Origin of the sequence: Burkholderia sp. BCC1988 (assembly GCF_905339895.1) — a bacterium.
Taxonomy (GTDB): Bacteria; Pseudomonadota; Gammaproteobacteria; order Burkholderiales; family Burkholderiaceae; genus Burkholderia.
On the sequence record NZ_CAJPHA010000001.1, the window covers coordinates 115344 to 173014 of the forward strand.

A 57671-nucleotide genomic window follows, 5' to 3' on the forward strand; every position below is an offset into this window, starting at 1 on the left:
GTTTATACATGACCGCGCACGACTACCATCTGTTGTTTTACAACCCGAGCTTGCTTGTCTATTCCCGCGGGCGCGCGCAACCGTTATCGCTCGACCAATTGCATCGCGGCAGACGTTTCGTTTTCACCGCCAGTCCACGCGGCTTTCTTCACGACGTCGCGAAGAAGTTGCATTGGCATGCAGTCAATGCGCTTTTCGACCCGCTTGGCCTGTTTGACGAGATCCTCTGTCCGAGTCCGTTCATGCATGACCTGATCGCACGGTGCGGTCGGACATCCGCCACACTTCTGCCGAACCCGATTGACTCGACGCTGGTTCCCCGTCCGCCGAAACCTGCCAGAGGCGATTTCCTCGATCTCGCGTTCGTCGGTCGACTGGAAGCGGACAAGGGCCTCGCTCAGTTTCTTGCGCTCATGAACGAATCGGCCGGCGATGCGATTGCGTCGCTCACTGTCTATGGTGACGGGTCGGAACGGAGCAACCTGGAGAAACATCACTCGACACTCGTCGAGTCGGGGAGGCTGCGTTTCGCCGGGCGCCTCGATCATGCGACGCTGTTCGCCGCGCTTCCAACGCACGATGCCCTCGTGTTGCCGTCGATCTGGGTGGAAAACGCGCCTCTCGTGATCGTCGAAGCGGCGATGCTCGGTCTGCCGGCGCTTGTACACGACATCGGAAGCCTGTCGACCTTCGGCGATGAGATCGGCAATAAGATTCGCTACCGGAATACGTCTGCAGACTTTGCGCGCGCACTCACCGAACTGCGCGCGCACCTTGACAAGGAAAATCGTCACTACGACTGGTCGCGTTACTCGGTCGAATGCTATGCGTCGTCGCTGTATGCCGTACTCGGCATTGGCACGGATGTACCGCGCACGTGGGCACATTGACAGTCGGCGCACTGTTCACACTCAGCCCCGGAAAGCACGATGATCGCCGTCCGAAAAAACTTTGCCTTGTTATTTTTGTTGCAAATCTCGACGTACGTCGTGCCGCTCGTTACGTTGCCTCTCCTGACGCGTGTGCTCGGTCCCCAACAGTACGGACGGTTGTCGTTCGTGCTTGCGGTTACGACGTATTTCATCAATCTGGCGAATTACAGCTTCGACCTGACTGCAACGCCGCGTGTCGCGCTTGCGAACGACAGGGTGGAGCGATCCCGCATATTCTGGACAACGGTTTGCGCCCAATGGGCAATTACCGTCGCCGGCTTCGCCGTACTTGTCGCGCTGACCACGCTCATTCCGCATTTCGCGGTGGAGCGCACGGCCCTGCTGATCGGATTCGGGATGGCGATCGGTGCCGCGCTTACGCCGGGCTGGTACTTTCAGGGAATCCAGAAGCTGAGCGTCTACAGTGTCACGGTGGTTGTGTACCGTGCACTTAGTGTTGTCGCCATCTTTATGTGGGTGCGCACGTCAGACGATCTCCTGCACGCGGTCGCCATCAACGCGGCAGTGCCGTTGCTTTGCGGGGTGACGTTGCTCGCGTACCTGTTCCTTCATCGTGAGATCGAAAGCGTCCGCGTACGGTTTGCCGACATCGCCACCGCCCTGAAGGGCGGCTCGCAGGTATTCCTCGCATCGACGTCGATCTCATTCTACGCATCGACGAATACCGTCCTGCTGAGTATCGTCTCGGGCAGTGTCGCCGCCGGCTATTTTGCCGCGGGTGACAAGTTGATCCGAGCCGCAGTCGGTCTGCTGCAACCGCTGAGGGCGGCAACCTATCCGCACGTAACCTATCTGATGCATCACGCGCGTGACGAAGCGTTTTCGTTCTTGCGAAAGCTGATCGTGATGCAGGGCGCGTTGGTGCTGGCAATGTCGGTAACGATCTACGCATGCGCACCGATTGCCGTTCGGATCCTGTACGGCAACTCGTTTGCGCCGACGATCGGCGTGCTGCGTTGCCTGGCTCTGGTGCCGTTCATGGCATGCATGACGGATCTGTTCGGCGTTCAAACGATGTTGCCGCTCGGTATGAAGCGCGCTTTCAGCGTCATCCTGATCTCGTCCGGTGTATTGAACGTGACATTGCTGCCGCCGCTTGCCATGTTGTTTGCCGAGCGCGGCGCGGCTATTGCGGTGTTGATCGCCGAAACAGCCGTAGCGGTCGCGCTCGTATATGTGCTCCATCGCGAACGGGCCGGTCTGATCAATCTGTCGGCGCGTTCGGGTTGACGCGATTCGCGCGCTGCCGATACGGAGGCGGTGGGGCGCGCCAGCGTGATGTTCCGAATTTACGATTGTTCCACGTCGCGGCCACTGAAAGTGTTGGTTGTCGAACTTTTCTTCCGATTGCACGACCCTATACTTGCGAAACAATCGGGCAGGACGGCGACGATTCACCGCGCCTGCACAGTGCAATTCGCCAGGATTGGCTCGCGCGAACGAGCTGATGGCCTTCTGCTCGATGACGTCGCGCGCATTATCTTCGCGTCGCTCTGCTCGAAAACTTGTGTACCCAGCGTCATGAATGGAAACCGATCGATTAGCCGGCTGTGGGCTGCAACATTCATGATCGCGCTCGCGAGTGAAGTATTTTCCGGCGCAATCCGCTATTACACGTCGCTCGCGGGAATTTCATTGCTCGGTTATCTGCCCAAGGCCTTGATGGTGGGCTGTATCGTGTTCGGCCTCGTGATACGCCCACGCGTCGACGCCATACTTGTTGCAAGTTTCCTGGCCATGCAGATGTGTGTGTCGCTCGCGAACGGTGTGAGTCTCGTGGCCGCATGTTTCTGGATATGGACGGTAGCGCCCCTGATGTTCGTGCTCCTCATGCCTCCCGGCGCACTTGACATGCTTGAGTCAAGCGCGATCCGGTTCGCGTTCGTCGTGCTGACAACAGCCTGCTGCGCAGGGGTCATGCTCAACTGGTTTGTACACCTGCCATGGGTTGGCGGCAGCATCGACGTCAACGGCGTCAATGTGCAGCTCGCGTCGTCCAACTATGTCGGCACTGTACCGCGCTTGCCCGGTTTCGGTCGAAGCAGTGCGACTACCGGCCTCGTGATCGGCCTGCTGACCGCGTGGCTCGTCCCGCGCCAGCGCAACGTGCTGGTAGTCGTGGCGCTGCTCGCGATGTCGGCGCTCGCGATCTGGGCTACCACCAACAAGACGACACTCATTGCGCTTTCGCTCGTGCTGCTTTGTTTCGCTGCGCTGAAAACACCGGGCCTCAGGCGTACCTGTATCGTCATGACGGTATTGATGGTCGTATTGCCACTCGCGGGATGGGTCATTGCCGCGACGACCAATGTGGGAGTCACCGATTCGGGGTCGCTCGCGTCGATGCAGGATCGGCTGTTGAATACCTGGCCGAAACTGCTCGATGGCATGGCGCGTGCAGACCTGCTCTGGTTTGGCATCGGGCCCGGCGGATTCGGTTCCGCGACGGCGTACTACACGGCCGACTTCGGTTTCAATACCGGCTACTCCGACAACGCCGCCCTCTATGTCGTCGCGAATATCGGTGTAGCAGGGGCCTTGCTCGTCATGCTCGTGTTCGTGCAGCGCGTGCTGGCCAGTCGTACCGATGACCCGAAAGCATGGCTGATGCTGCTCTTCGTGCTGTTGAGCGGTGTGACGACCGATATTTTCGAAGCGCTTGGCTGTCTGCTCTTCGCGGGCCTCGCAGTCCGTACGCTTACCGTATATGCTGGTCAGGAGACTCGATCCGGTCGGGATGGCCTGAGTCACGCTGCGACTTGGGCGGCGAATAGGTGACTATGACCATCGAACATGCACGCATGAGATCTTGGGCGAAGTGGTTCGCAACCGCGCTGCTCGGGGCAGCCGCCATATCGATGGTGTTGAATCCCGCCAGCTCGGACGAACCGGCGCTCGTGCTGCCGAATACTACGCAATCGTCGACGCTGCCTTTCGTCGCTCTCCCGCGCTTTTTTGATACGCGAGCGAATTCCGGTGTCGCGATTCACGAGATCGACGATCCGGTGCTGCTGGATGCGGTGCGAGCCGCCGGATTCTCCTTCGTCCGGACGGACCTGTTCTGGGATTCGGTGGAAATGCCGCAAGGCTGGAATTTCTCGCGCTACGATGCACTCGTCGCCAACCTGCGTGCGCGAGGGCTCGGTGCGCTGTTCATCCTCGGCTATCAGCATCCACGACACGCGCCCAAGCAGCCCCCGACGTTGCCCGCACAGGTCGACGCGTTCGCCGAGTATGCGACGCAGTCCGCGCGGCACTTTCGCGATCAGCCGGTACGCTTCGAAGTCTGGAACGAACAAGACCACAAGGACTACTGGCTTGCGCCTCCATCGCCGGCCGAGTACCGGAACTTGCTGCAGGCAACCGTTCGAGCGGTCAAAACCGCGAATCCGAATGCTGTCGTCGCGACGGGCGGCGTTCAGCAGGTCGACTTGCCATTCATTCGGGCGGTAGGCGATATCGGCAGCGCGTCGCAACCCGCGCCCGACGCGGTCAGCGTCCATCCGTATCGGCAAGATGAGCCCGAGACCGCTCTACGCGACTATGTCACGCTCGCGCAGGATCTTGCCACGTATCGTACCGTTCCCGCCATTTGGGCAACCGAGTGGTCGTATCCGACCTATGGATACAAGTATGTGTCGCACACCAGCGACGGCCACGATCCTGTCGCGCGCGAGCGCCAGGCTCGCTACGCGGTGCGACGCCTCCTGGTCGACTGGATTGCGCAGATCGGGCTCACGGCCTACTACGACATGCGCAATGACGGCGCCGACCCGAAAAACATGGAACATAACTTCGGTCTGCTCGACGCCGACAACACGCCACTGCCGGCGTACGTCGCGGTCCGGAATCTTTTCGTGTTCACCGCGAATGCACACGGCGCGCAATTGTTCCTCGATCCTGTTCGGCATTTCGCGCTCTTGCAATTCCGTGCCGAAGGCGTCGTGAAATACGTGATCTGGTGTTACGAAAGAAACAACACGCTCGACATTGACCTTTCACAGTTACCTGCCGCAGGTACGTCCGCGTCCGATCTGTATGGAGCGCCGGTCGACATCTCGCGTCGTCGACTGACGATCCGCGAGGAGCAGGGCCCGGTGTTCATCGTCTCAGCGACTGGCCGATAGCCGGCGAGCAAGATCGGAAACAGTCGCATCATCCAGAAAAAAACATGAAATTCAACGCTCGAAAGATTCAATATCCGCAGCGGATACCGGACGAATCCGGGGTGACACAGCTTTGGCATGTCGTTACGCAGCATCGTCGTCTGTTCTTCGCAACGATCGGCGCAACGCTCGTGACGGGCGTGTTGTATGCGCTGCTTGCCACGCCGCAATATCGGGCCGAAGCGCTTCTACGTGTCCAGACGAAGCCCGGTTCGTCGATCAGTTCGCTCTCTGACGTCTCCGGAACGATCATGGCGTCCCCGTCCGCGTCCGATGAAAGCGAGATGCTGATTTCGCGCGCGGTCATCGACAACGCGATCGATGCAACCGGTGCCGATCTCGATATCCGCAACGCAAGCCGGTTTCCGCTGATCGGTCCGCTTCTTGCATCGCGCTTCGATGCGGAAGACGCACTCGCGCCGGCGCTGCTCGGGCTGAGCGGTTACGCGTGGGGCGGCGAGAGGCTCGACATCGGCGAATTCTCGATTCCGAAAGCTGCGCTCGGCGATCGATTCAGAGTGGTCGCAGAAGGTCCGAACATCTGGACGCTCTATGACGACGACAACAACGCGCTTGCGCACGGCAAGGTCGGCGAAACTGTGTCATTCAGGCTTCCTGGAGAAGCAACGGCCGGCCGACTGCGCATCGACGTTTTGCGAGCGCGTCCCGGTATCGAATACTCGGTGCGCAAGCAGCCGGAGCCGCTTGTGTACGAAAACGTATCGAAGCATCTGAAGACGGTTGTGCCGAACCGCGACTCGACATTGGAATCGCCTTCGATGATCCATCTCAGCTATCAGGCGGACAGTGCACGGGAAGCAAAAAAAATGGTCAACGCGATCGTGCAGCAGTATCTGCAGCATGACCTCGCGTTCCGGACGGATCGCGCACGACGCAACCTCGATTCGTTGCGTCAGCGGTTACCGGGGCTGAAGCACGACTTGCAGAAAGCCGAGGACGATCTGAATCGATACCGGACACAGAACGGTGCGATCGACGTCGATCAACAAGGTGCCGCGTTGATTAGCAGACTCAATACCCTCGCGGAGCACCAGACCGCGTTGCAGATCTCGCTCGACGACGTCAGGCAGCACTTTTTGCCAAAAAGTGTCCAGTATCAGACGGTGCAGGCGCAACTCGACCAGGTGAAACGAGAGATTCGCGATACGAGTGCAATGGCAGCCAAATTGCCCACGACTCAGCGAGAATTTGTGCGCCTGTCGCGCCAGGTGGCGATCGCGACACAGCTTTACACGAGCGTGCTCACCAACGCGCAGCAGCTCGAGATCGCTATTTCGAGCGCAGCGCCGGGCGTGACAGCCATCGACTGGGCGGTAGCGCCGTTTCGGCCTGTCTGGCCCAGGCGCGGCATTATCGTGCTAGGCGCGCTGTTCGCTGGAGTGTTCTTAGCACTGACGGGCGTGCATCTGCAGTCGCTGTACCGCCGTGAACTGTATTCGCCGGCTGCGCTGGTGAGGCTGACCGACCGACCGTGTCTCGCGGTCGTGGCGTCGTCGCCAGCATTGGCGGCCGCGCCCGGCCAATCTCGCTCGGCGGCGTTGCCGCTGGCAGCCACGCATCCGGACGACGAGGGGGTCGATTCGGTGCGCGCATTGCGTGCCAGCCTGAAGATTGTGCTCGCGGAGCCTCATAAGGGCAGTGGAGGCAAGGTCTTGCTGTTCACGGGGGCGAAAGCTGGAGTCGGCTGCAGTTTCGTGTCGTCGAATCTTGCATATCTGCTGGCGAGAACGAACGCCAGCGTACTGTTGATCAACGCTGACTTGCGCACTTCGTCGACGGCCGGCGGCCCAGGTCTCGCTCAGGTGCTCGACGGCTCGATGTTGCCCGATGCCGTGACGCTACGCGTGGCGGGAAGTCAACTTTCGATCATGACGGCGGGCTTACCGGGCAAAACGTCAGCCGGCGAATTGTTCGAAGGCACTGAACTCACGAAGCTCATCGCATCGGTACGCCAGCGTTACGACTTCGTCGTCATTGACGGACCGCCGTTATTGCAAAGCAACGACGCGCTCGGCATCGTCGGCGCGAATTGCGACGCGCACGTACTGGTTTCGCGCAGCGGCTTGACGCGCGCCGCCGACGTCGAGGCTGCGTTGGTGCGTCTGCGGAGCATCGGTGCCGATATAGCGGGGCACGTCTTCAATGCAGACAAGGGTTCGAGTAAAACGGTCGTCAAACTCTTGCGTACGCGTGGCGTTCCGGTTCGTTCGACGGAGCGCCAGAGGGGGGAATTTCGGGAATTTCCATTCCGCGGATTCGTGGAACGGCGCCGGCGAAACCAGGAAAAGGCGTGAATTCGAACGCCTTCCGGATTGAATCTTTTACAGCGCCGGATATCGGAGTTCGGAGGGAGTCGATCGAAGTGTCCGTGCACTGTCTGGCTTGGAGACGGTTTCAAAAGGAGTCCAGGAGGCTGTCAGCTTTTTCGGCATCCTGTTAGCCTTGGCCGCCGAGACAGACGGGCCAAGGAGATGGGTAAGCCACTCATTGATGACGAACAGTGGGCACTGATCGAACCACTGCTATCTCCGCCTGCCGCACCGCTTCAAGTACCTCGGTCGCAAGCCAGCAGCGGACCGTGCGGCTTTGACGGGCACTCGTTGGCGCGACTTGCCGTCCGAAATGGAATGCGGCTCGGGCGTAAGTGGTTGGCGCAGGCTGCACGATTGGCAGCCTGCCGGCGTGTGGAGTCGACTGCACGCGGTGCTGCTGGCGAAACCGCGAGCAGCCGGGAAGATCAACTTCTCCCGTGTGCCGTCGACTCATCGTCGATTCGTGTGGTTGGGGGGGCGAAAAACTGGCCCGAACCTCCCCGATCGAGCGCGACTAGGGTCGAAGCACCACATCGCCACCGCCGCCAACGGAACACCGATCGCGGCAATCCTGACCGGCGCCAATCGTAACGACATCACCCAACTGGTTCCGCTGATCGCGGCCATCGTGCCGATCGGCGCGGCGGCGTGCGTGATCGGCCTCTGAGCCGTCCTGCCCGCGTCAACGCCGACTGTGGTTAAGGCTGCGACAAATACAGACGCATCCTTCACGAGCGGTGCGGTTACCTGCACGGTAGTAGCCTTGGAACAGTCCGTTGGGTCGCCGAGCGTACTCATGCTTGGCTGCATCATTTCCGCCGCCTGCGTATTCGTTTTGAACGTCGCGCCGATATTCAGGAAGCGTTCCTCAAACTCTGCTGTTACCTGATCTGCCGGAATACCCTGCGGCGAACCCGGCAGTCTTTATGAAACCGTCTCTTGGCGGATTACCGTCAACATCCAACTTGGCTTGGATTCGACCAAAATCCGTAGGTAAGCGCAAGTGCCATCGACCGTATACAAGCGGCTGCGACCTTGGGGAGCCCCGGAGTACCTGTCGTTCCAGTCGTGGAGCCGAGCGTCACGATGCCAAAGTACGGTTCGTAGATGGTTGTACTGGTCGGTAACGAAAACGCCTGATCCGAATAGGTATATATGTACACCGGACCGTAAGTACCCTTCGGTTGCTGTGCAACCCAGGCCATCAACGAACTATATTCGCGTCTCTGGTTGGCCTGTGTCAGATACGGCGACATCTGCATGGTTTGAAAATTGGCGTTCGTATATTGCGTCGAGGAACCGCCCAATTTCCCCGTGAAGTTCGTCGCGCCATCGGAGCCGGTGGTTGGCGCGCCGAATTCCGTGAGGACAATTGCTTTTGCTCCATCGCCGTTCGCACTCATCAGGTCGCGCAGGCTCGTACCCGTATAACTTGCGAAAGTATTTCCATTACTCGATGGCCAGCCGTACGACGGTGATGTAAAGGAATGCCACATGATGTTGAACGCATTCGAATATTGCGGGTATGTGGTGTTGAGCGTCGCGCTTGGGCACTGGTTGGGCGCTGATTGCCAGTCGTCGAAATAACAATACGGATGATGGGCAAGTGCATCGAAATACCCTCGGGCACCGTTCGCGTACATCACCGCCAACCAGTCACGCGAATTCCACTGTGTTGGTGCGGGATAACGTGGATTAGTCGAATGAACAAGCCCTGCCACGCCATGCGACGGAAGTGCGCCAGTTGTGTTGTTCGGATACGTGGTACAGCCTGCACTCCCCCCCGCATATACGTAGGCCGCTGGATTTGCCTGCTTGATGGCAGGATATGCGGTCTTCAGAAGAGTCGTATAAAGTGCCGGATCATGGGGCATAAAATCGATGCCGCAGTTAGGCTCGTTCCAGATTTCCCATGCGTCGATTTTGCCGCCGTAGCTATCGCTGCTGTAATGCTTGGCAGCGGCACGAGCAAAGTCGGTGTAGAGAATCGGATCCGGTGCGCATAGCCAGGATGAAACCCCGTTCGTCTTCTGATAGCTTATCGAGCATTCCAGACTTGCTGCCCAAGGAGGAGTCAGCAAAATTAAGCCAAGGACTCGTAGGCCATTGTTGCGGGCCGCACGGATGATCGTGTCCGTCACCCCCCAGATCAATCCGCTGCTCTCGTTCGGATTGGGGTCGTTGACATTGATCATCGTTTGCGAGGGTTGCGTTTTCGCCCAGTTGATTTCGATCCGAACCCATTGGGCGCCTGTCGCTGCAAGACCAGCCATGTAGTTGTTGATGGCTTGTGTTGGGTTGTTTGGATTCTGGGTGATGATATCGTTGATTTCGCTGCCCAAATTGATGCCAGGCTCGGGTATATTCGTCTGTCCGATTGCTATCCGGCATCCAAGCAGCGCCATAATGAGCACTGCCCAACCCAACCCGAGTCTAGTCATGCTCGACCGGTCGTGTTGAATGTCGAATTTTTCATATCTTGCGAGATTTGGCGGGAATTTAATTATTTTGGAAATCATGATTGATTCTCCAATAATAAAATTGCCATGGATATATGTTTGTGAGGTAAATGTATTGGATTATATTTCGATTGCCAGCCTCCTTGTAAGGTTGTGGTCGTTGGTGTTTTTTATTTGACGTCTTGCGTGATTTGTGAAAAATATAAATTTCACGTCATGGTTTGTATTTTATCCGGAATAATGAGATGGTAAATTGGACTGATGTCTCGGGGTGTCCTAAGGCGTCAGTCTTGATGTGATGAGATGCGAATTAATAAATTCAACGAACGTCTTGGGACGTCTCGAGACGTCTCGGGTATCTATGCCGGAGCGGCCGAAGAAACCGGAAGGCTCAGAGTCGCTGACACAAACCCGGACATGAGGCTGCGAACGTCATATCGCCGCGGCATGGCGAGACGCTAAATCAGTTACGAGTTATAGGTGGCGCTGGAACGGCTGATTCCGGAATTCACGCCACCGCCCATGGTTGGACGGCGGCACACGGTCGATGATCGAGCAGCCCTGAACGGCCGGTCGCGGCGTGGAAAGCAGTGAGTGGCTCGGACGGCATCGCTGGGTTGTCGAGCGCACACCTGTCCGGTTCGAGGGGGCTGCTGTCGTTATCTGCTCGCGATTCGTGGATGACTTATATTAGCGGCTCTTGGTCATCAATCTGAATTATTGGAAGAAAAATCAATAGCGCCAGCGACGTGTACGACACTGCTGCTGGCGCGGGTGAGCGGCGTAGATCCTTCTTCAATTCTTCTCCATAATTTCAGGATCGGAATTGCTCGAACGGTGGGAAACGCAATTGTCAGGTGCGATTGCGCGGTTATGGCCCAGCTACCATCGGCTGATGGAATCACCAGGCTATATCCCGCTCGCGGAAGCTGAGGCAGTCTACTACCGGCAATGCTGTAATATTGTTGCCGCGGCAGTATTAATTTAAATCAATCAGCCTTCGCGATTACCAGGTCGATTGACCTTGTGCTATTGCACCATCGCCGCATGCGCCGCGATCATGGATTTCAACGTGGCGTAACGTGGTTTTTGGTTTGTGCCGTCGGTCATCAATCCAAACGTGCCACTCGTGTCGTCGTAAAGCTCGTACCAGTTGAAACCGATGACGTTGTACGTGGCCTTGGCCGCGACAAGCTCAGGGATGGTTTTCGTGATGTAAGCCTGTGCTTGCGCCTCGGTGAAATCCTGATTAATACCAATTTCGGTAAAAACGATCGGGAGGTTGTAGCTCGACTTCAGGCGCGCCAATACGTTGTATGTTCCAGAGGCGGCCACTGCATTCTCGAAGTCTCCTCCGTCCGAGTACCAATGCCATTGGATGACGTCGGGCGTGATCTTCGGGTGGCCAGTTGTTCCATCGGGTTGAGTACCGGTCATCAGGCCATCCAGAAACCCGAAATGCACCCATCCTGACGTCGCGTTCGCAATGAGCTTCGTTACGTGACGGGTATCGACCGAGCGCCAGCCGTCAAGGTACCCGCGCAGCGAACCGCGCCAGATCGGAAACGTGGAATTGTCATAATCCGAAATTTTCTCGCCATCACTTAAAATCGGTTTGTTATGACTATCGAGGTCGTACTCATTGCCAAACTCCACCATGGGAATGCCCGCCAGCTTGGTCGCCGCATATGCAGCGAGGCTGTACGCATAGGCGTAAGCACTCTCTTCGGTCGGCTGCTTTCCGTTCAAGGATGGGTCGTTCCATGGGTACGCTTCGATCATCGGGAGAATAGTCACTTTCGAGCCGAGTCCCGGGATAATCGTGGCTGCGGCGGTGTCGATATGATTCGGTATCCACAAATCCTGCCGATAGCTTTGAACTCCCAGATCTGCGAGGGTCGCCGCCTGAGTAGCAAGTGGGACCGATGAGAAAATGCCGCCTTCCACGTAGTGTCCGGCTACGCCAAAAAAGGGAACTGCCGCGGTGGTTGACGCGGTGGTCGTTGACGCGGGTGACGTAACCGATGCCCCGGCAGTGCTGTTACTACTGTCACCGCCACCGCTACAAGCACCTAGCGAAAGACCCAGCAGTGCACCAATGATGGTCAACCGGAGGCCGGTGAGCAGCTGTGATGGTCGTGAAATTGAAAGGATGGCGAAAGATCCGGAGAGGCGTGCTAAAACAGTGAAGCGAAATTTCATGAGATATCCTGGCCGTTTATATTCGATGAAATGTGTTTGCTCTCCCTACCTCGACTCCACGTGCAGCGAGGCATGCAGCGATCGACCTGGCCTCGTTGTCGACGAGGGCGGGGTAGCCGATTGAGGTCGGTAGCGTTTCCGATTGCAATGGCCTTCGATTCAATCGACGATGTCCGGGCGGGATCGGGCGCGCATTTCGTTCTGGAGAGCGAACGGGTCGATCATCAACGCTTCGCTACCGGCGAGCGGGCGCGGCCAGCGAGCAGCGAATATATCGGGCTCTTCTATTACTGGCAACCTGCACAGGCGTGTTTCAATGACCGATCGCCTGCCGCATTACGCTGCGCTTCTGTCTGAATCAGATCGCCGCGTAACCCGTTTGACGTTGTCCAATGTGTATTGCACCGTGTGCACCAGCCCGGAATCGGCGTCCTGGCCGATACGTGCTTTCATGCCGAAATACCACGGGTTCCCGTTCTTGTCCTGGTGCATCTCCGGTTTGCGTTTGCCCGACGTATTCCTCGTCGACCTCACGGTGCGGATCAGCGTCGCGTCCACCATCGTGCGCGCAGCATCAGCCTGACCCATTCAAGCCGAAGGCCGAGAAGTGTCATGTTCCATACATAGGAACGAAAAGGCGTGCGATAACCTTCATTCGATCGGAATGGTTTGGAGAGAGGCGGGGCTCGCGTTGTCGGGCACTGCTTCACGAGCGTTCGCCGAGACTCCAGGCAGGAAGCAGTTGCGATGTCGTATTCGTTTCGAGCGACGTCGGGGTAGATGCCCGGCCCGACGCGTCGCGACAGTCGGGCCGGGATTCCTGCAGCCGGGCGCGCCGGGATCACGCTAACCGATCCTGCATCGCATCGCACGTCGTTTTGCGGTTTTTCTCTCCGTTATCGTAAAAGCCCTTGTCCGCGTTCTTCAAGCATGTCGTGGGTGCTGCCGGCAAGCTGGCGTCGAGCCTGGTGTGCGCCTTTGCGACGCATTGCATGTCGGCCATGGCATCTGCCGAGCAGCCGGCGGAATGGCAACGGTTGGCCGGTCGATTGAAAAGATCGGCTTCCTGCCAGCTGCGTGCCGTACCCGTCTTCGCGCTCGCATGGCTCGCCGTCTCGGTGTCGCATGCTCAATCGTATCGCGCCGTCGCGCCGTTGCCTCCGCCCGTCACCAGCCAGCCCCCCGCGCCAACGTTGCCTATTGACCGCTCCATCGACGTGGCGGTCGCGCGCCTGCACGGCATCGCGTTTGTTCGCGCCGATGCTGTCGGTCAGCCGGATTGCTCAAGCTCATCCAGCATCGACGGTGCTGTTCGTGCAACCGAGCTGCCGCTGCTCACACGCCCGTTCCTCGACCGGTTTTCCGCCGACATTGGCCATCCGCTGAGCTTCGCGCGGCTCGCCGAGATTCGGCGAGCGGTCGTGCAGGCCTATCGAGCAGCGGGGCGGCCACTCGTCGACGTGTACCTGCCGGAACAGGACGTGAACAGCGGCGACGTGACGATCGCGGTGGCGGAATTCCGGGTGGGACAGGTGACGGCGCGTGGTAACCGCTACTTCTCGTCGGCTCTGCTCGAACGCGAGATGCGGCTGCACGCGGGCGGCACGATCAGCGAAGCCGACATCGGCGCTGGTCTAGCGTTGCTGAACGCGAACCCGTACCGGCGCGTCGACGTCGTCTACGCGCCCGGCGAGGGGCCCGGCACGACCGACGTCGTGCTGCAGACCGACGATCGGCTGCCGCTGCGGGTCTACGCCGGCTACAACAACGACGGCGTCCCGCAACTGGGCCGCGACCGTATGCTCACGGGAATCGACTATGGCAACCTGTTCGGCTCGGACGTCCGATTCGGCTATCAGATGACCGCGAGCAACGACCTGCTGAGCGGCACCCCGGATATCGGGGGCCACCCGAACGGGCCGCGTTTCATCGCCCATGCGATGAGCCTCGTCGCGCCGCTGCCGTGGCTCGACAGCGTCGAGCTTTTCGGGTCGTTTGCGCGCAGCACGCCGCGCTTGCCGGACAGCTATGCGCAAAGCGGCATCAGCGCGCAGATCAGCTTCCGCTACGACCGGCGGTTGCCGTCAGTCGGCGCGTGGCAGCAGCAGGTGCAGGCCGGCTACGACTTCAAGCGGTCGAACAATGATCTGGAATTCGGCGGCTTTCAGGTGTTTAACGCGAACACGCACGTGCATCAGTTCGTGTTCGCCTATGACGCGACGAAGCACGACACGTCCGGCGACACGCATCTGAACGTGACGTTGGTTGCGAGCCCCGGCCGTCTTGACCGCGACAATGGCGCCGACGCGTTCGACGCGTCGCGGCTCGGTGCGACGCCGCGCTACCAGTATCTGCAGCTCGCCATGCATCGCGACCTGCCGCTCGGCGCGTCGAACTTCACGTGGTCGACGCGCGCGCAGGCGCAGTGGACCGGCAACACGCTGCTGCCGAGCGAGGAAATGAGCCTGGGTGGCGATGCCACGGTGCGTGGCTACGAGCCCTACGCGGCGCAGGGCGATCGCGGCTGGAACGTCCAGACGGAACTGCGCGCGCCGGCGTTCGGTGTCGGTATCGGGTCGCTGGAGCCGTTCGCGTTCTTCGACGCCGGCCACGTATGGAACCGCATCGTGCAGCCGACGGAGCTCAACAATGTGTCGCTTGCTAGCATCGGCGCGGGCGTTCGGTTTCAGGCCGACCGTTTCGTCAGCGTGCGCGGCACGCTGGGTTTTCCGTTGCGCGCCGTGGCGCCGAATGGATCGAGGGCGCCGTTGGCGGAAATCTTCGTGGTGTTCGGCTCGTAGGCGCTCACGACGTGGGTAAGCGACTTGCGAGGCCATCGATATTCGGATCGACGAGGGGATGGAAAGGTGGCGGGCCGAATCGTCGACTGGATCGAAGGCAATTACGGTCGGCAACGCCCGCACGCGTCGATCGACTACCTTGCCTCAGTCGACCACGAGGCCAGGTTCATCGCTGCATGAGTTGCCGTACGTGAAAGCGAGGCAGGGTCAATCTGTCGTCTCGTCAGAAGTGTAAGCGTTCGCACATCCGTCGATTGGGCCACCCGCTACGCTTGACCACGGTATGTCGTCGTATGAAAGCAAGACTTCGGTCGGTGTGAATCCTGCTCCACCTGTCCGTTTCGATTCGGCTGGCGCACCGCCACGCGCCGGTCTTTCCGCCAGGTCGAAGCAAGAGCAAGAAAGAAGCAAAAGCAATCGCATGTTGCCATCCAATCTCGTTCGCTGGTCGATCCGAGCCAAATATCCTGTCAATTTGGGGGTAAGTCATGTCGTTTCGCACGTCCTCAATGCGCATCTTTGTGCCCAGGGTACTCGCGATGCTGGTACCAATCGCGTGCTCGCTCGTTTATACCGAGCGTGCGCAGGCGCAGTTGTCGCCGCTGCCGCAGGGCGGCACATTCGCGGCCGGCAGCGGTGCGATCAGTGGCGGTGGTGCTGCGCTGACCGTCACGCAGAGTTCGGCACGCGGCGTGATCGATTGGCGTAGCTTCTCGATCGGGAACGGCCGCAGCGTGACGTTCAACAACGGCACGGGCGCGACGCTCAATCGCGTGACGGGTGGCGATCCCTCGGTGATTCTTGGCTCGCTCAAGGCGACCGGTAGCGTGTATCTGCTGAATCCGCAAGGCGTGTTGGTCGGCCCCAACGGGGTGGTGTCGACGGGCGGGCGCTTTGTCGCGTCGACCCTGGACATCGACAAAGAGGCGTTCATGCAGGGCGGCCCGCTGACCTTGTCGGGTAAAGGCAAGGGTGCGGTCGTCAATCTCGGGCGGATCAGCTCGACGGGTGGCGACGTGTTCCTGATCTCGCCCACGCTGGTCCTGAACCAGGGCAGTATCGACGCGCCGCAAGGCACCGCGGAACTGGCGACCGGCCAGCAGGTACTGCTGCAGGATTCTGCGACGGGCCAGCAGGTATTCGTGCAGGCCGGCAGCGGAGGCATCGTGGCGAATTCCGGGCCGATTCGCGCGGCGCAAGTGAGTTTGCAGGCGGCCGACGGCAACGTGTTTGCGCTCGCGGGCAATAACGCGGTGATTCGCGCGACCGGCACCGCGGTGCGGGACGGGCACGTATGGCTGGTGGCGAATCAAGGCAGTGTACAAGCGAACGGAAGGATTTCGGCGGTCAACGCAAACGGCACGGGCGGTACGGTCGAGACGAGCGGCACGTCACTGGACGTTGCGGGGGCGACCGTGCAGGCGGGGTTGTGGAAGCTCGGCGCACCGGCCTTCACGCTGGACGGCGCCAACGCGCAGACGGTGGCGCGAAACCTGACGGCGGGCACGTCGGTCGATGTCGAGGCGAACGGCACGAATGGCGGAAGCGGCGACCTGACCGTCGGCGCGAACGTGCTCTGGCATGGCGACGCCTCGTTGACGCTGGGCGCGGTGCACGACGTGAGGATTGCGCCGAACACGACGATCAGCAACGCGGGTGGCGGGAACCTGACGCTCCGTGCGGATTCCGCGGGAGGGGACGACGGCGGGAGCGTGACGAACCGCGGGACGATCGACTGGTCGTCGAGCAAAGGCGTGGTGAGCGCATTGTACGACATGAACGGGCAGTACAGCCCGGGCACCATTCTGACCAACACAGGCTGGACGGCGGCGCCGTACAGCGGGTTGGTAACGCAGGCGACTGGATACCAGCTCGTCAACACGCTCGCTGACCTGCAGCAGGTGTCGCAGAATCTCGCAGGGACGTATGCGCTCGGCAAGGATATCGATGCATCGGCCACCAATCCGGGGGCGGTGCAGCAGGTCGCGTTCAATTCGATCGGCGCGACACCCGACGCGGCCTTCACCGGCCAGTTCGACGGTTTTGGGCACACGATCCGGAACCTGACGTGGTCATCCCCGGCGAGCACCTCGGCAGACCTGCAATACGGTGGCCTGTTCGGCGTCGTCGGCTCGAACGGCGTGGTCCGCGACCTCGCGTTGACCAGCGCGAACGGGCAAGGCGCCAACGGCGCATTTGGCTTACTCGCCGGACGGAACGACGGCGTGATCACGAACGTTACCGTGTCGCTGGGCGGCGGCCTGAGGGGCAGCGCGGCGCAGGACACGGTGGGCGGCCTAGTCGGCATCAACAACGGAACGATCGAACGTGCGTCGACAAGCATCAACTCCGTGTGGACGCCGTTCGGCTGGGCGGGCGGTCTGGTTGGTATCAACAACGGCACGATCAGCCAATCGTCGGCGATGGCCGGTGTGGGGTCCTTGCGTGGCAGCGTCGGCGGCTTCGTCGGCCGCAACAGCGGCACGATTTCGCAGTCCTACGCGATTGGCGATGCCTTGGGCGGCGGCGGGCTTGTCTACGAGAACACCGGCACGGGGAAGATCGACCAGTCCTACGCGAATGTGCAAGTCACCGCGAGGGGCTGGGTAGGCGGGGGGGCCCTCGCGATGTTCAACGAGGGCACAATCGCCAACGATGTGTACTGGTGGAACGGCTCGGGCGCCCCGGCCATCGCGGGCAACAATCAGGGAACGGCACCGACCAACGCGAATGGCCTGAGCACCTATCAACTGGGACAGCCGTCGAGCTTTCACGGGTGGAATTTCGGCCCAAATGGAACCTGGGCGATGCCGGCGGGCGCGAAGTTTCCGGAATTGGCGTGGCAGACCGGCTCGCGATGATGCGGGTGCGAAGTTTCCGGAATTGGCGTGGCAGACCGGCTCGCGATGATGCGGGTGCGCACTTATCCTGACGTCCAATCGTCGCTTCGGCGAATGGGGCGAAGTGATCCGGCGGCAGCGTCGTGGTTGCCGCGGTCGCCCTTGTATCGTGCCGCGATTGAATACTCATGGCCAGCCGGCGAGTGATGCTCGGAACCCGCGCTCGGGCTCGCATGGGCTACGGGTACTGCGACGAGAGGCACTTCTTCCTCAAGATCCGCGCCGCGTTCCCCGGAATTCCGCATCGAACTTAACTTTTTCTACAAGCTGTTAGCCTGAGCCGTCGTGACAACCGGATCAGGGCGATCGGCAAGCCGATCATCGGCGATGAGTTGCGGAAACTAATCGAGCCACATCTGCCTTCAGCCTCAAGTACGAGGGCGCAAATCTGTACCAAATCGAGCCGTGCCGACGGGCATCCTATTTGTGCTGAAGACGGGCATTCGCGGGCGCGACTTGCCGTCCGAAATGGAATGCGGCTCGGGCGTAAGTGGTGGCGCAGGCTGCGCGATTGGCAGCCTGCCGGCGTGTGGAATCGACTGCACGCGGTGCTGCTGGCGAAACGGCGAGCAGCCGAGGAGATCGCCTTCTCCCGTGTGGTCGTCAACTCATCGTCGATTCGTGCGGTTGGGGCGGGCGACAAGCTGGCCCGAACCCCACCGATCGAGCGCGACCCGGGTCGAAGCACCACATTGCCGCCGACGCCAACGGAACGCCGATCGCGGCAATCCTGACCGGCGTCAATCGTAACGACGTCACCCAAATGGTTCCGCTGATCGAGGCCATCGTGCCGATCGGCGCGGCGGGGTGCGTGGTCAGCCTCTGAGCCGTCCTGCCCGCGTCCACGCCGACCGGGGCTACGACCACGAATACAGACGCATCCGATATCGACTGCTTTAAAGCGTGTTGAATATTCTGGTCATCATTTCCGCGCTTTTGCACCAGCGGTATTGCTCGGCGTGCAAAAATCCTCTGCGTTTCAGATCTTCCCTGAGTTCGGCGGAATCAAGCAAATTTCGCAATTTTTCTGCAATATCGTTAGCTGAATAGGGGTCGCAGTAAAGTGCTGCATCGGCACAGACCTCGGGTAGGGCCGCGGATCTCCCCACCAGGGTAGGGCAGCCGTGTCGCATTGCTTCAAGCGGCGGAATGCCGAAGCCTTCGTAGATCGACGGGTAGAGGAAGCAGACGGCATTTTGATACAGCGACTTCAGCCTCTCATCGCTGATATATCCGGCGTACTTGACGTTCGGCTCGATCGCTGAAATATCATCCTGCGTTCCGAAAACTGCGGCATTGCGCATGCCGACGATGACCAGATCTACTGACGGATCGTTGATTTGTCGAAATGCCGCAATCATCCGGCCGAAGTTCTTGGTGGGATTCATGCTGCTGACTGCGAGCACGAACCGACCCGGCTTGAGCGAGAGTTCGTTCAATACGGTCGTGTCCGGTTCCAGGGCGTCGAGATGGTCCGAGCCAAGTGGTACGACGCTGATTTTTTTCGTAGAAACACCGCAATGGTGAGCGAGGCGATCGCGCGAGAAGCGGGAGTTAGTCAACACGCAGATGGACGTACGCGCAAGAATCCAGAACATGATCCGGTACCACACCCGGAACAGCCGGGAGAAGTGCGCAGGGGTGTCGAACACCGCTGCGTCATGCATATAGATGATCTGCTTGCCGAGGAAAATGGAACCAGAATTGCCTAGGTTGACGATACGGTCTCGGCGTGCAAAAAGAGGTAGTGCCAGTTGTTCCCAGATCACGCCTTTGGAAAAACCGAGCTTGATCGTCCTGGCGCCGCTCACCGCTGCGTCGGTATGCGGGGGAACCAGGACGGTCACGGAATCTTGCGGCTGCACCCTGACCAGGGCGGCGATCAACTCACGCGCGACTCGTTGTACTCCCGTCGTCTTTTGAGTGGTGAATCGGCCGTTGTATACGAGATTTTTTGTCTCTTTGAAGTTTCTCATGTCAAATCAGGTGAAGTCGACGCGCGGCCAAGTTTCGCGCAGATTGTGCCGGACAGCGGTTCTTGCCTCTCGTCCATGGCGTGCATCGGTTCATTAGGTCAAGGTCATGCACGCGATGTCTCGAATGTGTTGTCGTCGGGGCTGGCTGGCACCGTTCCCGATTTCAGCAACTTGTCAGGCCTTGACCTGATCAGGAGCAGCATCTTCGAAATACAGCGCGTCTGCGCGACGTGTGGTCGTGTTCAGTCCGTAAATGGCATGCCACTGTCGGAATATGGAGCTCATGGAAAACCGAAGGAGTGCAAATTTTCTGGCCGACTCCCCCATTTGCTCCCGGAGTTGCGGGTTGTCGCAGAGCATGGCCACATACCGTGCCATCTCGTCGGCACTTGACGCGATATATCCGGTCACGCCGTGAATAACCACGTCGCGGTTTCCGACGACGTCCGTCACGACGGCGGGTAGGCCTGCGACCTGCGCTTCGATCAGTGCGACAGGCATGCCTTCCCAGCGGGATGTCTGGACGTAGATATCCAGTCCGGATGCCAACTCGAGCGCGCGTGCGCGCGTCACCCAGCCGCTGCAGACAATGGTCTGACTTTCTTGAGGATCCGGAATGTCGTCGGGGTTGCCGCCTATCCACAGAAACTCCACGTCGGAGCAATGCAGCTCGGCCGCCAGTTGCACGAAGGCTTGATGGTTTTTCTGAAACGAGGCGCGACCACTCATTCCGACCACAATTTTTTGATCCCCACGAGCCTGACGCGAAGGAATTTCGACGACGTTCACGCCGTTTTCCACCAGCACCGCCGATTTCGCTCGAACCCTTCCTTGGATCTCCCTGAGTTCGCTGTCCGAGCAGGCGACAATGGTTCCACCCAGGAGAGCTGCCATTCGCTCGAAGCTCAAGTAGGCGAGCTGCTTCAAACGGGAAACATCGGAGCGCAAGAAGGAAAGCCCATGCGGGGAATAGAGCACCCTCGCGCCAGTCGCAGCCATCTTTGCCGCTGCCCGCCCCAGCACGCCAGCCTTTGACGAATGAAGATGGATTACGGTCGGATGGCATTCGCGAAGGATGCGGGCCAGCGCGCGAACACTGAGCAGGTCTTTCCTAACACTGACTTCTCGAGCCATTTCGACGTAGACGAGTTTGACGCCGGGCTGGAAGAGCGTTGTGAAATCGGCCGGCGTTTCTGGTCGGATGGAGTGCAGCACAGTCACGTCGACGCCCATTGCTACTGCGTGGTTAGCGAGATGGACGAGCATCGAAAGTACTCCGCCGCCGAACGCTTCGACAATGTGAACGATATTTTGTCTAGTCATCTTCGGGGCTGCCTGTTCGACCGTAGAAACGAATATCCGACGAATCGCGATGCCGATGACGATCAATCCATTCGACGGATTTATTTAAAAAATTTGCATTACTGAATGAATGGATGGGAGAAAGATCCGGCACTTCCATTCGTTCTGCGTGGGTCAGTCGCGCGATATACCTACGTGGTCGACGGCTCGGTCCGATCGATTCAAGGCAGGTATGTAAATGGGCAGAATACTTTGCGATCGGTAAAAACAGCCTGAAATCCCACATCAGGTATTCATGAGTATTTGCTCGAGGACGCCTGATTCCATGTGTCTGAAGCATTGTGCTATGCATACACGAAATGCTGGGTGCGATGGCTTACATTGGACAGCCGAGGCCGAGTTGGTCGCGTGCCGAGCGTGTCCGAGGTTCTGGCATGAAACGCGACAGGCTGTTCCGCCGCACGCGCCTGGCTTTGACGCGCGCAACGGCACACCCAAACGCGCTTATCGAGCGGTGTCTGGCTCGGTGGCTTGCGCGTGTGTTTTCGGTGACGAATGCGGGGCGGGTTTCGGCGGGAGTGCATCGACCGCCCGCCCATACTGATCCTCAAACCGCACGATATCGTCTTCGCCGAGATAATCACCCGACTGCACCTCGATGATCTCGAGCGGAATCCGGCCGGGATTCTCGAGGCGGTGGACCTCGCCGACAGCGATATAGGTCGATTCGTTTTCACTGAGCAGGAAGGTCTCGTTGCCGCGCGTGACCTTCGCGGTGCCGCGCACGACGATCCAGTGCTCGGCGCGGTGATAGTGCATCTGCAGCGACAGCCGCTTGCCGGGTTCGACGACGATCCGCTTCACCTGGAACCGCTCGCCGAGATCGATCGAATCGTAGTGGCCCCACGGCCGCTGCACCTTGCGGTGTTCGCTCGCCTGCGGGCGCTGCTCGGTCTTCAGGCGCGCGACGATGTTCTTCACGCGCTGCACGTCGTGCTTGTTCGCGACCAGCACCGCATCGGGCGTCTCGATCACGACGACGTCCTTCATGCCGACGCACGCAATCAGCCGGCCCTCCGAGCGCACGAGACTGTCCTGCGTGTCCTCGAACACGATCGGGCCGCGCGCGACGTTGCCCTGATCGTCCTTCGGCATGATTTCCCAGATCGCATCCCAGGTGCCGACGTCCGACCAGCCTGCGGACAGCGGCACCACGATCCCTTCGATGCCGAGTTCGGGGCTCTCCGCGAGGCGCTCCATGACCGCGTAGTCGATCGAGTCGGACGGGCACGCGTCGAAGGCCGCCGCGTCGATCCGGAAGAACGGATGCTCGGCGGTGCCCGCGCGCCATGCCGCGTCGCAGGCCGCATGGATGTCGGGTGCGAGCGCACGGATCGCCTTCAGCCAGGTCGATGCGCGCGTGACGAAAATCCCGCTGTTCCACCAGTAATCGCCCGAATGCAGGTAGCGCTCGGCGAGCGCCGCGTTCGGCTTCTCGACGAAGCGCCCGATCGCATAGCCGCCTTGTCCGCCGAGGCGGCCGGCGCGCGGTTCGCCGACCTGGATGTAGCCGTAGCCGGTTTCCGCGCGGCGCGGCAGCACGCCGAGCGTGACGATCGCGCCTTCCTGCGCGTAGCGCGCCGCGCGGCCGACCGCTTCCTGGAATGCGGCGACGTCGCCGATCACGTGATCGGCCGGCATGACCGCGAGGATGGGATCGTCCGCGAGCACGCTGGCGTCGAGCGCCGCGAGCGTCAGCGCGGGCGCCGTATTGCGCGCGGCCGGTTCGAGCAGGATGCGGGCGGGGGCCGCGCGCCCGAGCACCTGCGCGGCGCTCATGATGCGATGCTGTTCGCCGCACACCAGCAGCAGCGTGTCGCCGAGCGCCGCGTTCGCGATGCCGTTCAGGCGGCGCGCGGTCGCCGACAGCGGCGATTCGTTCGAGGTCAGCTCGATCAGCTGTTTCGGATACTGCTCGCGCGACAGCGGCCAGAGGCGCGTGCCGGAACCACCGGCGAGTATGACGGGCAGGACGCAGGGCAGCTCGGGATCGGGAACCGGGCGAAGGTTGGCGTTCATCGATTGGCTCCGGTATCGGCAGGCAGCCGGTTGTGTGCGCGGCCGTCGACGCGCGTGTCCTCGTTGCGCGATCGCGGCGGCGAGACGGTCCGGGACAGCAGCTGACGCAGCGCGCCGGCGGCGCGGTCGGCGGGCCGGACGAGACCGACGAACGGCGCGCCCTGTTCGAGATAGGGACCGTATGCCTTTCGGAATCCGAAGCGCTTATAGAAGTCCTGGCGTTGTGCGGGAACGTGCGTGCGAACCGCCACGTCGGGCCATGCGGCCTGCGCGGCCGTGAGCGCGCGCTGCATGAGTTGCTCGAGGGTGCGGTCGTCGCGACATGCCTCGCTCGTCAGCACCTTGTCGATCACGACGTCCGGATCGGCGTCGTCGCCGGGCAGCACGCGCGCGTAGGCGACGACTTCCGTCGTGTCACCCTTGTGCATGCACGCGAACACGTGCAGCGCATGCGCATCCTTGCCGTCGATGTCGAGATGCGTATGCGCATCCTCGACCACCAGCACTGCGTTGCGCGAGCGCAGGATTGCATAGAGATCGACGGCGCTCAGATGTTCGAATTCACAACAATGCCATTCCATGATGCGGTCCTCGTGTGAAGCCTTCAGCACGCCGAGCCGCATGAACGCGTTTGTCCGGTGCGGCTCGCCGATGTCCATGATGCGGATGCGGGGCGCGCCGGTCTGTTCGAAAGCATACTCACACTCTCGTTATGCCCGTTTCGTGCGGGCGATGCCGGCAGCGCGAAACGGGCCGTGACGTGAGCGGGGCACTGTGCGGTATCACACAGTGGCCGCATGCCGGCTTTCCCATAATTGATTCGTCGCGACTGTCCGCTGCGAACCGCGCAGCGGGCAGTCTGCATCGAACGCGATTGAAGAATCGGGGGCCGTACTTGAGATTGCGATCGTTCACGGCGGGTCGGCCGCGCATCGCGACCGGTTGCTCGCAGGCCAGCATCTGCCGCATCGTCGATGTCCTCGCGATGCGCGCATCCTTCATCCGGACGCGATCGTTTCGACGCGCCGGCCAACACGCGCATACTTGCGACGGTGCGCTGCCCGGTGCTTTCGCGCTGCATGCGGCCCTGCACCAGCACAGTGCCCGTCGCGCCGGCCTGTCGGCAGCGATCGTTGGCGGCGCGACACGCATGGACGCCATGCTGCATCGCGTCAGGAGACGGACGGCACGACCGGCTGCTTCGTTACGATGTTGTAACGAACACGCGCGGTTCGCCCGCGTTCGATGCGTGATGGCGGTGTCGCAGGGGCGCGCGATTATCCACGGATGCAAAACGCTTCCCGGATTATTTGCGCGATTCAAGCGAGAATCGCGGGCAATGGAAGGCGCCGATCTTGCAGAAAAGTGGTATTTGGCACTGATTGACGGGAATGGTCGTGGATAATCAAATCTGAGGCGCTAAACGCGCGCCGCGCGCGCCGGGGCGGCAGCGTAATCGGCTGAATCGATTTTATCTTTTAGTAACAAGGCCATCTCGATACGGGGTGTAGATTCAGGAACGGATGAAATGAGGCCACCATTCCGAAAGCGGGGTGGCGGCCATCCGGTTCAGCATCGGGCGCGGCTGTCGTGTACGACGCGACGCAAATGCGGACGGAAATCCCGTTTGCCGACGCGCTCCGCCTGACGGCGCGTCGTATGAAAGTCGGAACGCCGCGGCTCCCGCGGCCGCGCGTTCCCTTCGAGTTCGATGACAACGAGGCCGGATGACATCCGGCTCGACCTCCGGGGGCTCTCGCCGTGTGCAGTTTCGATCTTCGCCAAAGCTGCGGAAACGCGGCGCGGACAGGTGGCCATGCGCCGCCGGCCGCAGCGCACGCGAACGGTTCGCGGAGTGGAGAAAGTGATGGTTCGCTATGAATATGCCAATAACGCGCGATAAGAGCGCCGGCGGGGAGAGGATTACCGGGCAGCGTCCTCTGATTTACTGGACCCAGACGCCGTCCGTCATGCTGCGCAAGGAACTCGCGCGACGCGACTGGAAAGTGACGGTCGTCGCGCACGCGAGCGAATTGCGCGATACCTCCGGCGAAATCACCTGCGGCATCCTCGACCTGAGCGGCGGTCACGCCGACGCGATCGGCAGCATCGCGTCGACCTGCGCGTCGATGCGCGACGTCGTGTGGGTCGCACTCGTCGAGACCGGCCAGACCGCCTCGCCGAACGTGCGCGCGCTGTTGCGCGACTATTGCTTCGACTACATCACGTTGCCCGCGTCGCACCAACGCATTGCCGATACGGTCGGCCATGCGTACGGAATGGAATGCCTGTTCGCGCGCGATCGGGAATGCCTCGAATCGCAGGAGAACGGTATCGTCGGCACCTGCAGCGCGATGTTGCGGCTGTTCGATACGGTGCGGCGCTTCGCGCGCACCGACGCGCCCGTGTTCGTGTTCGGCGAGACGGGAACCGGCAAGGAACTGACGGCCGTCGCGATCCATCGTCATTCGGAACGGCGCAACGGCCCGTTCGTCGCGGTCAACTGCGGAGCGATCCCGCCCCACCTGCTGCAATCGGAACTGTTCGGCTATGAGCGCGGCGCGTTTACCGGCGCGAACGCGCGCAAGATCGGCTACGTCGAGGCCGCAAACGGCGGCACGCTGCTGCTCGACGAAATCGGCGACCTGCCGCACGAGAGCCAGGCGAGCCTGCTGCGCTTCCTGCAGGAGCGCGCGATTCATCGCCTCGGCGGCAGCGACCCGGTGCCGGTCGACGTGCGGATCGTCTCCGCGACGCACGTCGACCTGCGCGAAGCGATGGAAGAAGGGCGTTTCCGCGCGGACCTGTTCCACCGTCTTTGCGTGATGCGCATCGACCAGCCGCCGCTGCGCGCGCGCGGCAAGGACATCGAGCTGCTCGCGCATCACATGCTCGAACGCTTTCGCGGCGACGCGCGCCATCGCGTGCGCGGCTTTTCGACGGATGCGATCACGGCGCTCTACAAGCATGACTGGCCGGGCAACGTGCGCGAACTGATCAACCGCGTGCGGCGCGCGGTCGTGATGACGGAAGGGCGCCTGATCACCGCGCAGGACCTCGAGCTCGAATACTGTCTCGACGCGGCGTCGCCGTCGGTGGCCGACATCCGCAAGTCGATCGAGCGCGAAGCGATCGAAACCGCGCTGCTGCGCACGCGCGGACGCGTCGCCGCATCCGCGCGCGAGCTCGGCGTGTCGCGTGCAACGCTCTATCGCTGGATGGAAGCGTACGGCATCGAGCGGCCGCGCGGCACGGGCTCGTCGGACTGACGCGCGCGGTGCGGCCGTGCGAGCGTGTGCGCGTGCGTGATCCGGGTCCCGCGCCGGCTCGCGTCAGCCGGTCAACGCCGCACACACGGTTCGCGCGGCGTTGACCGCGCGGATTTCGACGGTCGGCGGCGCGCCGGCGGCAGCATGGCCGCCGGTGTTCGCGAGCGGCACGAGCTCGACACGCGCCGGCGTGCCGGGCGCGAGATCGAACCAGTCGTCGCGCGGCACGAAGCCCGGTGCATCGATCTGCACGTGACGTGCGACGTGGCGCGTGCCGATGTCGACGTGCCACGTGTCGCCGGTGCGCGACACGCATGCGTCGATGCCGGGCTCGCGTCGGGCGAACACGGCCGGGTGCGTGCGGGACGGGAAGTAGAACGCCTGCGACAGCAGCGTGCCGTCGTCGGCGCGCAGTGTCGCGACGACGGTATCGTGCTCGCACGGGCCGAAGCGATACGCGTAGGTCCAGTCGAAGAAGCGGCCGAGCAATTCGGCCGAATCGAGCCGCACCGTGTCGTGCGCGGCGATCCGGACCGGAGCGCCGGCACGCGCGAGCGGCGTGCGGCCGTCGCGCAGCGCGACCAGCTCGACGGCCGCCGACAGCGGCGCCGGCCGCTCGTTGATCACGTGCACGTCGAGCCCGTTCAGCCCTTCGTCGACGAGCAGGACCTGCACGGGCTGAAGTACCTGGCGCAGCGCATACCACGCCGATTTCGGCCGATGCGCCGCATCGAGCAAGCCCCATCCGGCGCCCGCCATCACATCCTGGAACTGCCAGACGAGCGCACCCGCGCAGCGTGAGCCGGTGCGCCGCCACTCCGAGAACGTGTCCCGCATCAGGTCCGCGATCACCGCGCGCGACAGCTCGAAGTAGCGCGACGGATCCTCGCGCCGCAGGCGGTCGGGCGCCACGTCGTACAACGTCTGCAGATAATGATCGCGAATATCGTCGAAATCCCACGACGTGCCGGGGTCGCGCGGCACGGCCGCTTTCCACCGCGGCTCGTGCACGCCCGGCCAGCCGAGGCTGGCGAGCATCGCATCGCACGGCACGTTCGCGAACGCGAGGCATTCGCTCGCGAAGCGCACGTCGGCGCGACGCGCGTCGTCGAGCGGGCGAAGGTACGCGCCGACACCGTAATAGTGCGACACACGCTCGCGCGGCATGAACGGCAGCACGCCGCCGTCGGGCGAGTCGGGGACGTACAGCGCGTCGGGCCGCCGTGCCGCCGCGTGGTCGGCGAGGCGCTCGGCGGTCAGTTCGAGGAAGCGCTGCTTCGGCCCGAGCCCCGACATCGCGGCCTGCTGCGCAATCTCGCTGCCGCCGCACAGCACCGCGAGCGACGGCGACGCGCGCACGCGCGTGAGGAACTGTTCGGCTTCGCGACCGACGGCGTCCGCGAAGGCGCGATCGTCGAGCGCATAGTCGAAGTTCGCGAACATGAAGTCCTGCCAGACGAGCAGTCCGAGCCGGTCGCACCACGCATGGAATGCGTCGGCCTCGTAGGTCATCGTGCCGCCGACGCGAATCATGTTGAAGCCGGCGTCGCGCGCGTATCCGAGCAGGCGGCCATAGGTCGCGTCGTCCGCGTGCAGCGCGAGCGGTGCGGCGCTGCTCCAGCATGCGCCGCGCGCGAATACGCGCACGCCGTTGACGCGCAACCCGAATCCCTTGCCGTCGTCGCCCGCGTCCGGTTCGATCGTGCGAAAGCCCGTCGCGCCGAGCGGCCGCCGTTCGGCACCGATGTGCAATGCGACGTCGTAAAGCACCGGTTCGCCATGCGTGTGCGGCCACCAGCGGCGCACGTTCGGCACCGCGACGGTCGCATGGAGCCGGTCGGCGCCGCGGCGTTCGAGCGTCGCGTGGTGCTCGCCGCACGACAGCCGGGCTGCAAACGCATCGGGCAGCGGCCCGGCGAACGCGAGTTCCGCATCGAGCCAGCCGGTATCGCCGTCGATGCGCGCGTGCAGGTCGCAATGAACGAGAACGGGACCGTCGGCAGGGTCCAGCACGTCGACGGGCCGCCACGGACCGGTCGGCACGCAGCGCGGAAACCAGCCGGGCATATGCCCGAGCAGCGACGTGCGAACGGTGCGCAACGTCGCCGGTTCGGCGAGCCGCGTGCGCCAGCGTGCGCGGCGCGGTGCGCGCACATCGCGCAGGTGCGGCGCGAGGGCGCGGAAGCAGACGGTCAGCCGGTGCGTGCCGTCGAGCGACACGGGCACGTCGTGCGCGACGAACATGCTGTCCGAGCGCAGGATCGGCGTGTCGTCGAGCCATGCCTCGGCGAGCGTCGCGAGGCCGTGAAAGCGCAGCACGCGCGGCCCGTGCCCGTGCAGTTCGACGCGATACCAGTGGTCGCGCTCGTCGAGCGACGCGGTATCGTCGGCCCGGCCGGCCAGCGCGAGCGCCTGCGCGACCGTGCCGGGGACGGGGGCGGCGATCCAGCCGTCGGCGGGAAGATCGAGCGGCCCGCGCGCGGCACTCGCGGGCGTGGCGAGCAGCGACCACGCGAGCGCGGCATGCGCGCGCGTCACCGCAGCAACGGCACGGCGGCCGCGTCGACGCGCACGGGCGCCGCGTGCTGCAGCGGCGGGGCGATCTGCCGCGCGCAGTCGATCAGGTCGGCGTAAGCCGCTTCGATCGCTTCGAGCGTCGCGTCGCCGCGCTCTTCCTTGCCGCGCGCACACGCCCGCGCCAGCCGGAACTCCAGCACCATCGCCTCGGACGCGATGCGGTCGCAGGCGGTACGAATCTCGGCGAACGGCCCGACGCAGCCGCTCGCCTGCAGCCAGCGCGCGTAATGGCCGAACAGTTCGAAGTTCGCGCCGAGTTGCCGCACCGAATTGAACGAGTACGCGTGGAAGCGTTCGAGCGGGGAATCGGCGAGCGATTTCGCATCGAGCTGCAGCTGGCGCCGGAACGCCGTGACCGGATTGACGACCGGCAGCCGGCGCAGATGCCGCTGCAGCGACGCGAGCGAGACCTCGCACAGCGCGCGCTCGTCGAGCGGTGCGAAACGCCGCTTCGCGCACTCGACGTACGGCGGCAGCGGCATCGGCGAACAGCCGCCGACGAGCCCGTTGTAGTCGAAGTCCTCGGCCACGTAATAGCCGCTGTTGTGGAAGTAGCCGATCTGGCGGCGCGTGCGATCGATCGAGTCGATGCCGATCGTCGTCTTCGTATGCTGCGTACGGTAGCTGCTGCCGCGCGTGTCCGGCAGGAACCACGCGTCAACCTCGACGATCATCAGATGACCGCGCGCGACCTGCGTCTCGATGTGCTGGTCGAGCGGCTCGTAGATCGAGTGTTCCTGCACGACGATGCCGTACAGCCGCTCCAGTTCGTCGTGCGGAAACTTGAAGAACGTGAACTGGTCGCCCTCGAAGTCGAGCGCGATCGTAAACGGCAGCGCCGCGTACGGGTTGAGGCCCCACCAGCGGAGCACCTCGAGCCACATGTCGACATAGCAGTTGGTCTGTTTCCAGACCATCTCCTGACTGTGCAGCGGGTGCGGCCGATAGTGGCGTGCGCGGTGGCGCACGTCCTCGAACGACGCGTCCTCGCCGTCGCGGGACACGAATTTCATCGCGTACCCCACAGCACGTCGCGAACGTCGGCCGGCCATGCGTCGAGGTCGAAACCGTGATGACGGAACAGCGCGAGCGTCAGCCGCTCGAGGCCGAAGCCGACGCAGCCCGTGTGCGCGACGTCGCCCGTCGCGGTGCGGATGTCCCACAGCAGCCCGAAGTGATCCATGTGGTAGTTGAAGCTCAGGCACGCGGTCTGGCGGTCGTCGTGCTCGATCGGGATCAGCAGCTCGAACTTCAGGTTCTGCTCGCGCTGGCTGTTCGCGACGATCTTGCCGCCGCGCCCGAAGAACGGATCGTTCGCGAGATCGATCGCGTTCGGCAGTTGCAGCGCCTCGATCATCCGTGTGCCGCGCTCCATCCACGTCGCGCGGAACGCGACGATCTGCTCGGGCGTGCCGATGCGTATGTATTCGCGCATCCGGAACAGCTGCATGCGGGTCGGGTCGAGCGACGGCTCGTGGCGGAAGCAATACGAGAACACGTCGACGATGCGGCCGTCGCCGGGCAGCGCACCGGCGCGCGCGACGACCGGATAGACCGGATAGCAGGCGGCCGGCGTCATCACGACGTAGGTCGGCTTCTGGCTTTCGGTCCAGTCCTCGCCGCGGTCGAGGCACTGCAGCACGCGCTGGTGCCGCTGTTCGTCGCCGCAGAACGCATGCACGCTGCCCGCGAGTTGCGGGAAGCTCTTCATGTATTCGCTGCGCTCGAATTCGGTGCGGCTCATCGCCGGCGGGAAGCGCAGCACTTCGGCCTGCTGGTCGGCGCCGAGGCGCGTGACGAACGCGTCGAGCGCTTCGACGACGCGCTCGAACCGCTCGCTGCGGCCGAACAGGCCCTGGATGCCGGTCGACACGAGCAGGCCCGCATCGATCAGCTCGTCGCGCAGCGGATTGACGCCCGCGCGGTCGAGCGGCGCGTCGGACGGGGTGGCGGCGGAAGGCACGGAGAGGCGATCGTTCACGAATGTTTCTCCAGCGTCGCGGGACGCAGTGCGAGCAGCAGGCTCGAGGTATTGGCGGCAATGCGGTCGTTGCTGATCATCAGCGGCGCCGCGTGCAGGTCGCGCAGGTGGCGGCCGATGCTGAACGGCGTGCCGTGCTTGTAGCCGGCCATCCCGCAGATCATCATCGCCTGCTGGGCGACTTCGAGCGCGGTCGACGACACATAGGTCTTCAGCGTGTTGATCTCGGCGGCCCAGGCCATGCCGGCCGACCACGAGCGGGGCGACGCGCTGGCATAGAGGCGCAGCACGCTGTCGACGCGGGCCTGCATCGCCTGCATCAGCGCAAGCGATTCGGCGATGCGCCGCGACGCGGGTGACGGTGCACCGTCGGTCTGGCGCGCCTGCGTGCGGAAGAACTGGTGCGCGCGATGGAACGCGTCGCCGGCCACGCCGATCCACACCGCCGCCCACAGGATGTGCGAAACCGGCACCATCGTCTGTTCGGCGATCTGCGCGAACGGCACGGGCAGGCATTGCACGGTCGTGCCCTGTGCATCGAGCACGAAGCCGTTGCTGCACGTGCCGCGCATGCCGAGCGTGTCCCATTCGCCGCGGCGCGTGAGCGTATAGCCGTCGCGCAGCACCGTGACGAGCACCTGCTCGGACGCCGGCGCGTCGGCGTCGCGCCGCGCGGTCGCGAGGATGCCGTCCGCGTAGTCGCCGTACGAGATCGTCGGCGCGGATTTGTGCAGCCGGAATTCGCCGCCGTTGGTCTCGAGCGCGCACTGGCTCGCGCGCAGGTTGCCGCCGACGCCGTCCTCCGACGTCGCCGACGCGAGCAGCCACTGATGGCGCACGAGCTGTTGCAGGAACAGCTTGTGCCAGCCCTGGTCGGCCGCGTGATTGACGATGCAGGCCACCTGGATCTGGTGCATCGCGAACACCATCGCCGACGATGCGCAGGCCTGGCCGAGGATCGAGCATGCCGATGCGACGTCGGCCAGCGACGCGCCGGCGCCGCCGAGCCGGGTCGGGACCATTGCGCTCAGCAGGCGGCGCGCACGCATGGCCTCGATCGCCTCGACGGGGCAGCGTGCGTCCCGGTCGACCGCATCCGCGTGCTGGGCGGCGATTTGCGCGACGGCGTGCGCGGCCTCGTCGAGCCGGCGTGGTTCGTCGTCGGCCGCGAGTTCGGGAAGCAGCGCGCTCATGCGGAATGCTCGGCGCGTTGCAGGGTCGCGATCGTGTCCGCGAGCGCGTCGACGCTGCGGAACAGATTGCGGTTCAGCATCTCGTCGGGAATCTCGATGTTGAACTGCTTCTCGATCGCGAGCATCAGCTGGATCGTATCGAGCGAGGAGAGGCCCGCTTCGTAGAGGTCATCCCCGTCACCGATCGAGTCGATCGCGGCTTCGAGGTGGGCGACGTGCTTGAGGATGGTTCTGATTTCGTTTTTCACGTGCTGCTCCGGCGTGTGAGGTGTCGTCCGCAAGGGCGGACGCGCGCAGCGCGCTGACATCCCCCCGGCAGTCCGGCATCAGTAGACCATTCGCACGCCCGGCGTTCTGTTCGCCACCCTACAATCGGCTGACTCGCGTCGCACGCGTGCGCCGGCACGCCGTGCGCATCACGCGCGTGCCGCGGCGCTCACGCCCGAGTCGGCCGACAGGATGCGCTTCATCTCGTCGCGCACGATCGCGCGGCAGCCGCACGACATTTTCTCGAGGCCCGCAAGGTCGGCAAGCTCGATCGAGCTCCGGTACTGACGGATCAGGCCGAGTTTCTGGATCTCCCCGGCCGCATCCGTGACCGTCTCGCGCCGCACGCCGAGCATCTGCGCGAGCATGCTGTGGGTGATCTGGATCTCGATGCTGCGCGACCGGTCGTACGCGAGCAGGAACCATCTGCATAACTGATGTTTGAGCACGTGATGTCGGCTGCAGAACGTGATCTGCGAGACCTGGGCCATCAGCAGCCGCACGCAGACGAACACCAGATGGCGAATCACCGGCGACGCGTCGAACGCGGCGGCGAAGATGCGCCGGTCGAGCCGGTAGACGAAGCCGTCGCGGCAGGCGACGGCACGGCACGGCATCCGGCCGCTGCCGCCGATCACGTCGTCGCAGACGACGCTCTCGCTGCCGATCTCGGCCACTTCCAGCGTCATGCCGCCGGACGACACGTACTGCAGCGAAATCGCCGTCGTGACGGGCAGGTAGACCGCGTTGAGCATTTCACCCGGTTCGCACAGCACCTGGCCCGATTTCAGGTGAACGAGTTGGAGGTTGGCAATCAGCGTCGCGCGTTCGTCGCGGTCGAGGGCCGCGACGAACCGGTTGGCGTCGAAGCTGTGGGAAAGCTCGATCATGCCGCTCGCGTGGGCGACGGCGTCATTGGCCTGGTGGGTCACGGCGGATCCTCGTAGGGAGCGATCGCACATCGCGCGGCGCCATCCACGGGGATTTAGCACGCACGTGCGGATTCGTGTTCATAGAAATTCGAATGCCGATGGCGAAAAAGGCTAGCACGCAATTCAATTCGATAAATTGCGCATTACGTCACTTCACAATGTTTGACGATTCGGGGTAAATGAAAAGGTTATAGGTATTTGAAGATCGTCTTCGTATGAATTAATTGCACTGGAGGGTGAATCGCGAATTCGGTGCTGATCGAGAATCAATCCGGCAACGGAGTGCATCGTACAAGAAAATTATCTAGAATGCATTGAACATTATTTGACAATTGAGATTCGCAGGTATGATTTATTAATTGAATCATAGTGTTGCGTGAGATATGTGCGTTTGATTACAGTGTTGTAAATTAATCCGGCGATTCATATTTGAGACAGTTTCAAACGACCATTCGAGCGTGCGGCACGCGACTCTGGCCCGTTTGAGACATCATGGAAACAATTGAAAACCGGCTGTAAGTTATTGAACGATAAGACTCCCGCGCCGCTGCCGGTTCCACTGCCGGCCCCGCGCCCAATGATCAGTCGAATTGCCGGCTGCGTCCGCGACGCAAGCGGGTGTCCGGAAATGAGACGTTTTTTGCGGTTTTCGACCGGCTATTCGGGGGCGCTAAATCGCAAGTCATTTATATATTAAGGATGGAGCGGGTATTGGCACGTAAATCGCTTATCGAAACGGGCGTGTCGAAACGGGACTGCCGATTCGATCCAGCGGCGAGACGCCGTGGGTCGATTGGATCGAGGGTTGTGGGCCGCAACCCGCGTCGCCGTCCGGGCGCGCATCGCGATAACGAATTCCGCTGACGCGGCTGCATGCGGCGCGGACGATAAAAGGGATACAGACATGCTTCATCTTCACTCGAGCTATTCGGCGAATGCCATCCTCGATGCCCTTCCGGAGGACAGCATCCGTGCCATCGCACCGCACCTCGAACTGGTCCGGATCAAGGCCGGCATGCTCGACCGTGTCGGGGAACCGATGCGCCACCTGCATTTCCCGACCACCGCCATGATGTCGGTGCAGCACCTGATGGAGGACGGAGCGATGGTCGAGGTCGCCGTGGTCGGCCGCGAAGGTGTGGTCGGCCTGGCGACGCTCGTCGGCGGCACCGCGGTATCGAATCGCGTCGAAGTCCGGATCGGCGGGATGGCCTACCGCGTGCCGACCTGCGTGATGCGCTCGGAATTCGAACGTTCGCCGGCGACGTATCGGCTGCTGCTGAACTACTGCCAGGCGACGATGGCGCAGATTTCGCGCAGCGCGTTGTGCAACCGGCATCACTCGGTCAGCGAGCAGTTGAGCCGCTGGCTGCTGCTCGCGCATGACCGGATCGACGGCGACGAACTGGCCGTCACGCAGCAGACGATCGCGAACATGCTCGGCGTGCGTCGCGAAGGCGTGACGGAAGCGGCCGGCAACCTGCAGGAAGCCGGGCTGATCCGTCAGCGTCGCGGCCGCATCACCGTGCTCGATCGCGACGGTCTCGAGCGCCAGGCATGCGAGTGCTACGAGCTGATTCGCGCGGACTATCGCCGGCTGCTCGGCACGCGGGCCGGCGCGCGTGCGTTGCCGGTGCGGCCGCGCATGCAGGACCTGCACGGCGGTTTCCCCGCGCACGGTGTGTGACGATGCATGCGATGGCGGGTGGAACGAATGCGATGCGACGCGCCGCGATCGCCGCGGTCGATGTTGCGCTGGTGCTGGCAGGTGCGCTCGCCGCGCAGGCTGCGATGGGGCTCGCGTGGCACGATCTGTCGGACGCGCAGCGCGGCACGGTCGCATTGCTGTGCGTGCTGACCGTCGCGCTGTTGCCGCGCAGCGTGCGCGTGACGCGCGGCGCGGCGTCGCCGCACGACGGCGGTGCCGTGCTGACGCGCACGGTGGTGGCCGTCGTGTGCGTGGGTACGCTGACGGTGGCCGGCACGATGTGGATCATGAACCGCGGCGGCACGGTCACGACGCGCTGGATCGCGCGGACGGTGCTGTCCGGCGACGCGGCACTGCTGCTCGGCAGGCTGGCACTCTGCGCGCTGGCGATGAAGCGTGGCGATCCGCGCGCGCGGCAGCGGCGGGTTGCGGTCGTCGGGGCGACCGCTTACGGACGGGTGGCGATCGAGCGCATGCAGCTCGAACCGGCCGGGCCGTTCGCGGCTGCCTGCGTGTTCGACGACGATGCACCGGCCGCGGCCACGACTGACGGGATCGGCGGCGTGCCGGTGATCGACGACTGGGTCGCGTTGCGGCGCATGATCCGCGGCGGCGAGATCGACGAAGTGTGGCTCACGCTGCCGATGTCGCACGAGTCACGCATCCAGCGCATCGTGCGCGAACTGCGCGACGAGTTCGTCGAGCTGCGGCTATTGCCGGACGTGCGGCAGATGGCGGTCGTCGAGCGATCCGCGACCGATGTGCTCGGCATGCCGGCCATCAACCTCGCGACCACGCCGCGTTCCGCGCCGGAACTGTGGGCAAAGTTCGCGTTCGACCGGCTGTTCGCCGGCGCCGTACTGATTCCGCTGCTGCCGCTGCTCGCGGCGCTGGCGATCGCGGTGAAGCTGTCGTCGCCGGGGCCCGTCTTGTTCAGGCAGCGCCGCAAGGGCGCCGACGGGCGCGAGTTCCATATCCTCAAGTTCAGGACGATGCGCGTGCATCGCGTACAGCCCGGTGTCGTGCGACAGGCCTCGCGCAACGATGCGCGCATCACGCCGGTCGGCGCGTTCCTGCGACGCACGTCGCTCGACGAGTTGCCGCAGTTCTTCAACGTGCTGTTCGGCCAGATGTCGGTGGTCGGCCCGCGTCCGCACGCGATCGAACACGACGACTTCTACCGGCAACTGATCGACTGCTACATGTATCGCTATCGCGTCCGGCCGGGAATCACGGGATGGGCGCAGGTGAACGGCTATCGCGGCGAGACACGCAAGGTCGAGGCGATGGCCGCGCGCGTGAAGTTCGACCTGTTCTACATGCAGAACTGGAGCTTCTGGTTCGACATGAAGATCATCCTGATGACGGTCGTGCGCGGCTTCGTCGGGCGCAACGCGTTTTGATGAAGAGGAGTGCGAAGTATCGAGCGTCGACTCGTGCTTCCGGCCTCGATACGACGCGTCCCGCAACCGCGCTTCAGCTGTGCGCCGGCGGCTGAGCGGCTGCCGGCAACGCAGCGGGCGAGACGGCGGGGCTGGCGTCGGGCGCGGCCTGCGCGCTCGACGGCTGGATGGCGTGCTGGATCGTCGGCACGACCATTGTCGGGAACAGGGCCGCAAGGGCCACCCAGATGACGACGCCGAACAACATGACGTTCTCCCGGAAAGCCGCGGATTCGCCGCGCATGCTCTCAATCTACGACGCAACTTTTTACAGGGGATTGATCGACCTCAACGGGGGCTGCGTCAGACGAATGCTGCCCCGCGAGGTTTTCGCATCAGTCCCCGGTTTCTGATGCGCGATGGGGGCGCTGACGCCGGTCAACACATGCGTGTGCATTGGGTTTATGCTGCGTCGAATGCGTCCCGCACTTCATGTGGCCGGACGCGCATCCGGGCACGACGAGCCGGGCATCCCGGCCCGCCGTGCACCGGCGCGACAACCGCGCGCCGCATGCCTCATTGCGCGGAACCCGGAAAAGGAGGGACGGCGATGGCGCTCGATCGAGAACAACGGCAGACGCTGCAGCGACGGCTGACCGAGAGCGAGCAGGCGTTGCGTGCGGAGATCCGGACGAGCGAGGACCAGCGCGCGTCGGAGTCCTATGCGGAGCTTGCCGGCGCGGCGCCGGACGAGGGCGACGAGGCCAATGCCGATCTGTTCGTCGACATGGATCACGCGCTGATCGGGATGAAGCTGGCCGAGTTGCGCGCGATCGGGCGCGCGCAGCAGCGCATGCGCGACGGCAGCTACGGCGAGTGCATCGATTGCGATGCGCCGGTCGGCTACGAGCGACTGCTCGCGCGCCCGACCGCCGAGCGTTGCACGCATTGCCAGTCGATATACGAGCGGCGCTACGCGACGACACCGCGCGCATCGCTGTGACGTCGGTGCAGGGGCCACGCAAGCAGCGAGCCCCGCGCGGCACGACACGGGCAATCGGCGCAGGATGACCAACGGGCACCCGCCGCCGTCGACATGCGGCGCCGGGCGGGCCGACGCCGGCACGCCGGCGCACGGCGCCATCCACGTGGAAGGGAGCCACGCCGATCATGCCGATCCACAATGCCGAGTGCGCGGCCGTCTTCACCGAAATCGCCGACATGCTCGAGATCCAGGGCGCCAACCCGTTCCGCGTGCGTGCCTACCGCAACGCGGCCCGTACGATCGCCGACTACGGGCGCGACATTCCGGCGATGATCGAGAGCGGCAGCGATCTCGGCCGGATTCCATCGATCGGTGCCGATCTCGCGGCGAAGCTGCGCGAGATCGCCGCGACCGGTACCTGCGAACTGCAGCAAACGCTGCGCCATGCGTTGCCGGGCGCGATCGTCGAACTGCTCGACGTGCCGGGGCTCGGCGCGAAACGCGTCAAGGCGCTGCATGACGCGCTGCACGTCGACTCGCTCGAGCAACTGCGCGTCGAAGCGAAGAGCGGGCACGTGCGCGCGCTGCCGGGTTTCGGCGCGAAGACCGAAGCGCACCTGCTCGACGCGCTCGACGAGCGCCTGAAGCGCGAGCCGCAGCGCTTTCTGCTGCCGGATGCCGCGCAATCGCTGATGCCGTTGCTCGAGCGCTTGCGCAAGGTGGGCGGCGTCGGCGAAGCGGTGCCGGCCGGCAGCTTTCGCCGCTGCCGGGAGACGGTCGGTGATCTCGACATCCTCGTGACCGCACGCGATCCGGCCGCCGTGGCCGACGCGTTCGTCGGCTACGGCGAGGTCGCACGCGTGCTCGCGAACGGCAAGACGCGTTCGAGCGTCGTGCTCGGCAACGGGCTGCAGGTCGACCTGCGCGTCGTCGACGCCGACGCGTTCGGCGCGGCGCTCGTCTACTTCACGGGATCGAAGGCGCACAACATCGCGCTGCGCCGGATCGCGCAGGCCGGCGGGCTGAAGATCAACGAATACGGCGTATTCCGCGGCGACGAGCGGATCGCGGGCGCGACGGAGGCATCCGTCTACGAGGCGATCGGCCTTCACTGGGTGCCGCCCGAGTTGCGCGAGGGCCGCGGCGAAATCGACGCGTCGCGCGTCGGCGCGCTGCCGGCGCTGGTCGAACGCAAGCACGTTCATGGCGATCTGCATGCGCATACCGACGCGTCGGCAGGGCGCGACAGCCTGCGCGCGATAGCGGACGCGGCGCGTGCGCGCGGGCTCGCGTATCTGGCCGTCACCGATCGCATGCCGGAGTCCGGCGGCGGCCGTACCGATGCCGACTGGCTCGTACGGCAGATCGACGAGATCGACCGCCTCAATGCGTCATTCGACGACTTCGTGCTGCTGAAGGGCGTCGAGGCGGGCATTCGCGAGGACGGCAGCCTCGATGTGGCCGACGACGTGCTCGGCCGGCTCGACCTCGTCGTCGGCGCGGTACGTGACCGCTTCGACCTGCCGGGCGACGCGCAGACCGAGCGGCTGCTGCGCGCGATCGATCACCCGTATTTCACGATCCTCGCGCATCCGACCGGCCGGCTGCTCGGCGAACGCGACGCATGCGAACTCGACGTGCCGCGCGTGCTCGCCGCGGCCGCCGCGCGCCACTGCTTCGTCGAACTCGACGGCGACCCGCGGCGGCTCGACCTGCCGGACGTCTGGTGCCGCGAGGCCGCCAAGGCCGGCGTCGCGGTAGCGATCGGCTCGGACGCGCGGTGCGCGGACGATCTGGACAATCTTGGATACGGTATCGGCCAGGCGCGGCGCGGGTGGCTCACGCGACAGGACGTGCTCAACACGCGCACGCTCGCGCAACTGCGGCCGCTGCTGGCGCGCACGATGGGTGCAAGCGGCACAACCTGCACAACCGGCGCCAGCGGCACAAGCGGCACAAGCGGCACAAGCGGCACAAGCGGCACAAGCGGCACAAGCACCGCGGCGAAGCGCGGCCGCCCGAAGGGCGCGTGACGGCGCGCGTGCGCGGTCGCGCGCACGCCAGGATCAGGCCAGCACGTCCTCTGCCGGTACGTACGGCAGCCCGAGCGCCAGCGCGACGGCCTCGTACGTGATGTGGCCGTCGCACACGTTCAGGCCCGCGCGCAGATGCGGGTCGTCGGCCATCGCGCGTTTCCAGCCCTTGTCGGCGAGCGCGAGCGCATGGCCGAGCGTCGCGTTGTTCAGCGCGAACGTCGACGTGCGCGCGACCGCGCCAGGCATGTTCGCGACGCAGTAATGCACGACGCCGTCGACGACGAAGGTCGGCTGCGCATGCGTCGTTGCATGCGAGGTCTCGAAGCAGCCGCCCTGGTCGATCGCGACGTCGACGACGACGGCACCCGTGCGCATCGTCGCGATCATGTCGCGCGTGACGAGCCGCGGCGCCGACGCGCCCGGCACGAGCACCGCGCCGATCACGACGTCGGCGTCGCGCACGGCTTCGTCGATCGTATGCGCGTTCGAGCAGACGGTCGCGATCCGGTTCGCGAAGACCAGATCGAGCTGGCGCAACCGGCCCACGTTCGTGTCGAGCACGGTGACGCGCGCGCCGAGGCCGACCGCCATCTGCAGCGCACCGGTGCCCACCACGCCCGCGCCGAGCACCACGACGTGCGCGGCCGGCACGCCGGGCACGCCGGCCATCAGCACCCCGCGGCCGCCGCGCGGGCTTTCGAGGTGCGTTGCCGCGACCTGGATCGACATGCGCCCCGCGACCTCGCTCATCGGCGCGAGCAGCGGCAGTCCGCCGCCCGGGCCCGTCACGGTTTCGTACGCGATGCAGACCGCGCCGGACTTCACGAGCGCGGCCGCTTGCCCGGGATCGGGCGCGAGATGCAGATACGTATAAAGAATCTGTCCGCGCCGCAGCATCGCGCACTCGGCCGCCTGCGGCTCCTTGACCTTGATGATCATGTCGGCGCGCGCGAAGAGGTCGCGCGGGTCGTCGCACAGTGCGGCGCCGGCGGCCGTGTAGTCGTCGTCGAGCAGACCGATTGCCGTGCCCGCGCCGCGCTGCACGAGCACGCGATGGCCGTGTCGCGTGAGTTCACGTGCGCCGGCCGGCGTGAGGCCGACGCGGTATTCGTGATTCTTGATCTCCTTCGGCACACCGATCAGCATGAGTCGCCTCCATGGGTATTCGTTATGGTTGTCGTGCCCGGGCGCGCCGCGATCGTCCGATCGTGCGTGCCGGCGAACGGCACGTGTGCGACGGTTGCGCATGCACGGTTCGCGTGCCGTACTGGAATAAGAGGGTAGCGGTGCCCGGAGGGAAGTCAAGCGGCGGCCCGATGCGACGGTGCGCGCGCACTGCACCGCAACACGCGGCATGGCGTCTTGCGACCGGACGTCGCACTGCATGCGGCACGCTGTTTGGGTATCGTCTCGTGTGGCGCGGAGCGGGGCCGCGCGCCGGATTCCTTCCGGCTGGATGACGACACGACGACACGATGAGACAAGGAAGCTTACCGACATGACGGGCGCGTATTTCAGCGTGCCGACGCTTTGTGCGATCGCACTCGTTCACGTCTATTGGGCGTTCGGCGGACGGCTCGGCAAGCGTGCGGCCATTCCGGAGCAGGACGGCGTACCGCTGCTGCGGCCGACCGTGCCCGGCACGCTCGCCGTCGCGGCGGCGTTGCTGGCCGGCGCGAGCGCGGTCGCGTCGCGCGCGGGCTGGCTGTGGCCGAACCTGTATCCCGGCGCGATCGCGTTCGCGATCGTTGCGCTCGCACTGATCTTCGCGGTGCGCGCGGTCGGTGATTTCCGCTACGTCGGCTTCTTCAAGCGGGTTCGCGGGTCGCGTTTCGCGCGCATGGACAGCCTCTGTTACTCGCCGCTGTGCGCGGCGCTTTCGTTGTCGATCGCATCGATGCTGTGGCCGTGGTGAGCACCGCGTCGAGCGGGACGGCCGTTTTGCCGAGAGTGAGGCGGTAACGCGCGTCGCAGGCGCCGCATCGGAAAGCGCCGAGCGGCGCGGGCAGGGCAACCCCAGAAAAACCACGCCGATCGGGCGACATCCGCGCGTGTGTCCGGCCGACCGACGCCGCGGCCGCGCCACGGCTCTTGCGTATTCCGGAAAACGATTTCCTCATTATTGCGGTTTTCGATGCAATGAATTGCGTTGAACCCTTTGGAAATGGAACCGGTTCCATTTATAATTCGCGGCGTTTGTCGCCGGGCCCGAATTGAGGGTCGTGCACGTTGCGCTTGCCGTCGGCCGGCGCGGCATCTAAGTTGAATAGGCCATGGCGATGAGGGGCAGATGCGGGCGGCAAGCCCGTATTTGTCCGACGATAAGACCCGCGAAGAGGTCGACCCCGCGTGGCTGCCGGAACCGGCGCGCCGCGCGGGCTGCATGACGGGCGCCACCGCGCAGTGCGCGGCCGGCGCCTGCATCGAGCTTGCTCGCAACATCGCAAGAAAGGACGGCCGGCCGCGCGCGGCATGGCTACCGTGTCGGGCATGCCGCATCCGGAATGCGGTTCCCGAATCACGCTCCCCAACGATCAACATCCGACCATGTCCACGCCACCCGACAAACCCAACTCGCGTCGCCGCTTCCTGCGCACGTCGGTCGCGCTCGTGCCGATCGCGTCGGTCGCCGGTTGCGACCTGCGCTCGTCGTCGTCCTCGACCACGGCCGGCAATGCCTCCACCGCGTCGGCCGGCGCTGAACGCGCGCCGTACAAGCCGACCTTCTTCGATGCGAAGGAGTGGGCGTTCGTCCAGGCCGCCGTCGACCGGCTGATCCCGGCCGATGCCGAAGGCCCTGGCGCGCTCGAATCCGGCGTACCCGAATTCATCGACCGCCAGATGGAAACCCCGTACGCGCACGGCGCGACGTGGTACATGCAGGGGCCGTTCCAGCAGGGCGTGCCCGAGCTCGGCTACCAGCTCAAGCTCGTGCCGCGCGACATCTACCGGCTCGGCATCGCGGCGGTCAACCGCTATTGCGAAAAGGCCCACGGCAAGGCGTTCGCCGACCTCGACGCGCCGACCCGCGACACCGTGCTCGGCGAACTGGAAAAAGGCGGCGCGCAGATCGACGACGTGCCGTCCGCGGTGTTCTTCGGCCTGTTGCTGCAGAACACGCGCGAAGGCTACTTCTGCGATCCGGTGCATGGCGGCAATCACGACATGGCCGCGTGGAAGATGATCGGTTTTCCGGGCGCGCGCGCCGACTTCATGGATTTCGTCAACCAGAACGGCAAGCCCTATCCGTACGGCCCCGTCTCGATCAACGGGGAGCGCACCTGATGGCCGCAGAAAAGAAGCCGCACGTCGATGCGGTGATCGTCGGCTTCGGCTGGACCGGCGCGATTCTCGCGAAGGAACTGACCGAAGCGGGCCTGAACGTCGTCGCGCTCGAGCGTGGCGAGTATCGCGACACCTATCCGGACGGCGCGTATCCGAACACGATCGACGAGCTGACCTACAACGTCCGCAAGAAGCTGTTCCTCGACCTGTCGAAGACGACCGTGTCGATCCGCCACGGCGTGCAGGACACCGCGCTGCCGTACCGGCAGCTCGCCGCGTTCCTGCCGGGCGAGGGCGTCGGCGGCGCGGGGCTGCACTGGTCGGGCGTGCATTTCCGGATCACGCCGGAGGAGCTGCGCCTGCGCAGCCACTACGAAGAGCGCTACGGCAAGAAGTTCATCCCCGAAGGGATGACGATCCAGGACACGGGCGTCACCTACGACGAACTCGAGCCGTATTTCGACTTCGCCGAGAAGGTGTTCGGCACGTCGGGGCAGGCGTACAAGGTCGGCGGCAAGGTGGTCGGCGACGGCAACGTGTTCGAGGCGAACCGCAGCGACAACTTCCCGCTGCCCGCGCAGCTCAATACGTATTCGGCGCAGCGCTTCTCCGACGCCGCGAAGTCGCTCGGGCTGCATCCGTACCGGCTGCCGTCGGCGAACACGTCGGGTCCGTACACGAACCCGTACGGCGTGCAGATGGGGCCGTGCAACTTCTGCGGCTACTGCAGCGGCTACGCGTGCTACATGTACTCGAAGGCATCGCCGAACCTGAACATCCTCCCGGCGCTGAAGCAGGTGCCGAACTTCGAGCTGCGCTCGAAGTGCCACGTGCTGCGCGTGGACCTCGACGACACGAAGAAGCGCGCGACGGGCGTCACCTACGTCGACCCGGCCGGCCGTGAAGTGCACCAGCCGGCCGATCTCGTGATCGTCGCCGCGTTCCAGTATCACAACGTGCATCTGCTGCTGCTGTCGGGCATCGGCAAGCCGTACGACCCGATCTCGGGCGAAGGCGTGGTGGGCCGCAATTTCGCGTACCAGAACCTGTCGACGATCAAGGCGTTCTTCGACAAGGACACCTACACGAACCCGTTCATCGGCGCGGGCGGCAACGGCGTCGCGGTGGACGACTTCAACGCGGACAACTTCGACCACGGCCCGCTCGGCTTCGTCGGCGGCTCGCCGCTGTGGGTGAACCAGGCCGGCGTGAAGCCGATCAGCGGCATCGCGACGCCGCCCGGCACGCCGCAGTGGGGCTCGGCGTGGAAGAAGGCCGTGAAGGACAACTACGCGCACACGATCTCGATGGACGCGCACGGCACGAACATGTCGTACCGCGACGTGTATCTCGACCTCGATCCGACCTATCGCGATTCGTACGGCCAGCCGCTGCTGCGGATGACGTTCGACTGGAAGGACAACGACATCAAGATGGCGCAATACGTGACCGGGCAGATGAAGAAGATCGCGGAGGCGATGGGGCCGAAGGCGATCGGCGTGTCGACGCGCGAGTTCGGCAAGCACTTCGATTCGCGCGCGTACCAGACGACCCACCTGGTCGGCGGCGCGATCATGGGCACCGACCCGAAGACGAGCGTGCTGAACCGCTACCTGCAGTGCTGGGACGTGCACAACGTGTTCGTGATGGGCGCGTCGGCGCTGCCGCAGGGCATCGGCTACAACCCGACCGGGATCATCGCGGCGCTGGCCTACTGGTCGGCACGTGCGATCCGCGAGCAATACCTGAAAAATCCCGCCCCGCTGGTGACCGTATGAAGAGGACAGTGAACCACCACAACGCCGCGCGCCGGATTTCCCCGCTGCGGCGCTCACTGGCGATCGGCACGGCCTGGGCGGCGTTCGGTCTCGCGGGCGGCGCCGCGTTCGCGCAGCCGGCATCCGCGCCCGTCGCGGCTTCGGGCCCGGCCGCCGCACCGGTTGCGCAGTCTGCCGACGCGAACCTCGTCAAGCGCGGCGAATATCTGGCCCGCGCGGGCGACTGCATCGCGTGCCACACCGCGAGCGGCGGCAAGCCGTTCGCGGGCGGGCTGAAGTTCGACACGCCGATCGGCGGCATCTACTCGACGAACATCACGCCGGACCCGAAGACGGGCCTCGGCGGCTGGACGTATGAGGACTTCACCCGCGCGGTGCGCGAGGGCGTGCGCAAGAACGGCGACACGATGTATCCGGCGATGCCGTTCCCGTCGTATTCGCGGCTGACCGACGACGACATGAAGGCGCTGTACGCGTACTTCATGCACGGCGTCGCGCCGGTCGAGCACGAGAACCGCAAGGTGGACATCGTGTGGCCGCTGTCGATGCGCTGGCCGCTGACGTTCTGGCGCAAGATGTTCGCGCCGACGCCGAAGCCGTTCGATGCGGCGCCGTACACCGATCCGGTGGTCGCGCGCGGCGCGTATCTCGTGCAGGGACTCGGCCATTGCGGCGCGTGCCACACGCCGCGCGCGGCGACGATGCAGGAACGCGCGCTGACCGACGCGGGCGGCCTCGACTTCCTGGCCGGCGGCGCGGCGATCGACGGCTGGGTGCCGACGAGCCTGCGCGGCGAGCCGCGCACCGGGTTCGGCACGTGGAACGAAACCGAGATCGTGCAGTTCCTGAAGACCGGCCGCACGCTGCGCACGGCCGCGTTCGGCGGGATGACGGACGTGGTCGGCCACAGCATGCAGCACATGAGCGACGACGATCTCACGGCGATCGCACGCTACCTGAAGACGCTGCCGCCAAAGGTGCAGGGCGAGACACCGTACGCGTACGACGCGACGGCCGCGCACGCGCTGCAGACCGGTGACGCGAGCAAGCCGGGCGCGGCGGTCTATCGCGACAACTGCATGGCCTGCCACCGCAGCGACGGCCACGGCTACGCGCGGGTGTTCCCGGCGCTCGCCGGCAACCCGGTTCTGCAGGGCGACGATCCGACTTCGGTGATCCACGTCGTGCTGTCGGGCAGCGCGCTGAAGGGCACGCACACCGCGCCGTCGACCTTCACGATGCCGCCGTTCGGCTGGCGCCTGTCGGACCAGGAAGTCGCTGACGTGTCGAACTTCGTGCGCACGAGCTGGGGCAATACGGGGACGGCGATCACGGCCGCGCAGGTCGCCAAGGTGCGCAAGAGCGTGCCGTCGACGCGGCCCGAGCCGCCGCCGGGCGCGCGGTTCCCGCAGGCGTCGCGCTGACGCACGCGGCGGGGTATCCGGCCCCGCCCGATCGATCCGCCTCGCGGCGCCCACCGGCCCGGGGCGCGTTCCGCCCGCCCGGGGTTGTACCCCGCAATGGCGCGCCGACGCGTGAATTTTTCGCCGTGGCGCGCCAATTTTTCGCCTCATCCCTTATCCTTCCATTCTTGAACCTTACTAAATCGTTACAAGAACTCGGGAGGGGGGATGCCTCATGACATCAGCCTGATTGCGTTGCTCGCGGCCGGTTTCGGTCTCGCGATGATCTTCGGTTACCTCGCGTCGCTGCTGAAAATGCCGCCGCTCGTCGGCTATCTGCTCGCCGGGATCGTGATCGGCCCCGGCACGCCCGGTTTCGTCGGCGACCTGTCGCTCGCGCAGCAGCTCGCGGAAGTCGGCGTGATGCTGCTGATGTTCGGCGTCGGCCTCCATTTTTCGCTCGGCGACCTGCTCGCGGTGCGCAAGATCGCGCTGCCGGGGGCCGTCGTCCAGATTACCGTCGCGACGCTGCTCGGCGGCGGGCTCGCGCTCACCTGGGGCTGGAGCCTCGGCGCGGCGCTCGTGTTCGGGCTAGCGCTGTCGGTCGCGAGCACGGTCGTGCTGTTGCGGGCGCTCGAGGGGCGCGGGCTCGTCGAGACCGTGAACGGACGCATCGCGGTCGGCTGGCTCGTCGTCGAGGATCTCGTGATGGTGCTCGTGCTCGTGCTGCTGCCGCCCGTCGCGGGGCTGCTCGGCGGCACGCCGCCCGGCGACGCGCACGCGGCCGGCGGCAGCGTGTGGGGCACGCTCGGCGTCACGATGCTGAAGGTCGCCGCGTTCATCGCGCTGATGCTCGTGGTCGGCAAGCGCGTGTTCCCACGCATCCTGTGGCTCGTCGCCCGTACCGGTTCGCGCGAACTGTTCACGCTGTGCATGATCGCCGCGGCGGTCGGCATCGCGTTCGGCGCGGCAAAGCTGTTCGACGTGTCGTTCGCGCTCGGCGCGTTCTTCGCCGGGATGATGATGCGCGAGTCGGAGTTCAGCCGGCGTGCGGCCGACGAGACGCTGCCGCTGCGCGACGCGTTCTCGGTGTTGTTCTTCATTTCGGTCGGGATGCTGTTCGACCCGAAGGTGCTGCTCGCCGAGCCGCTGCATGTGATCGAGGTCGCGGCGATCGTGCTGATCGGCAAGACGCTCGCGGCGGTCGCGCTCGTGATCGCGTTCCGCTATCCGCTGAACACCGCGCTGACGGTCGGGGCCGGTCTCGCCCAGATCGGCGAGTTCTCGTTCATCCTCGCGGGGCTCGGACGTGCGCTCGGGCTGTTGTCGGCCGAGGGGCAAAGCCTGATTCTCGCGGTCGCGCTGATCTCGATCGCGATGAACACGCTGCTGTTCGCGATGATCGATCCGGCGCTCGCATGGATCCGCAAGCATTCGGCGTTCGCGCGCAAGCTCGAGGCACGCGACGATCCGCTCGCCGCGCTGCCGATGTCGACGCCGCAGACGCACCTGACCGGCCAGGTCGTGATCGTCGGCTACGGCAAGGTCGGCACGCGGATCGCGCATGCGCTGGACGAGCGCGGGATCGCCTATGTCGTCGTCGAGCAGAATCGCGAGCTCGTCGAGAAGCTGCGCGCGGACGGCGTCGCGGCCGTGTCGGGCGACGCGATCGAGCCGATCGTGCTCGTGCAGGCGCATATCGCGCGCGCCGGGATGCTGGTCGTCACGCTGCCGGACGTATTCGACGTGCGGCAGATCGTCGAGATCTCGCGCACGCTCAATCCGGCGCTGGAGGTCGTGCTGTGCACGAACAGCAGCGACGAGGCCGACCTGCTGTCGAGCGAGGGCATCGGCATCGTGTTCATGGGGGAGAGCGAACTCGCGCGCGGGATGACCGAGCACGTGCTCGGCAGGATGGCGAAGCCGGTGGCGGCCGCGCATTGATGGTTAGCGGCTGGGATCGCTCGGATCGCTAGGATCGCCGCGACTGCTGCGCGGACTGCGCGGATCGCCGGGATTACAAGATTGCGCCGGCCTCTCGGAACGGCGCGTGCAGCGGGTTCTACGTAGCGAATAGCCGATCTCGATTTGTCAGCCGACCTGTTCGCCACCGCGCCGTGCCCCGGCGACCTCATCAACGCCCAGGCGGCTTCAGCCGGCCGCCTTCGTCTCTCCGGCCGCGCCGGCTTGCGCGGCCGTTTTCACAGGCGCGGCCGCCTTCCCGGTGGCCACCGTTTGCGCTTGCCGCTCGGCCTTCGGCGCCGCGACCGTCTTTTGCGGCGCGGCAGCCTTGAGCGGCGCATTCGGTGTCGGCTCGACCGGCGCGTCCGGCGGCACGCCGAGCAGCTGCAGCGAGCCGCTCGTGACCGACGAGAACACCGGGCCGGCCACCGTGCCGCCGTAATAACCCTTGCCGCGCGGCTCGTCGATCATCACCGCGACGATCAGGCGGGGGTTGCTCATCGGCGCCATCCCCGCGAACAGGGCGCGGTACTTGCCCTTCGCATAGGTTGCGCCGACCTGCTTGCGCGCCGTGCCCGTCTTGCCGCCGATCCGGTAGCCGTCGACGCGCGCGCGGCGCCCCGTGCCGCCTTCGCCGACGGCCGACTCGAGCATCGAACGGATCGCCGCCGCGGTCTGCGGCGACGTCACGCGATGGCCGCGATGGGCCTCGACCGTCTGCGGGTCTGAACCGTTCCTCAGCAGCGACACCGGGTGCAGCGTGCCGTCGCCCGCATAGGCGGTGTAGGTCTGTGCGATCTGCAGCAGCGACATCGACAGCCCGTAGCCGTACGCCATCGTCGCCTGCTCGATCGGCCGCCAGCGCTTGTAGCCGCGCAGGCGGCCCGACGCGACGCCCGGGAACGTCAGTTCCGGCGCGCGGCCGATCCCGTATTCCTGGTACTTGTTCCAGATCGTTTCGGCGGGCAGGTTCAGCGCCAGCTTCGCGAGCGCGACGTTGCTCGACTTCTGCAGCGCCTGCGAGACGGTCAGCGAGCCGTGGTTCGACGTGTCGTGGATCACGGCCGGGCCGATCTTGTAGGTGCCCGGCGACGTGTTGATGATCGTGTTCGGCGTGACCTTGCGCTCGTCGATCGACAGCGCGACGACGAGCGGCTTGATCGTCGAGCCCGGCTCGAACGTGTCGATCACCGCGCGGTTGCGCAGCTGCTGGCCCGTGAGACGTGCACGGTCGTTCGGGTCGAAGGTCGGATAGTTCGCGAGCGCGAGGATTTCGCCGTTCTGCGCGTCGAGCACGACGACGCTGCCGGCCACCGCGTTGTTCTCGAGCACCGCGGCCTTGAGCTGGCTGAACGCGAGTTGCTGGATCCGCCGGTCGATCGTCAGTTCGATCGTCGCGCCGTGCTGCGCGGGCACGAGCGGGCGCGTGTCGGACACGATGCGGCCGAGCCGGTCGCGGATCACCTCGCGCTGCCCGGACGTACCCGACAGCCGCCCGTTCGCCGCGAGCTCGACGCCTTCCTGGCCCTTGTCCTCGACGTTGGTGAAGCCGACCACGTGCGCGGCCGATTCGCCCTCCGGATAGAAGCGCTTCGAATCGGCGATCTGCGTGATGCCGTCGATCTCGAGCTTGCCGAGTCGGCTTGCGGTCTCGGCGTCGATCTGCCGCTTGAGCAGTACGAACGTACGGTCGTTGCGCAGGCGGCGCTTCACCTCCGCGAGCGGCATGTCGAGCAACTTCGCGATCTGCGGATAGTCGATTTCGGCGACCTGTTTCGGGTTCGCCCAGATTTCATAGGTCGACAGGCTGACCGCGAGCATCGCGCCGTTGCGGTCGACGATGCGCCCGCGCATCGCGTCGAGCTCGATCGTGCGCTGGTAGCGCTTCTGGCCCTCACCGACATAGAAATCCTGGTTCGCGACCTGCACCCAGAACGCGCGTCCGATCAGCGCGGCGAAACCGAGGGACACCATGATCACGACCAGCTTCGAGCGCCACATCGGCAAGCGCGACGCGAGCATCGGGTGCTTGGTCGCGGCGGCGTACGGATCGGCGGGGTGGGTCTTCTTTTTCACGCGCATGCAAGGGCCGGGTCGGGCCGCCGGACGGCGGCAAGTCAATCGGAATAATGTGATTGTAATAAATGAGTAAACGTCGTGTGGGGAAACTGTGCTTCGGCCCCGTAAAAGATGCGCGTCGGCGACCGGGCTTCGGGCGGAAAAGGCGGGATGAAGGCGGGAACGAAGGCAGGAACGGCGGCGCGGGCATTGCCCGATGTCGCCGACGAATCGGAATGGCGCGGCGGGTCGTGACCGCGGACGCGACTCAATCAACCCGGCCCCGATTATTTTCGGGACGGAAAAATAAAAACGCCTCGAAGAGAGGCGCCGTTATTTCTGAATATCGAAATGAATATCACGGAAACCGGAATAAACCCGAAAACCGCAGAGGATTGCCGTCAAAAATACCTATCGCGCGACGGAAATGAATTCGTGGTATTCCGGCTCCGCCGTGGAGCGATCGACCGCCTGCAGGCGCCACGCGCCGTCGGGGTGCTCGCCGGCGAGCACCGCGGGACCTTGTTCGCGCTGCATCGCGCTGAACGACAGGCCCTTCAACTGGCACACGGCATTCCCGCTGTCGGCGGCGCAGAGGGCCATCGCGCCTTCCACGTCCCGAACCTTGCCCCAGGCCGGGAGATCGATGCCCTGGTGTGCCTCGCGCGACCACAGCCGCTCGTCGGTATCGACCCACAACACCGCGTACGAGTGCCGGGTTGCCGATTCGCTGCCATTAATCCGGATAGTGAGGCGCATTGGAACGTCTCCTGGAAAGTAGAAAATGACACATTCGACCGATTTGGTTTGGATAGTCTAGATAGACTGCAGTGAAACGCAAGCGATAATCCTCAATAAATCCGCATTGTGTCTATGGGTGTCTCGGATGAAAGGACGTCTGACGATACGCGCGGATTCCGGCCCCGCGTGCAAACGCAGACGACACCGCGATCCGCATGCCGCGGCCTCGCTCCGGGTCGGCCCGGGATATGCGATGACTAGGCCGGGGCGCGTCGATGTGTCGCGCCGAAGCGCTGGCCCGCAGCACGCCCACGAACCTCCGTCGAAAGCTGGCTCGACCCGGCGTTTCACCGAGTTGACGACCCGGCCGGCACGACACACCCCGACATTCGTGCACAAATCCACACACTTTCACGAAACTTTCAGGACAGACTTCCGGGCGATCCGGCCCCACACTTGGATTTTCCCGATCCTGGGCCGCGGACGGCCCGTCCGTGGCAAGCCGCCACCTCGTGTCCGAGACGCGATCGACGCGATCGCGGGCCGCAGCCGGTCGGGACTGCCGGGGCGAGCGTCGGCCCCGGCCCGGCCGACCGCCGTGCGCAGCGCCGCGATCCGGGGCTGCCGCGCCGTCCGGCCGATTCTTCGAAGGAGACTATCGTGCTGATCTGGAAAACCGCGTTGTCGCTCAACTGGCGCACGAGCCTCGTGTCGCCGGCCAGCGCGCCGGTCGCGGCGGCCAACGTCGGGCGGCTGGTGCTCACCGGCGCCACCGGCTTCATCGGCAGTACCGTGCTGACGGCGCTCGTCAACGCAGGCTTGCTCGAGCGCATCGTGTGTGTCGTGCGCGCCGGGAATCGCGGCCACGCGGTCGCGCGTTTGCGTGAAGCGGCGCTGCGCGCAGGGCTCGCGCCGTACTGGGCATCGCGTCTCGGCGACGCGAACGTGGTCGTCGGTACACTCGGCGACGTGTGGCAGGGCGCCGACGCGCCGCGTCTCGCCGGCGCGACGCACGTGATTCACTGCGCGGGCCACGCGTCGCCGGCCGACGGTACGCATCTGCAGGCTGACCTCGCCGATTCGCTGCGCTTTGCCGAGCGGTTCGCGCACGCACCGCAACTGCAGCGTTTCGTGTACGTCGGCACCGCTTACGCGCATGCGGGCCGCGGCGGGATCGTTTACGAGGAAATGGCGGGTGCGGCGGCGAGCGACGCGGCGCAGGCCGGCGACGGGCTGCACGGCGCGGTGCTCGCGGCCGGCTACCTGCAGGCGAAGGCGGAAACGGAGCAGCGCCTGCGCGCGCTCGGGCTGCCGCTCGTCGTCGTGCGTCCGTCGCACGTCGTCGGTCACACGGTGCTCGGCACGCGGCCCGCGCCGAATTCGTTCTGGATGTTCCGCGTCGCGCACGCGGCGCGCCGCTTCACGGCACGGCCGATGACGCGCATCGACATCGTGTCGGTCGACGACGTCGCACGCGCGACGATGCTGCTGGCCGTGAAGCCGACGCTGATGCACGACGTGTACCACGTGTCGGCCGGCGACGAGGCGCCGCAGGTCGCGCAGATCGTACGCGCGATGGACGAGGCGGCCGGCATGACGGGCGCGCCGCGTTACGCCGCGTGCGCGCCGGCCGACCTGCCGCTCGTGGTGCGCGACGTGCTCGGGCGGTCCGATCCGGCGCTCGAGCGCGTGATCGGCCGGGCGTTGCAGCGTGGCGCGGAGTTCGCGACGGTCGATCGCGTGTTCGACAACCGCCGCGTGCGCGACGAAATCGATTTCGAGCCGCTGCCGTTCATCGATTACGTCGAGGAATGCATGCGCACGTCCCGCGGCGTCGCGGTGACCCAACTGATGCGCGGGGCGCTGCACTGACGGCCCGCGCGATCAGCGGCTTGCCGGTTCCCGGGTTCGCCCGCCGCCGCTCGCCGAGGCCCGGCCGCGGCAGGCTCTACGATGCGTTGCCGAGTTCGATCAGCCGGTCGAGCGCGCGGTAGATGTCGTCCAGGCCGTCCTGGCCGAAACGCGCTTCGAGCTGGCGATACTGCTCGTCGATGCGCGGGCCGATTTCGGTCACCAGCTTCCTGCTTTGCGGCGTCAGGCTCACCAGCAGCCGGCGCTGATCTTCCTGCGCGCGCGTGCGCGTAATCAGGCCGTCGCGCTCCATCCGTTCCAGCACGCCGGTGAGGCTCGGGCTGAGGATGCAGCAGCGGCGCGCGATCTGTCCCGCTTCGAGCGCATTCGCCGGCTCGCCGTCGAGCACGCGGATGATCCGCCATTGCTGTTCGGTCAGCGCGAATTCCTTGAGAATGGGGCGGAACAGGCCCATCAGCGTTTCGCGGGCCTCGAGCAGCAGCATGGCCAGGTTGCGATGGTCGAGCGTACGGTTCATCGGGGGTGGGGAATGGACGGGGACGCATCAATCTTAACAGCCGACGGTGCTGAATTTCATGTATCAGGGTAATCGCGGTTGCCAGCGTCCGATTGTTTACTTAAGATGTTAACTATTGACGATGCGCCGCGACGCGCGGCAGGGGAATGACGCATGGAGCTGTCTTGCAGGACCGCCGCGGCGCCGCCGCTGCCGGTCGCCATCGGTACCGTCTACGGTGCGCTGCTCAACGAGCGCGCCGCACTCGGCGCGCTCGGCGATGCCGTGCACGCACCGCCTTACGGCCGTCCGCCGCAGGCGCCGATCCTTTACATCAAACCGGCCAACACGCATGCGGCCGATGGCGCGGCCGTCGTGGTGCCCGCGGGCGTCGATGCGCTGGAGATCGGCGCGTCGCTGGCCGTCGTGTTCTCGCGGCGCGCGACGCGCGTGCCGGCCGCGCAGGCGCTCGATTACGTGCACGGCTTCACGCTCGCGAGCGACGTGTCGATTCCGCATCCCGATTACTACCGTCCGGCCGTGCGCTTCAAGTGTCGCGACGGCTTCTGCCCGCTGGGCCCGGCGATCGTGCCGGCGGCCGCGCTCGGCGATGTCGACGCGATCGGCCTGACCGTGCGGATCGACGGCGATGCCGTGGTGTCCGCGTCGACCGCCACGCTGATCCGCCCGGTGCGGGAACTGATCGCCGACGTGACGGCGTTCATGTCGTTCGACACGGGCGACGTGCTGCTGCTCGGCGTCGCGGGTGGCGCACCGCGTGCCCGCGCGGGCAGCACGATCGAGATTGCCGCCGCCGGCATCGGCACGTTGCGGCATACGCTGATTGCGGAGGAAGCACGATGAAGACGGCGCGCGTGATCTACAACGGCGCACTGCATGCGGCCGAACCGGCCGGCGACGGCGCGATCCGCCTCGACACGGGCCGCGTGGTCGCCGAGGACGTGGTGACGTGGCTGCCGCCCGTCGCGCCGCGCACGACGTTCGCGCTCGGCCTCAACTACGCGGACCACGCGAAGGAACTCGCGTTCAACGCGCCGAGCGAGCCGCTGATCTTCCTGAAGGGGCCGAACACGTTCATCGGTCACCGCTCGCGCACCGTGCGCCCGGCGGACGCGACGCACATGCACTACGAGTGCGAACTGGCCGTCGTGATCGGCCGCCCGGCGCGCAACGTGAGCCGCGCGCAGGCGCTCGACCACGTCGCCGGCTACACGGTCGCGAACGACTACGCGATCCGCGATTACCTCGAAAACTACTACCGCCCGAACCTGCGCGTGAAGAACCGCGACACCTGCACGCCGCTCGGGCCGTGGTTCGTCAGCCGCGACGAGATCGGCGACGCGGGCGACCTGACGCTGCGCACGACGGTGAACGGCCGGGAGACGCAGCGCGGCAGCACGCGCGACATGATCTTCGACGTGCCCGCGCTGATCGAGCACATCAGCAGTTTCATGACGCTCTCGCCGGGCGACCTGATCCTGACCGGCACGCCGGAAGGGCTGGCCGACACGCAGCCGGGCGACGAGGTCGTGACCGAAATCGAAGGAATCGGCCGGCTCGTGAACACGATCGTCGGCGAAGCAGACTACTATCGCGCCGGCTGAGCCCGTCGCCCAAGGAGAGCACATGACCATCAAGCACTGGATCGGCGGCCGTGAGGTCGAGAGCCGCGAGACCTTCACGACGCTGAATCCCGCGACGGGCGACGCGATCACCGACGTCGCGTCGGCCGGCGAGGCCGAAGTCGACGCGGCCGTGCGCGCGGCGAAGGACGCATTCCCGAAGTGGGCGAACACGCCCGCGAAGGAGCGCGCGAAGCTGATGCGCAAGCTTGGCGAGCTGATCGAGAAGAACGTGCCGATGCTCGCCGCGCTCGAGACGCAGGACACCGGCCTGCCGATCGCGCAGACGAGCAAGCAGCTGATTCCGCGCGCGTCCGAGAACTTCAACTTCTTCGCGGAAGTGTGCGTGCAGATGAACGGCCGCACGTATCCGGTCGACGACCAGATGCTGAACTACACGCTGTACCAGCCGGTCGGCGTGTGCGCGCTGGTGTCGCCGTGGAACGTGCCGTTCATGACCGCGACGTGGAAGACGGCGCCGTGTCTCGCGCTCGGCAACACGGCCGTGCTGAAGATGTCGGAGCTGTCACCGCTGACGGCCGACCAGCTCGGCCGGCTCGCGCTCGAAGCCGGCATTCCGGCGGGCGTGCTGAACGTCGTGCAGGGATACGGTGCGACGGCCGGCGACGCGCTGGTGCGCCATCCGGACGTGCGCGCGGTGTCGTTCACGGGCGGCACGGTCACGGGCAAGCGAATCATGGAGCGCGCGGGCCTGAAGAAATATTCGATGGAGCTCGGCGGCAAGTCGCCCGTGCTGATTTTCGACGATGCCGATTTCGACCGCGCGCTCGACGCGTCGCTGTTCACGATCTTCTCGATCAACGGCGAGCGCTGTACCGCGGGCTCGCGGATCTTCGTGCAGCGCACGATCTACGACCGCTTCGTGCAGGAATTTGCGCGCCGTGCGAACAACCTGGTGGTCGGCGATCCGTCCGATCAGGCGACGCAGCTCGGCGCGATGATCACGCGCCAGCACTGGGAGAAGGTGACCGGCTACATCCGGATCGGCGAGCAGGAAGGCGCGCGCGTGGTGGCAGGCGGCGCGGACAAGCCGGCCGGCCTCGCCGACCATCTGCGCAACGGCAATTTCGTGCGCCCGACCGTGTTCGCCGACGTCGACAACCGGATGCGCATCGCGCAGGAAGAGATCTTCGGGCCGGTCGCGTGCCTGATTCCGTTCGAGAACGAGGAGGAAGGGCTGCGGCTTGCGAACGACACGTCCTACGGGCTCGCGTCGTACATCTGGACGCAGGACGTCGGCAAGGTGCATCGCCTCGCGCGCGGCATCGAGGCCGGGATGGTGTTCGTGAACAGCCAGAACGTGCGCGACCTGCGCCAGCCGTTCGGCGGCGTGAAGGAGTCGGGCACCGGGCGCGAAGGCGGCGAGTACAGCTTCGAGGTGTTCGCGGAGATCAAGAACGTGTGCATCTCGATGGGTTCGCATCACATTCCCCGCTGGGGCGTGTGACGGGCGCGGGTCGTGGCGCTGCCAGCAAGAACGAACGATACGGAGACTTGAACGATGGGCAAACTGTCCCTCGCCGCGAAGATCACGCACGTGCCGTCGATGTACCTGTCGGAGTTGCCCGGCAGGCATCACGGCTGCCGCGAAGCGGCGATCCGCGGCCACCAGCTGATCGGCGAGCGCTGCCGCGCGCTCGGCGTCGATACGATCGTCGTGTCGGACGTGCACTGGCTCGTCAACGCCGGCTATCACGTGAACTGCAATGCGCGGTTCGCGGGTACGTACACGAGCAACGAGCTGCCGCACTTCATCCGCGACATGCAGTACGCGTATCCGGGCAACCCCGAACTCGGCCGCCTGATCGCGGAGACGGCCAGCGCACGCGGCATCGCGACGCGCGCACACGAGATCGACAGCCTCGAACTCGAATACGGCACGCTCGTGCCGATGCGCTACATGAACGCCGACCAGCACTTCAAGGTCGTGTCGATCGCGGGCTGGTGCATGTGGCATACGCTCGACGAAAGCCGGCGCTTCGGCGAGGCGCTGCTCGAGGCGATCGAAAAGAGCGATTCGAACGTCGCGTTCCTCGCGAGCGGCTCGCTGTCGCATCGCTTCAACGACAACGGCAGCCCGGAGGAATCGATTCACGTGATCAGCCGCGAGTTCTTCCGGCAGGTCGACCTGCGCGTGGTCGAGCTGTGGAAGCAGGGCGATTTCAGGACCTTCTGCGCGATGCTGCCCGAGTACAACACGCATTGTCACGGCGAAGGCGGCATGCACGACACCGCAATGCTGCTCGGCCTGCTCGGCTGGGATCGTTACGACAAGCCGGTCGAGATCGTCACCGACTATTTCGCGAGCTCGGGCACCGGGCAGATCAACGCGATCTTCCCGCTCGCCTGAGCGCCGCATCACCTATCCGGAGCGTTGCCATGCCACACATCGTCGTCGAATACACCGCGAACATCCGCGACGACGCGCGCATTCCCGCGCTGCTGCGCACGATCAACGCGACGCTGATCGCGCAGGGCGGCGTGTTTCCGACCGGCGGCATCCGCTCGCGCGCGATCGAGCTGCAGGATTACTGCGTCGCCGACGGCACGGAGGACGACGCGTTCGTCCACGTGACGCTGAAGATCGGCTCGGGCCGCAGCGACGAGACCAAGCAGGCCGCGTGCGACGCGCTGTTCGACGCGATCAAGGCGCATTTCGCGGAGCTGTACGCGAAGCGCTATCTCGCGCTGTCGATGGAGCTGACCGAGTTCAGCGAAAGCGGCTCGTACAAGCACAACAACATTCACGCCCGCTACAAGCGGGCCGGCTGAACCCCATTCCCGATCCGACCATGCTCGAACCCGCCATCATCGACCAGCTCGCGCAGCGTCTGCACGACGCCGAGCGCGAGCGCAAGCAGATCCGCCAGATCTCGCTCGACCATCCCGACATCACGATCGACGACGCGTA

At 64.7% G+C, this 57671-nt stretch carries 41 protein-coding genes and 4 pseudogenes (2 of these 45 cut by a window edge); 27 read left to right on the top strand and 18 right to left on the bottom strand.

Features of this window, described 5'->3' with window-relative positions:
- The 6 genes and pseudogenes from U4012_RS00490 to U4012_RS00515 form a co-directional block, all read left to right on the top strand.
- A protein-coding gene (locus U4012_RS00490) for a glycosyltransferase (protein ID WP_321795983.1) crosses the window boundary here: on the top strand, positions 1-890 show its 3' portion. Its footprint begins 304 nt before the window's first position; 890 of the gene's 1194 nt are visible here — the last part of the coding sequence; its start codon lies off the left edge, out of view; its stop codon occupies positions 888-890.
- A 39-nt stretch (positions 891-929) separates the two neighbouring features.
- Positions 930-2183, top strand: a complete 1254-nt coding sequence (locus U4012_RS00495; RefSeq protein WP_321795229.1) for a flippase — start codon at positions 930-932, stop codon at positions 2181-2183.
- Between the two features lie 90 nt (positions 2184-2273).
- Positions 2274-3731 (top strand): hypothetical protein, encoded by a 1458-nt coding sequence (locus U4012_RS00500; protein ID WP_415750341.1) that lies wholly within the window; start codon positions 2274-2276, stop codon positions 3729-3731.
- Between the two features lie 2 nt (positions 3732-3733).
- Positions 3734-5080, top strand: a complete 1347-nt coding sequence (locus tag U4012_RS00505) for a cellulase family glycosylhydrolase (RefSeq protein WP_415750342.1) — start codon at positions 3734-3736, stop codon at positions 5078-5080.
- A gap of 44 nt (positions 5081-5124) precedes the next feature.
- On the top strand, positions 5125-7434 hold the full coding sequence (locus U4012_RS00510) for a GNVR domain-containing protein (RefSeq protein WP_321795233.1): 2310 nt from the start codon (positions 5125-5127) through the stop codon (positions 7432-7434).
- 177 nt (positions 7435-7611) lie between these two features.
- Positions 7612-8382 (top strand): annotated as a pseudogene (locus U4012_RS00515) (IS5 family transposase).
- Positions 8383-8405: 23 nt separating this feature from the next.
- On the opposite strand, the gene U4012_RS00520 reads toward U4012_RS00515, so the two are convergent.
- Positions 8406-9893, bottom strand: coding sequence for a cellulase (locus U4012_RS00520; RefSeq protein WP_321795987.1), 1488 nt, complete (start codon positions 9891-9893; stop codon positions 8406-8408).
- A 586-nt stretch (positions 9894-10479) separates the two neighbouring features.
- On the opposite strand from U4012_RS00520, the pseudogene U4012_RS35870 reads away from it, so the two are divergent.
- Positions 10480-10605: pseudogene (locus U4012_RS35870) on the top strand (IS5/IS1182 family transposase); the annotation flags it as partial.
- Between the two features lie 335 nt (positions 10606-10940).
- Here the strand turns inward: U4012_RS35870 and U4012_RS00530 are convergent.
- Positions 10941-12113, bottom strand: coding sequence for a beta-glucosidase (locus U4012_RS00530; protein WP_321795235.1), 1173 nt, complete (start codon positions 12111-12113; stop codon positions 10941-10943).
- Between the two features lie 366 nt (positions 12114-12479).
- Positions 12480-12677: pseudogene (locus tag U4012_RS00540) on the bottom strand (transposase); the annotation flags it as partial.
- A gap of 428 nt (positions 12678-13105) precedes the next feature.
- Here U4012_RS00540 and U4012_RS00545 point away from each other — a divergent pair.
- The 3 genes and pseudogenes from U4012_RS00545 to U4012_RS00555 form a co-directional block, all read left to right on the top strand.
- Complete coding sequence (locus U4012_RS00545; protein ID WP_415750348.1) at positions 13106-14914, top strand: ShlB/FhaC/HecB family hemolysin secretion/activation protein; 1809 nt, start codon at positions 13106-13108, stop codon at positions 14912-14914.
- Between the two features lie 488 nt (positions 14915-15402).
- On the top strand, positions 15403-17775 hold the full coding sequence (locus U4012_RS00550) for a filamentous hemagglutinin N-terminal domain-containing protein (protein WP_321795240.1): 2373 nt from the start codon (positions 15403-15405) through the stop codon (positions 17773-17775).
- A gap of 344 nt (positions 17776-18119) precedes the next feature.
- Positions 18120-18693: pseudogene (locus U4012_RS00555) on the top strand (IS5 family transposase); the annotation flags it as partial.
- Positions 18694-18710: 17 nt separating this feature from the next.
- Here U4012_RS00555 and U4012_RS00560 read toward each other — a convergent pair.
- From U4012_RS00560 to U4012_RS00575, 4 genes are all read right to left on the bottom strand, one after another.
- Positions 18711-19790, bottom strand: coding sequence for a glycosyltransferase family 1 protein (locus U4012_RS00560; RefSeq protein WP_321795242.1), 1080 nt, complete (start codon positions 19788-19790; stop codon positions 18711-18713).
- 174 nt (positions 19791-19964) lie between these two features.
- The gene (locus tag U4012_RS00565; protein WP_321795989.1) at positions 19965-21113 is read right to left on the bottom strand and encodes a glycosyltransferase; all 1149 of its coding nucleotides are present in this window, start codon (positions 21111-21113) and stop codon (positions 19965-19967) included.
- Between the two features lie 483 nt (positions 21114-21596).
- A complete protein-coding gene (locus U4012_RS00570) occupies positions 21597-23171 on the bottom strand; it encodes a mannose-1-phosphate guanylyltransferase/mannose-6-phosphate isomerase (protein WP_321795244.1) in 1575 nt (524 codons plus the stop codon).
- Complete coding sequence (locus U4012_RS00575) at positions 23168-23752, bottom strand: drug:proton antiporter (protein ID WP_321795991.1); 585 nt, start codon at positions 23750-23752, stop codon at positions 23168-23170. Before U4012_RS00575 ends, U4012_RS00570 begins: the two co-directional genes overlap by 4 nt.
- 1296 nt (positions 23753-25048) lie before the next feature.
- On the opposite strand from U4012_RS00575, the gene U4012_RS00580 reads away from it, so the two are divergent.
- Entirely contained in the window at positions 25049-26440 is a 1392-nt protein-coding gene (locus U4012_RS00580) for a sigma-54 dependent transcriptional regulator (protein WP_321795246.1), read from the top strand.
- A gap of 63 nt (positions 26441-26503) precedes the next feature.
- Here the strand turns inward: U4012_RS00580 and U4012_RS00585 are convergent, their stop codons facing one another.
- The 6 genes from U4012_RS00585 to U4012_RS00610 all read right to left on the bottom strand — a co-directional run bounded on the left by U4012_RS00585 (position 26504) and on the right by U4012_RS00610 (position 33390).
- Positions 26504-28978, bottom strand: a complete 2475-nt coding sequence (locus U4012_RS00585) for a glycosyl hydrolase 2 galactose-binding domain-containing protein (protein WP_321795248.1) — start codon at positions 28976-28978, stop codon at positions 26504-26506.
- A complete protein-coding gene (locus U4012_RS00590) occupies positions 28975-30030 on the bottom strand; it encodes a DUF1839 family protein (protein ID WP_321795250.1) in 1056 nt (351 codons plus the stop codon). Before U4012_RS00590 ends, U4012_RS00585 begins: the two co-directional genes overlap by 4 nt.
- On the bottom strand, positions 30027-30998 hold the full coding sequence (locus tag U4012_RS00595) for an amino acid--[acyl-carrier-protein] ligase (RefSeq protein ID WP_044842949.1): 972 nt from the start codon (positions 30996-30998) through the stop codon (positions 30027-30029). Before U4012_RS00595 ends, U4012_RS00590 begins: the two co-directional genes overlap by 4 nt.
- Positions 30995-32191 carry an acyl-CoA dehydrogenase family protein gene (locus tag U4012_RS00600; protein WP_124519607.1) on the bottom strand — a complete coding sequence of 399 codons (1197 nt, stop codon included), beginning with the start codon at positions 32189-32191 and terminating at the stop codon, positions 30995-30997. Before U4012_RS00600 ends, U4012_RS00595 begins: the two co-directional genes overlap by 4 nt.
- Positions 32188-32439 (bottom strand): acyl carrier protein, encoded by a 252-nt coding sequence (locus U4012_RS00605; RefSeq protein ID WP_044842951.1) that lies wholly within the window; start codon positions 32437-32439, stop codon positions 32188-32190. The genes U4012_RS00600 and U4012_RS00605 overlap by 4 nt, the downstream gene beginning before the upstream one ends.
- 168 nt (positions 32440-32607) lie before the next feature.
- Positions 32608-33390 (bottom strand): Crp/Fnr family transcriptional regulator, encoded by a 783-nt coding sequence (locus U4012_RS00610; RefSeq protein ID WP_193759904.1) that lies wholly within the window; start codon positions 33388-33390, stop codon positions 32608-32610.
- Positions 33391-34294: 904 nt separating this feature from the next.
- On the opposite strand from U4012_RS00610, the gene U4012_RS00615 reads away from it, so the two are divergent.
- Both U4012_RS00615 and U4012_RS00620 read left to right on the top strand, forming a co-directional pair.
- The gene (locus U4012_RS00615) at positions 34295-35077 is read left to right on the top strand and encodes a Crp/Fnr family transcriptional regulator (protein WP_124484962.1); all 783 of its coding nucleotides are present in this window, start codon (positions 34295-34297) and stop codon (positions 35075-35077) included.
- Positions 35078-35109: 32 nt separating this feature from the next.
- Positions 35110-36501, top strand: coding sequence for an undecaprenyl-phosphate glucose phosphotransferase (locus U4012_RS00620; protein ID WP_321795257.1), 1392 nt, complete (start codon positions 35110-35112; stop codon positions 36499-36501).
- A 73-nt stretch (positions 36502-36574) separates the two neighbouring features.
- Here U4012_RS00620 and U4012_RS00625 read toward each other — a convergent pair whose 3' ends face one another.
- Positions 36575-36748: a hypothetical protein gene (locus U4012_RS00625; RefSeq protein ID WP_185640812.1), complete on the bottom strand. Its 174-nt coding sequence runs from the start codon at positions 36746-36748 to the stop codon at positions 36575-36577.
- Positions 36749-37090: 342 nt separating this feature from the next.
- On the opposite strand from U4012_RS00625, the gene U4012_RS00630 reads away from it, so the two are divergent.
- Together U4012_RS00630 and polX are read left to right on the top strand one after the other, a co-directional pair.
- Positions 37091-37483, top strand: a complete 393-nt coding sequence (locus U4012_RS00630) for a TraR/DksA family transcriptional regulator (RefSeq protein ID WP_044842954.1) — start codon at positions 37091-37093, stop codon at positions 37481-37483.
- A gap of 167 nt (positions 37484-37650) precedes the next feature.
- The gene (gene polX / locus U4012_RS00635; RefSeq protein WP_321795261.1) at positions 37651-39498 is read left to right on the top strand and encodes a DNA polymerase/3'-5' exonuclease PolX; all 1848 of its coding nucleotides are present in this window, start codon (positions 37651-37653) and stop codon (positions 39496-39498) included.
- 33 nt (positions 39499-39531) lie between these two features.
- On the opposite strand, the gene ald is transcribed toward polX, so the two are convergent.
- Complete coding sequence (gene ald / locus U4012_RS00640) at positions 39532-40647, bottom strand: alanine dehydrogenase (protein WP_044842956.1); 1116 nt, start codon at positions 40645-40647, stop codon at positions 39532-39534.
- A 352-nt stretch (positions 40648-40999) separates the two neighbouring features.
- Here ald and U4012_RS00645 point away from each other — a divergent pair, with 352 nt between their 5' ends.
- The 5 genes from U4012_RS00645 to U4012_RS00665 all read left to right on the top strand — a co-directional run bounded on the left by U4012_RS00645 (position 41000) and on the right by U4012_RS00665 (position 47911).
- Positions 41000-41416 (top strand): DUF3995 domain-containing protein, encoded by a 417-nt coding sequence (locus tag U4012_RS00645; RefSeq protein WP_321795264.1) that lies wholly within the window; start codon positions 41000-41002, stop codon positions 41414-41416.
- Positions 41417-42048: 632 nt separating this feature from the next.
- Positions 42049-42786: a gluconate 2-dehydrogenase subunit 3 family protein gene (locus U4012_RS00650; RefSeq protein ID WP_321795266.1), complete on the top strand. Its 738-nt coding sequence runs from the start codon at positions 42049-42051 to the stop codon at positions 42784-42786.
- A complete protein-coding gene (locus tag U4012_RS00655; protein ID WP_321795268.1) occupies positions 42786-44564 on the top strand; it encodes a GMC family oxidoreductase in 1779 nt (592 codons plus the stop codon). The genes U4012_RS00650 and U4012_RS00655 overlap by 1 nt, the downstream gene beginning before the upstream one ends.
- The gene (locus tag U4012_RS00660; protein ID WP_321795270.1) at positions 44561-45988 is read left to right on the top strand and encodes a cytochrome c; all 1428 of its coding nucleotides are present in this window, start codon (positions 44561-44563) and stop codon (positions 45986-45988) included. The genes U4012_RS00655 and U4012_RS00660 overlap by 4 nt, the downstream gene beginning before the upstream one ends.
- A 207-nt stretch (positions 45989-46195) precedes the next feature.
- The gene (locus U4012_RS00665) at positions 46196-47911 is read left to right on the top strand and encodes a cation:proton antiporter (RefSeq protein WP_124665817.1); all 1716 of its coding nucleotides are present in this window, start codon (positions 46196-46198) and stop codon (positions 47909-47911) included.
- 207 nt (positions 47912-48118) lie between these two features.
- Here the strand turns inward: U4012_RS00665 and U4012_RS00670 are convergent, their stop codons facing one another.
- Together U4012_RS00670 and U4012_RS00675 are read right to left on the bottom strand one after the other, a co-directional pair.
- Positions 48119-50011, bottom strand: coding sequence for a penicillin-binding protein 2 (locus U4012_RS00670; RefSeq protein WP_321795275.1), 1893 nt, complete (start codon positions 50009-50011; stop codon positions 48119-48121).
- A 387-nt stretch (positions 50012-50398) separates the two neighbouring features.
- On the bottom strand, positions 50399-50746 hold the full coding sequence (locus U4012_RS00675; RefSeq protein ID WP_044842963.1) for a DUF3564 family protein: 348 nt from the start codon (positions 50744-50746) through the stop codon (positions 50399-50401).
- Positions 50747-51388: 642 nt separating this feature from the next.
- Here U4012_RS00675 and U4012_RS00680 point away from each other — a divergent pair.
- A complete protein-coding gene (locus tag U4012_RS00680) occupies positions 51389-52600 on the top strand; it encodes an SDR family oxidoreductase (RefSeq protein WP_321795278.1) in 1212 nt (403 codons plus the stop codon).
- Positions 52601-52676: 76 nt separating this feature from the next.
- Here the strand turns inward: U4012_RS00680 and hpaR are convergent, their stop codons facing one another.
- On the bottom strand, positions 52677-53117 hold the full coding sequence (hpaR, locus tag U4012_RS00685) for a homoprotocatechuate degradation operon regulator HpaR (RefSeq protein ID WP_044842965.1): 441 nt from the start codon (positions 53115-53117) through the stop codon (positions 52677-52679).
- 153 nt (positions 53118-53270) lie between these two features.
- Between hpaR and U4012_RS00690 the strand changes: the two genes are divergently transcribed.
- The 6 genes in view from U4012_RS00690 to hpaH are tightly spaced (at most 54 nt apart) and all read left to right on the top strand, a layout consistent with a single transcriptional unit that may run on beyond the window.
- On the top strand, positions 53271-53960 hold the full coding sequence (locus tag U4012_RS00690; RefSeq protein WP_321795281.1) for a fumarylacetoacetate hydrolase family protein: 690 nt from the start codon (positions 53271-53273) through the stop codon (positions 53958-53960).
- Positions 53957-54721 (top strand): fumarylacetoacetate hydrolase family protein, encoded by a 765-nt coding sequence (locus tag U4012_RS00695; RefSeq protein WP_044842967.1) that lies wholly within the window; start codon positions 53957-53959, stop codon positions 54719-54721. The genes U4012_RS00690 and U4012_RS00695 overlap by 4 nt, the downstream gene beginning before the upstream one ends.
- A gap of 22 nt (positions 54722-54743) precedes the next feature.
- Complete coding sequence (hpaE, locus tag U4012_RS00700; protein WP_124665823.1) at positions 54744-56207, top strand: 5-carboxymethyl-2-hydroxymuconate semialdehyde dehydrogenase; 1464 nt, start codon at positions 54744-54746, stop codon at positions 56205-56207.
- 54 nt (positions 56208-56261) lie between these two features.
- A complete protein-coding gene (hpaD, locus tag U4012_RS00705) occupies positions 56262-57110 on the top strand; it encodes a 3,4-dihydroxyphenylacetate 2,3-dioxygenase (RefSeq protein WP_321795285.1) in 849 nt (282 codons plus the stop codon).
- Between the two features lie 29 nt (positions 57111-57139).
- Entirely contained in the window at positions 57140-57532 is a 393-nt protein-coding gene (locus tag U4012_RS00710) for a 5-carboxymethyl-2-hydroxymuconate Delta-isomerase (RefSeq protein ID WP_044842970.1), read from the top strand.
- Positions 57533-57552: 20 nt separating this feature from the next.
- Positions 57553-57671, top strand: partial view of a 2-oxo-hept-4-ene-1,7-dioate hydratase gene (hpaH, locus tag U4012_RS00715; protein ID WP_321795288.1) — the beginning only. Its footprint extends 685 nt past the window's final position; only the first 119 of its 804 coding nucleotides appear in the window; its start codon is at positions 57553-57555; its stop codon lies beyond the right edge, outside the window.

Excerpts from the sequence above, each read along its gene's own strand:
- U4012_RS00495 (WP_321795229.1), top strand. The coding sequence starts at position 930 with ATGATCGCCGTCCGAAAAAACTTTGCCTTGTTATTTTTGTTGCAAATC.
- U4012_RS00505 (WP_415750342.1), top strand. The coding sequence starts at position 3,734 with ATGACCATCGAACATGCACGCATGAGATCTTGGGCGAAGTGGTTCGCA.
- U4012_RS00510 (WP_321795233.1), top strand. The coding sequence starts at position 5,125 with ATGAAATTCAACGCTCGAAAGATTCAATATCCGCAGCGGATACCGGAC.
- U4012_RS00520 (WP_321795987.1), bottom strand. The coding sequence starts at position 9,893 with ATGACTAGACTCGGGTTGGGTTGGGCAGTGCTCATTATGGCGCTGCTT.
- U4012_RS00530 (WP_321795235.1), bottom strand. The coding sequence starts at position 12,113 with ATGAAATTTCGCTTCACTGTTTTAGCACGCCTCTCCGGATCTTTCGCC.
- U4012_RS00545 (WP_415750348.1), top strand. The coding sequence starts at position 13,106 with ATGTCGGCCATGGCATCTGCCGAGCAGCCGGCGGAATGGCAACGGTTG.
- U4012_RS00550 (WP_321795240.1), top strand. The coding sequence starts at position 15,403 with ATGTCGTTTCGCACGTCCTCAATGCGCATCTTTGTGCCCAGGGTACTC.
- U4012_RS00560 (WP_321795242.1), bottom strand. The coding sequence starts at position 19,790 with ATGAGAAACTTCAAAGAGACAAAAAATCTCGTATACAACGGCCGATTC.
- U4012_RS00565 (WP_321795989.1), bottom strand. The coding sequence starts at position 21,113 with ATGACTAGACAAAATATCGTTCACATTGTCGAAGCGTTCGGCGGCGGA.
- U4012_RS00570 (WP_321795244.1), bottom strand. The coding sequence starts at position 23,171 with ATGAACGCCAACCTTCGCCCGGTTCCCGATCCCGAGCTGCCCTGCGTC.
- U4012_RS00575 (WP_321795991.1), bottom strand. The coding sequence starts at position 23,752 with ATGGAATGGCATTGTTGTGAATTCGAACATCTGAGCGCCGTCGATCTC.
- U4012_RS00580 (WP_321795246.1), top strand. The coding sequence starts at position 25,049 with ATGAATATGCCAATAACGCGCGATAAGAGCGCCGGCGGGGAGAGGATT.
- U4012_RS00590 (WP_321795250.1), bottom strand. The coding sequence starts at position 30,030 with ATGAAATTCGTGTCCCGCGACGGCGAGGACGCGTCGTTCGAGGACGTG.
- U4012_RS00600 (WP_124519607.1), bottom strand. The coding sequence starts at position 32,191 with ATGAGCGCGCTGCTTCCCGAACTCGCGGCCGACGACGAACCACGCCGG.
- U4012_RS00615 (WP_124484962.1), top strand. The coding sequence starts at position 34,295 with ATGCTTCATCTTCACTCGAGCTATTCGGCGAATGCCATCCTCGATGCC.
- U4012_RS00620 (WP_321795257.1), top strand. The coding sequence starts at position 35,110 with ATGCGACGCGCCGCGATCGCCGCGGTCGATGTTGCGCTGGTGCTGGCA.
- U4012_RS00625 (WP_185640812.1), bottom strand. The coding sequence starts at position 36,748 with ATGTTGTTCGGCGTCGTCATCTGGGTGGCCCTTGCGGCCCTGTTCCCG.
- U4012_RS00630 (WP_044842954.1), top strand. The coding sequence starts at position 37,091 with ATGGCGCTCGATCGAGAACAACGGCAGACGCTGCAGCGACGGCTGACC.
- polX (WP_321795261.1), top strand. The coding sequence starts at position 37,651 with ATGCCGATCCACAATGCCGAGTGCGCGGCCGTCTTCACCGAAATCGCC.
- ald (WP_044842956.1), bottom strand. The coding sequence starts at position 40,647 with ATGCTGATCGGTGTGCCGAAGGAGATCAAGAATCACGAATACCGCGTC.
- U4012_RS00645 (WP_321795264.1), top strand. The coding sequence starts at position 41,000 with ATGACGGGCGCGTATTTCAGCGTGCCGACGCTTTGTGCGATCGCACTC.
- U4012_RS00650 (WP_321795266.1), top strand. The coding sequence starts at position 42,049 with ATGTCCACGCCACCCGACAAACCCAACTCGCGTCGCCGCTTCCTGCGC.
- U4012_RS00655 (WP_321795268.1), top strand. The coding sequence starts at position 42,786 with ATGGCCGCAGAAAAGAAGCCGCACGTCGATGCGGTGATCGTCGGCTTC.
- U4012_RS00660 (WP_321795270.1), top strand. The coding sequence starts at position 44,561 with ATGAAGAGGACAGTGAACCACCACAACGCCGCGCGCCGGATTTCCCCG.
- U4012_RS00665 (WP_124665817.1), top strand. The coding sequence starts at position 46,196 with ATGCCTCATGACATCAGCCTGATTGCGTTGCTCGCGGCCGGTTTCGGT.
- U4012_RS00670 (WP_321795275.1), bottom strand. The coding sequence starts at position 50,011 with ATGCGCGTGAAAAAGAAGACCCACCCCGCCGATCCGTACGCCGCCGCG.
- U4012_RS00675 (WP_044842963.1), bottom strand. The coding sequence starts at position 50,746 with ATGCGCCTCACTATCCGGATTAATGGCAGCGAATCGGCAACCCGGCAC.
- hpaR (WP_044842965.1), bottom strand. The coding sequence starts at position 53,117 with ATGAACCGTACGCTCGACCATCGCAACCTGGCCATGCTGCTGCTCGAG.
- U4012_RS00690 (WP_321795281.1), top strand. The coding sequence starts at position 53,271 with ATGGAGCTGTCTTGCAGGACCGCCGCGGCGCCGCCGCTGCCGGTCGCC.
- U4012_RS00695 (WP_044842967.1), top strand. The coding sequence starts at position 53,957 with ATGAAGACGGCGCGCGTGATCTACAACGGCGCACTGCATGCGGCCGAA.
- hpaE (WP_124665823.1), top strand. The coding sequence starts at position 54,744 with ATGACCATCAAGCACTGGATCGGCGGCCGTGAGGTCGAGAGCCGCGAG.
- hpaD (WP_321795285.1), top strand. The coding sequence starts at position 56,262 with ATGGGCAAACTGTCCCTCGCCGCGAAGATCACGCACGTGCCGTCGATG.
- U4012_RS00710 (WP_044842970.1), top strand. The coding sequence starts at position 57,140 with ATGCCACACATCGTCGTCGAATACACCGCGAACATCCGCGACGACGCG.